Origin of the sequence: Ornithinimicrobium kibberense (genome assembly GCF_006519705.1) — a bacterium.
GTDB lineage: Bacteria > Actinomycetota > Actinomycetes > Actinomycetales > Dermatophilaceae > Ornithinicoccus > Ornithinicoccus kibberensis.
In genome coordinates this window covers 56153-113272 of the sequence record NZ_VFXM01000012.1, presented here as the reverse complement: position 1 = coordinate 113272, position 57120 = coordinate 56153, and the positions used below count along the sequence as shown (strand labels likewise).

At 73.9% G+C, this 57120-nt stretch carries 53 protein-coding genes (2 of these 53 only partly in view); 32 read left to right on the top strand and 21 right to left on the bottom strand.

All coding sequences use genetic code 11. The annotated features are described in order from the left end of the window. Both FJR00_RS11755 and FJR00_RS16705 read left to right on the top strand, forming a co-directional pair. A protein-coding gene (locus FJR00_RS11755) for an oxygenase MpaB family protein (RefSeq protein ID WP_141338908.1) crosses the window boundary here: on the top strand, positions 1-29 show its end. Its footprint begins 850 nt before the window's first position; 29 of the gene's 879 nt are visible here — the last part of the coding sequence; its start codon lies beyond the left edge, outside the window; it ends in the stop codon at positions 27-29. After that, complete coding sequence (locus tag FJR00_RS16705) at positions 26-646, top strand: 2'-5' RNA ligase family protein (protein ID WP_475483683.1); 621 nt, start codon at positions 26-28, stop codon at positions 644-646. The genes FJR00_RS11755 and FJR00_RS16705 overlap by 4 nt, the downstream gene beginning before the upstream one ends. 616 nt (positions 647-1262) lie before the next feature. On the opposite strand, the gene FJR00_RS11745 is transcribed toward FJR00_RS16705, so the two are convergent. The 5 genes from FJR00_RS11745 to FJR00_RS11725 form a co-directional block, all read right to left on the bottom strand. Beyond that, positions 1263-2309: an NAD(P)-dependent alcohol dehydrogenase gene (locus FJR00_RS11745; RefSeq protein ID WP_141338906.1), complete on the bottom strand. Its 1047-nt coding sequence runs from the start codon at positions 2307-2309 to the stop codon at positions 1263-1265. A gap of 70 nt (positions 2310-2379) precedes the next feature. Continuing rightward, on the bottom strand, positions 2380-4161 hold the full coding sequence (locus FJR00_RS11740; protein ID WP_238330463.1) for a DUF5671 domain-containing protein: 1782 nt from the start codon (positions 4159-4161) through the stop codon (positions 2380-2382). After that, positions 4161-4676, bottom strand: coding sequence for an Rv0361 family membrane protein (locus FJR00_RS11735; protein WP_141338904.1), 516 nt, complete (start codon positions 4674-4676; stop codon positions 4161-4163). Before FJR00_RS11735 ends, FJR00_RS11740 begins: the two co-directional genes overlap by 1 nt. A gap of 78 nt (positions 4677-4754) precedes the next feature. Next, on the bottom strand, positions 4755-6815 hold the full coding sequence (locus FJR00_RS11730; protein ID WP_141338903.1) for an MSCRAMM family protein: 2061 nt from the start codon (positions 6813-6815) through the stop codon (positions 4755-4757). A gap of 244 nt (positions 6816-7059) precedes the next feature. Then, entirely contained in the window at positions 7060-9534 is a 2475-nt protein-coding gene (locus FJR00_RS11725; protein WP_141338902.1) for a DNA gyrase/topoisomerase IV subunit A, read from the bottom strand. A 149-nt stretch (positions 9535-9683) separates the two neighbouring features. Here FJR00_RS11725 and FJR00_RS11720 point away from each other — a divergent pair, with 149 nt between their 5' ends. Further along, complete coding sequence (locus tag FJR00_RS11720) at positions 9684-10904, top strand: MFS transporter (protein ID WP_181409613.1); 1221 nt, start codon at positions 9684-9686, stop codon at positions 10902-10904. Here the strand turns inward: FJR00_RS11720 and FJR00_RS11715 are convergent. Genes FJR00_RS11715 through FJR00_RS11700 form a run of 4 tightly spaced genes read right to left on the bottom strand, consistent with a single transcriptional unit; the run spans position 10901 to position 14190 of the window. After that, entirely contained in the window at positions 10901-11170 is a 270-nt protein-coding gene (locus FJR00_RS11715) for a muconolactone Delta-isomerase family protein (RefSeq protein ID WP_238330462.1), read from the bottom strand. The genes FJR00_RS11720 and FJR00_RS11715 overlap by 4 nt on opposite strands. 28 nt (positions 11171-11198) lie before the next feature. Next, complete coding sequence (catA, locus tag FJR00_RS11710; protein WP_141338899.1) at positions 11199-12095, bottom strand: catechol 1,2-dioxygenase; 897 nt, start codon at positions 12093-12095, stop codon at positions 11199-11201. 47 nt (positions 12096-12142) lie between these two features. After that, on the bottom strand, positions 12143-13255 hold the full coding sequence (locus FJR00_RS11705) for a mandelate racemase/muconate lactonizing enzyme family protein (protein WP_337678395.1): 1113 nt from the start codon (positions 13253-13255) through the stop codon (positions 12143-12145). Beyond that, positions 13252-14190 (bottom strand): LysR family transcriptional regulator, encoded by a 939-nt coding sequence (locus tag FJR00_RS11700; protein ID WP_141338898.1) that lies wholly within the window; start codon positions 14188-14190, stop codon positions 13252-13254. Before FJR00_RS11700 ends, FJR00_RS11705 begins: the two co-directional genes overlap by 4 nt. Positions 14191-14338: 148 nt before the next feature. Between FJR00_RS11700 and FJR00_RS11695 the strand changes: the two genes are divergently transcribed. After that, positions 14339-14857 carry a hypothetical protein gene (locus tag FJR00_RS11695; protein WP_141338897.1) on the top strand — a complete coding sequence of 173 codons (519 nt, stop codon included), beginning with the start codon at positions 14339-14341 and terminating at the stop codon, positions 14855-14857. 19 nt (positions 14858-14876) lie between these two features. Here FJR00_RS11695 and FJR00_RS11690 read toward each other — a convergent pair whose 3' ends face one another. The 5 genes from FJR00_RS11690 to hemG all read right to left on the bottom strand — a co-directional run bounded on the left by FJR00_RS11690 (position 14877) and on the right by hemG (position 20055). Beyond that, entirely contained in the window at positions 14877-15386 is a 510-nt protein-coding gene (locus tag FJR00_RS11690; protein WP_141338896.1) for a pyridoxamine 5'-phosphate oxidase family protein, read from the bottom strand. 77 nt (positions 15387-15463) lie between these two features. Continuing rightward, positions 15464-16282, bottom strand: coding sequence for an ABC transporter permease (locus FJR00_RS11685; protein ID WP_141338895.1), 819 nt, complete (start codon positions 16280-16282; stop codon positions 15464-15466). Next, on the bottom strand, positions 16279-17256 hold the full coding sequence (locus FJR00_RS11680) for an ATP-binding cassette domain-containing protein (protein WP_141338894.1): 978 nt from the start codon (positions 17254-17256) through the stop codon (positions 16279-16281). The genes FJR00_RS11685 and FJR00_RS11680 overlap by 4 nt, the downstream gene beginning before the upstream one ends. Before the next feature lie 70 nt (positions 17257-17326). Beyond that, a complete protein-coding gene (locus FJR00_RS11675; RefSeq protein WP_377466491.1) occupies positions 17327-18490 on the bottom strand; it encodes a TIGR04053 family radical SAM/SPASM domain-containing protein in 1164 nt (387 codons plus the stop codon). Between the two features lie 68 nt (positions 18491-18558). Next, positions 18559-20055, bottom strand: coding sequence for a protoporphyrinogen oxidase (gene hemG / locus FJR00_RS11670; RefSeq protein ID WP_141338893.1), 1497 nt, complete (start codon positions 20053-20055; stop codon positions 18559-18561). A gap of 166 nt (positions 20056-20221) precedes the next feature. Between hemG and FJR00_RS11665 the strand changes: the two genes are divergently transcribed. Next, on the top strand, positions 20222-20959 hold the full coding sequence (locus FJR00_RS11665) for a 3-hydroxybutyrate dehydrogenase (protein ID WP_075956814.1): 738 nt from the start codon (positions 20222-20224) through the stop codon (positions 20957-20959). A gap of 52 nt (positions 20960-21011) precedes the next feature. Here FJR00_RS11665 and FJR00_RS11660 read toward each other — a convergent pair whose 3' ends face one another. Further along, a complete protein-coding gene (locus FJR00_RS11660) occupies positions 21012-22295 on the bottom strand; it encodes an amidohydrolase (RefSeq protein ID WP_141338892.1) in 1284 nt (427 codons plus the stop codon). Positions 22296-22355: 60 nt separating this feature from the next. Between FJR00_RS11660 and FJR00_RS11655 the strand changes: the two genes are divergently transcribed. Next, positions 22356-23360 (top strand): PfkB family carbohydrate kinase, encoded by a 1005-nt coding sequence (locus FJR00_RS11655; RefSeq protein ID WP_238330459.1) that lies wholly within the window; start codon positions 22356-22358, stop codon positions 23358-23360. On the opposite strand, the gene FJR00_RS11650 is transcribed toward FJR00_RS11655, so the two are convergent. After that, positions 23301-23942 (bottom strand): nitroreductase family protein, encoded by a 642-nt coding sequence (locus tag FJR00_RS11650; protein ID WP_141338891.1) that lies wholly within the window; start codon positions 23940-23942, stop codon positions 23301-23303. The two genes, FJR00_RS11655 and FJR00_RS11650, sit on opposite strands and share 60 nt — an antisense overlap. Before the next feature lie 85 nt (positions 23943-24027). Here FJR00_RS11650 and FJR00_RS11645 point away from each other — a divergent pair, with 85 nt between their 5' ends. The 5 genes from FJR00_RS11645 (at position 24028) to FJR00_RS11625 (ending at position 30105) form a co-directional block, all read left to right on the top strand. Next, positions 24028-26694, top strand: coding sequence for a bifunctional acetate--CoA ligase family protein/GNAT family N-acetyltransferase (locus FJR00_RS11645; RefSeq protein WP_141338890.1), 2667 nt, complete (start codon positions 24028-24030; stop codon positions 26692-26694). A gap of 43 nt (positions 26695-26737) precedes the next feature. Continuing rightward, the gene (locus tag FJR00_RS11640; RefSeq protein ID WP_141338889.1) at positions 26738-27454 is read left to right on the top strand and encodes a polyamine aminopropyltransferase; all 717 of its coding nucleotides are present in this window, start codon (positions 26738-26740) and stop codon (positions 27452-27454) included. A gap of 79 nt (positions 27455-27533) precedes the next feature. Then, positions 27534-28112 (top strand): DUF5998 family protein, encoded by a 579-nt coding sequence (locus FJR00_RS11635; RefSeq protein WP_141338888.1) that lies wholly within the window; start codon positions 27534-27536, stop codon positions 28110-28112. Next, a complete protein-coding gene (locus tag FJR00_RS11630) occupies positions 28109-29302 on the top strand; it encodes an alkaline phosphatase family protein (RefSeq protein ID WP_238330458.1) in 1194 nt (397 codons plus the stop codon). Before FJR00_RS11635 ends, FJR00_RS11630 begins: the two co-directional genes overlap by 4 nt. Before the next feature lie 80 nt (positions 29303-29382). After that, on the top strand, positions 29383-30105 hold the full coding sequence (locus FJR00_RS11625; RefSeq protein ID WP_141338887.1) for a thymidine kinase: 723 nt from the start codon (positions 29383-29385) through the stop codon (positions 30103-30105). Between the two features lie 19 nt (positions 30106-30124). Here the strand turns inward: FJR00_RS11625 and sepH are convergent, their stop codons facing one another. Continuing rightward, positions 30125-31543: a septation protein SepH gene (sepH, locus tag FJR00_RS11620; protein WP_141338886.1), complete on the bottom strand. Its 1419-nt coding sequence runs from the start codon at positions 31541-31543 to the stop codon at positions 30125-30127. A gap of 95 nt (positions 31544-31638) precedes the next feature. Between sepH and FJR00_RS11615 the strand changes: the two genes are divergently transcribed. From FJR00_RS11615 to ppk2, 13 genes are all read left to right on the top strand, one after another. Beyond that, a complete protein-coding gene (locus tag FJR00_RS11615; RefSeq protein WP_141338885.1) occupies positions 31639-32478 on the top strand; it encodes a trimeric intracellular cation channel family protein in 840 nt (279 codons plus the stop codon). After that, the gene (locus FJR00_RS11610; protein ID WP_238330457.1) at positions 32475-33758 is read left to right on the top strand and encodes a ferrochelatase; all 1284 of its coding nucleotides are present in this window, start codon (positions 32475-32477) and stop codon (positions 33756-33758) included. The genes FJR00_RS11615 and FJR00_RS11610 overlap by 4 nt, the downstream gene beginning before the upstream one ends. Before the next feature lie 2 nt (positions 33759-33760). After that, positions 33761-34666, top strand: coding sequence for an inositol monophosphatase family protein (locus FJR00_RS11605; RefSeq protein ID WP_141338884.1), 906 nt, complete (start codon positions 33761-33763; stop codon positions 34664-34666). A gap of 158 nt (positions 34667-34824) precedes the next feature. After that, a complete protein-coding gene (locus tag FJR00_RS11600; RefSeq protein ID WP_075956822.1) occupies positions 34825-35124 on the top strand; it encodes a DUF4193 domain-containing protein in 300 nt (99 codons plus the stop codon). A 100-nt stretch (positions 35125-35224) separates the two neighbouring features. After that, entirely contained in the window at positions 35225-35737 is a 513-nt protein-coding gene (dut, locus tag FJR00_RS11595) for a dUTP diphosphatase (RefSeq protein ID WP_141338883.1), read from the top strand. A gap of 7 nt (positions 35738-35744) precedes the next feature. Then, the gene (locus FJR00_RS11590) at positions 35745-36704 is read left to right on the top strand and encodes a DUF3710 domain-containing protein (protein ID WP_181409611.1); all 960 of its coding nucleotides are present in this window, start codon (positions 35745-35747) and stop codon (positions 36702-36704) included. Further along, positions 36701-37387, top strand: a complete 687-nt coding sequence (locus tag FJR00_RS11585; protein ID WP_075956825.1) for a DUF3159 domain-containing protein — start codon at positions 36701-36703, stop codon at positions 37385-37387. Before FJR00_RS11590 ends, FJR00_RS11585 begins: the two co-directional genes overlap by 4 nt. After that, on the top strand, positions 37384-38685 hold the full coding sequence (locus FJR00_RS11580) for a class I SAM-dependent RNA methyltransferase (protein ID WP_141338881.1): 1302 nt from the start codon (positions 37384-37386) through the stop codon (positions 38683-38685). Before FJR00_RS11585 ends, FJR00_RS11580 begins: the two co-directional genes overlap by 4 nt. A gap of 124 nt (positions 38686-38809) precedes the next feature. Then, on the top strand, positions 38810-41641 hold the full coding sequence (locus tag FJR00_RS11575) for an aconitate hydratase (RefSeq protein ID WP_141338880.1): 2832 nt from the start codon (positions 38810-38812) through the stop codon (positions 41639-41641). 176 nt (positions 41642-41817) lie between these two features. Continuing rightward, positions 41818-42711 carry a VOC family protein gene (locus FJR00_RS11570; RefSeq protein WP_141338879.1) on the top strand — a complete coding sequence of 298 codons (894 nt, stop codon included), beginning with the start codon at positions 41818-41820 and terminating at the stop codon, positions 42709-42711. A gap of 10 nt (positions 42712-42721) precedes the next feature. After that, positions 42722-44311 carry an LLM class flavin-dependent oxidoreductase gene (locus FJR00_RS11565; RefSeq protein ID WP_141338878.1) on the top strand — a complete coding sequence of 530 codons (1590 nt, stop codon included), beginning with the start codon at positions 42722-42724 and terminating at the stop codon, positions 44309-44311. 64 nt (positions 44312-44375) lie between these two features. Then, positions 44376-44735, top strand: coding sequence for a hypothetical protein (locus tag FJR00_RS11560; RefSeq protein WP_141338877.1), 360 nt, complete (start codon positions 44376-44378; stop codon positions 44733-44735). Between the two features lie 33 nt (positions 44736-44768). Continuing rightward, positions 44769-45623: a polyphosphate kinase 2 gene (gene ppk2 / locus FJR00_RS11555; RefSeq protein ID WP_141338876.1), complete on the top strand. Its 855-nt coding sequence runs from the start codon at positions 44769-44771 to the stop codon at positions 45621-45623. Between the two features lie 5 nt (positions 45624-45628). Here the strand turns inward: ppk2 and FJR00_RS11550 are convergent, their stop codons facing one another. Continuing rightward, positions 45629-46219, bottom strand: a complete 591-nt coding sequence (locus FJR00_RS11550) for a hypothetical protein (protein ID WP_141338875.1) — start codon at positions 46217-46219, stop codon at positions 45629-45631. Positions 46220-46419: 200 nt separating this feature from the next. Here FJR00_RS11550 and dxs point away from each other — a divergent pair, with 200 nt between their 5' ends. The 4 genes from dxs (at position 46420) to FJR00_RS11530 (ending at position 50977) form a co-directional block, all read left to right on the top strand. Then, positions 46420-48312: a 1-deoxy-D-xylulose-5-phosphate synthase gene (gene dxs, locus FJR00_RS11545; protein ID WP_141338874.1), complete on the top strand. Its 1893-nt coding sequence runs from the start codon at positions 46420-46422 to the stop codon at positions 48310-48312. Positions 48313-48314: 2 nt separating this feature from the next. Beyond that, the gene (locus FJR00_RS11540) at positions 48315-49247 is read left to right on the top strand and encodes a diacylglycerol/lipid kinase family protein (RefSeq protein WP_181409610.1); all 933 of its coding nucleotides are present in this window, start codon (positions 48315-48317) and stop codon (positions 49245-49247) included. A 34-nt stretch (positions 49248-49281) separates the two neighbouring features. Beyond that, positions 49282-50454, top strand: a complete 1173-nt coding sequence (locus FJR00_RS11535; RefSeq protein ID WP_141338872.1) for a phosphatase domain-containing protein — start codon at positions 49282-49284, stop codon at positions 50452-50454. Between the two features lie 94 nt (positions 50455-50548). After that, entirely contained in the window at positions 50549-50977 is a 429-nt protein-coding gene (locus FJR00_RS11530) for an OsmC family protein (RefSeq protein WP_141338871.1), read from the top strand. Positions 50978-50993: 16 nt separating this feature from the next. On the opposite strand, the gene FJR00_RS11525 is transcribed toward FJR00_RS11530, so the two are convergent. Next, positions 50994-52604, bottom strand: coding sequence for a Na+/H+ antiporter NhaC family protein (locus tag FJR00_RS11525; protein ID WP_141338870.1), 1611 nt, complete (start codon positions 52602-52604; stop codon positions 50994-50996). 116 nt (positions 52605-52720) lie between these two features. Between FJR00_RS11525 and FJR00_RS11520 the strand changes: the two genes are divergently transcribed. After that, complete coding sequence (locus FJR00_RS11520; RefSeq protein ID WP_141338917.1) at positions 52721-53494, top strand: inositol monophosphatase family protein; 774 nt, start codon at positions 52721-52723, stop codon at positions 53492-53494. Here FJR00_RS11520 and FJR00_RS11515 read toward each other — a convergent pair. Both FJR00_RS11515 and FJR00_RS11510 read right to left on the bottom strand, forming a co-directional pair. Further along, positions 53417-53908, bottom strand: coding sequence for a DUF2304 domain-containing protein (locus FJR00_RS11515; protein ID WP_202876659.1), 492 nt, complete (start codon positions 53906-53908; stop codon positions 53417-53419). The two genes, FJR00_RS11520 and FJR00_RS11515, sit on opposite strands and share 78 nt — an antisense overlap. A gap of 9 nt (positions 53909-53917) precedes the next feature. Next, complete coding sequence (locus FJR00_RS11510; RefSeq protein WP_238330456.1) at positions 53918-54601, bottom strand: glycosyltransferase family 2 protein; 684 nt, start codon at positions 54599-54601, stop codon at positions 53918-53920. Between the two features lie 66 nt (positions 54602-54667). On the opposite strand from FJR00_RS11510, the gene FJR00_RS11505 reads away from it, so the two are divergent. The 3 genes in view from FJR00_RS11505 to FJR00_RS11495 are tightly spaced (each overlapping or abutting the next) and all read left to right on the top strand, a layout consistent with a single transcriptional unit that may run on beyond the window. Next, positions 54668-55300, top strand: a complete 633-nt coding sequence (locus tag FJR00_RS11505) for an acyltransferase (protein WP_141338868.1) — start codon at positions 54668-54670, stop codon at positions 55298-55300. Then, positions 55293-56411, top strand: coding sequence for a DegT/DnrJ/EryC1/StrS family aminotransferase (locus tag FJR00_RS11500; protein ID WP_141338867.1), 1119 nt, complete (start codon positions 55293-55295; stop codon positions 56409-56411). Before FJR00_RS11505 ends, FJR00_RS11500 begins: the two co-directional genes overlap by 8 nt. Next, positions 56411-57120, top strand: the 5' portion of a protein-coding gene (locus FJR00_RS11495; protein ID WP_141338866.1) for a Gfo/Idh/MocA family protein. Its footprint extends 319 nt past the window's final position; only the first 710 of its 1029 coding nucleotides appear in the window; it begins with the start codon at positions 56411-56413; its stop codon lies beyond the right edge, outside the window. Before FJR00_RS11500 ends, FJR00_RS11495 begins: the two co-directional genes overlap by 1 nt.

Below are 57120 nucleotides of genomic sequence, written 5' to 3'. Positions count from 1 at the left end.
TCCAGGAGGAGAGGCAGCCGGCGGCGTGAGCCCGGCGCACGCCCTCGAGCTGCTCCTCCACCCGGACGACGAGGCGGGGGCGCGGCAGGAGTGGGCGGCGCTGGAGCAGGCCGGGGTCCCCTCCCTGGCCCGGCACCGCGGCAGCACCCATCGCCCGCACCTGACCGTGGTCACCGGAAGGGCCCCCGACGAGGACGTGCTCGACCTGGCGGCCCGCCTCCTGCTGCCGCTGCTGCCGCTCACGACCGTCGTCGAGGGCCAGGTGCTGCTGGGCGGTCGGTCCCCGGCCCTGGCGCACCGGCTCCGGGTGCCCCTGGGGCTGCAGGAGGCGCGCGACCTGCTGGCCGACCGGTGGCCCGGCGCCGACAGGCGGCCGTGGGTGCCGCACCTGAGCCTGACCAGGCGGACGCGTCACGACCACCTCGTCGCGGCGTTGGGAGCGCTGACCCCGGGCACGCACGAGGGGTCGGTGCGCCTCGTCGCCGCCCGGTGGTGGGACCCCGACGCCGGGACGGTCACCGTGCTGGAGCGTCCGCCTGCGGTGCCCGTGACGGGCGCGGCCCCGGACCACCTGCCCGGGCGAGCAGCTGGAGCGCCACCAGCACGCACAGGACGCACCACGGCAGCAACGACAGCACGGACATGACCAGGCCGACCGTCCCGAAGGTGGACGGGACCACCATGAGCAGGCCGGCGGCCAGGGCCCACCATCCGGTGGCGCGGGAGAGCACCCGGGTACGCAGCAGGGCTCCCGCCACGAGGAGCAGGGCCACCGCGTTGAGCACGTAGTAGGTCAGGAACGCCGTGCCCCGCCAGCCGGCCAGCAGCACCTCGCCGGCCGCGAGGAGGGCCTCCTGCGTGGCCCCGTCGGCGGACCCGTGCCGCCGGGCCAGCAGCAGCATCTCCACCGCCGGGTTGGACGCCAGGTAGGCGGCCATGCCCAGGACGACGAGCAGACCGGCCACGGCCGCCGTGGACCGGGCCCTGGCCCAGAGCAGCACGACCAGGGCCAGGTAGACCAGGGCCACCAGCACGTTGTTCACGCCGTAGAGCAGGTCGAGGCTGACCACGCCGAGCACCGGCGAGGCCTGCATGAGGGCAAGGAACTCCTCGACGGTCCCCGGCGGCGGGTGCAGGGCGAAGACGCCGACCTGGACCACGACGAGGAGGACCGACCCGAGGGCGGCGAAGGCCCCGGTGAGCAGCACCCCCCGCCAGGGACTCACGGCATACCCCGGCGGGGGCCCGTCCTGCTGCGGGCGTCACCAGCCGTGCGGGACCACCACGGCGCGCGCAGAGAGCTCACCGTCCTGCAGCCTGCGGTAGGCCTCGAGGGCGTCGTCGAGCGTGTACCGCTCGACGACCGGGGTGATCTGGCCGAGGCGGTACATCGCGGCCACGTCGTGCAGGTCCTCGATCGTGCCCCAGTAGGTGGAGGAGAAGTTCACCTCGTAGGGGACGGTGAAGAAGTTCCACGGGAACGTCCCGCCGCCGATGCCGACGACGGTGAGCGAGCCCTGCTGGGCCACGGTCGCCCCGGCCAGCTTCAGGGTCGCGTCGGCCCCGACCATGTCGAAGACCGCGTCCACGCCCCGCCCGCCGGTGAGCTCCTTGATCCGCTCCACCTGGTCGTCGCCCCCGGGCACCGTGACGGCGCCGTACTCCTCCGCCTGGGCCATCGCCTCGGGCTTGAGGTCGGTGGCGATGACCTGGGCCCCGGTGAGGGCCTTGAGGATCTGCACCCCGACCAGGCCCAGCCCGCCGAGCCCGACGACCAGGGCGCTGCGGCCGCCGCCGGCGAGGGAGGGCAGGGCCCGCTTGATCGCGTGGTAGGGCGTCAGGCCGGCGTCGGCGAGCGGTGCGGCGTCGATGGGGTCGGCGTCCCCCAGCGGGACGAGGTTGCGGGCGGGGGCCAGCAGGTACTCCGCCATCCCGCCGTCGCGACCGAGGCCCATCGCGGCATACCCGACCTCCTGCGGCTGGGCGCAGTAGGTGTCCTGACCGCGGGAGCAGGCCCGGCAACGCCCGCAGCCCACGGGCCCGTAGACCAGGTAGGCCTCGCCCTGCTCGAACCCGGTGACGCCGGGCCCGACCTCCTCGACCCAGCCGGAGTTCTCGTGCCCGAGCACGAAGGGCGGCGTCAGCAGGCCGGTCGGGTCCCCCTCGAAGTCGTGGAAGAGCCCGACGTCGGAGTGGCAGGCACCCGCGCCGGCCACCTGGAGCAGCACCTCCCCGGGTCCGGGGGTGGGACGGTCCACGTCCTTGAGGACGGGGAAGGTCTTGTACCCCTCGAAGACGACAGCGCGCACGACGGCCTCCTGATGGTCCAGAACGGCCGGCGCGAGGGCTCGTGTGACCAGTCGCTGCAGACCGGTCGTCCTACCCCGAAGTGTAGTGATCGACGGGGACGGCCCGCAGGCCGGTGGCGTCCACGAGCAGGAGCAGGTCGCCCTCCGGGACGGCCGCCACGGCCTCCGCCAGCTCCTCGACCGAGGGTGGCCGGGGTGCCGCGGCACGAGGCCGCCACAGCTGGACCTCGGCGCCCGTGCGGGCGGCCAGGTCGGCGCGCTCGGCGGGGGAGAGGGTGCCCACGAGCAGCACCATGCGTGGCCCGTGCCCGGGGGCGGCGGGGGTATGCGGTGCGCGCGCCGGGGCGCGAGGCTGCAGGTCGGCCCGGTCGGCCCGGAAGACGGTCCAGTGGTAGGCCGACAGCAGCGACGTGGTCGCCAGGATGCCGAGCGGGAAACGGATGCTGCGCATCGTCTCGGTGTCGATCCCGCCGGCGAGGGCGTCCTCGAGCAGGAGGTAGACGAGCGTGATGAGGGCGACGACCGCCGCGACCCCGGAGACGCCGAAGAGGACGAGCAGGTAGGTCCGCCGGGTGGGGGAGGCCAGCTCGGCCGCCGGGTCGTCGGCCCGGGCGTGCTGGGCGAGCCGCCAGTGCCACCACCACACCGGCAGCCCGACGGTCAGGAGGACGAGCGCGGCGAGCAGGGCGTTGAGCGCGCTGCCGCCCACGACGAGGTCCCGACCCGCGGCGATGGCCTCGACGAGCGTGACGATGACCATGACCAGGCCGGCCGAGGCGGCCAGCAGCCCGACCGCGGCCATGACGTACTCGTAGACCCGGCGCACCTCGGTGCGTGCTGCGGCGCGGCCGGCGCCCAGCACCTCCTGGTGGTACCACCACACCAGCAGGCCCACGACGACCACGCCGGCAAGGTCGGGGGCGCCCGCGAAGTGCTCCGAGGCGGTGGTGGCGGCCGGGTCGCCGACCAGCCAGACCAGGACGTCGTAGGCGAGCACGCTCAGCGCGACGGTCGCCGCGAGAAGTCCGCCGCCGACGCCGACGAGCAGGACGAGCACGAGCCACCCGGTGCTCCGTCGTCCCCGGGCCAGGTCCAGCACCCAGTAGACGACCCACACCAGGGCGCCGACGACGAACGTCACACCGGGGCGCAGGATGCTGTCGGCACCGCGGCCGACGAGCGACTCGCCACCCAGTCCGGTCAGCTGGTCCAGGCTCGCGGCGACGAGCCGGGCGAGCCCGGCCGCGGCGGTCGCCAGCCCGGCGACCGCCCCGAGCAGGGCGAGGGGGTGCAGGTGGCTCCGCGGAGTGCCACGACGGCCCCACCAGTGGTGGCCGGCCCAGACCAGGGTCCAGACGACGGCGAGCGCGGGGCTGCCGCCCCGGTAGGGCTGCGTGCCCAGCAGCATGCTCAGGGTCTGGTGCCAGCCGACCATCGCCACGACGAGGGAGACCAGCCCCACGAGCGTGAGGTACGCCGCCCAGCCGAGCGCGCGCAGCTCGCGGCGGTCGGCGGCCGTCCGGCGCACGGTCCACCAGGTCAGCAGGGCCCACAGGGGCAGCGCGATGAGGGTGAAGGCCAGCTCGAGGGCCAGCTGGCTGTCGTCCGGGACGAGGACGTCGTCGGTGGCCAGGAGCCTGCTCAGCAGGCCGGTGACGCCGGCGGCCGCGGCGAAGAGCAGGCCCGCGAGGAGCAGGTACTGGAAGAACCTGCGGACGGACTGGCCGCCGCCCTCGGGGGCCTGGGGGTCGTGCCCGTCGGTGCCGCTGCGGCGTCGGACGGCGATCACGATCGCGGCGACGACCCCGCCGAGCAGGGCGAGCGGGACCAGGGAGCTGACGACGCCGAGCATCACGGCCGCACCCCCTCGGGGAGGTCGCAGGCGTACATCGGCCACGGCGACCCCGTGATGACCCAGCCCTCGCCCGCGTCCGTCAGCCGGAAGACCTCCTCCTGGGACCACTCGCTCCCGCCGAACGGGGTGCTGTCGGTGTGGACCAGGTCCACCCGGACCGTGGCCCGGTCGCCGTCGACGTCGACGTCGCGCAGCACGACGCGGGCGTCCCGCTCGACCCAGGCCGTCTCCAGGTCCTCGAGGTCGCACTTCCCGTCGGGGTCGAGGTGCTCGGCGGCCGCGCCCAGGTCGCGGTCGTAGACGGCGGTCACGTAGTCCTGCACCACGGCCTCCGGCGACCCGGCCGGCAGCTCGGTCCGTGGCCGGGTGGCCGAGACCACCCCGGCGACCACCGCCAGCAGCAGGAGGACCGCCACCGCGATCGCGAGCACCTTCCCGGCCCGACCGTCCATACCCCCAGCGTCCCACCGCGCTGACCTGCGCGACAGGGCCCGCAGTGTGACCTGGGACACCTGGGCCCCCTCGCGCGCCGACGCATCGGAGCGGCCGGCCGGGCTCGGGCCCGACCGGCCGCTCCGACGGTCAGCGGGTCACGGGTCGACGGTGATCGTGCAGATCAGCGTCGCGTCCGGATCCGTCGGCTCGAGGTCCTCGAAGGTGACGGTGAGGTCGCCCAGGGCGGCGTCCGTGCCCGGGGTGCTCGTGTCCGGGGTCACGGTGGTGTCGTCCTGGTCGGTGCAGACCACGGTCGAGGCGGTGCCTCCCGGGACCAGGCTGTCCACGGTCACGGTCACGTCGGTCAACGGCGTGTTGACGAAGGAGACCGTGGCCTCCTTGCCGTCACCACAGGTGGACTCGACACTCACGGTCGCCGTCTGCGTCGTGTCGTCGGAGACGTAGTCCGCCGGGACCGTCTCGGTGACGGTGTAGCTGCCGTAGAGCAGCCCGTCCACGCAGGCGGTGCCGGTGGCGTCCGTCTGCACGGTGGTGCTGAAGACGGGCTCGCCCTCCTCGTCCTGGAGGTCGGAGTCGACGGTGAAGGTCACCCCGGCGTGCGGGGCGGTCCCGCCGGCCGCCGCGTGCTTCCTCGTCTTGGTGATCTCGATCGCGCCACGCTCGCGCTCGTTGACGAAGGTGCAGGTGACGTCGTCACCGGCGCCCAGGGTGATGGTGCCGTCGCCGTCCTCGGCCAGCAGGTCGGTGAGATCCTCGTCGTCGCAGGTCGCGCTGACCAGGTTCCAGCCGGCTGGCACGGTTTCGGTCACGGTGTAGGTGCCGGTGTCGATGCCGTGGAAGTCGGCCCCGGTCGAGTCGGATCCATCGGCCCCGGTCCCGGTGGGGGTGAGGCTGAAGGTGCCGGTGTCGCCCTCGCCGCCGGGGACGTCCTCGGTGAAGCTGAAGGACTGACCGCCCGGTGCGTCCTCGACCTCCTTGACGATCGTCAGGTCCGCGAGGGCCTTGTTGTAGAACGTGCAGTCGAGCACGTCCTGGTCGTCGTCGATGTCGAAGGTCACCGTCCTGGTCGTGAGGTCGATGGACAGGTCCTGCCCCTCGCCCTCGGTGACGAAGCCGGTGCTCGCGTCGCAGTCGATGTCCTCGAAGCTCCACCCGTTCGGCAGGCTCGACTCAGAGACGGTGTAGCCGTCGCCGAAGAGCACGTTGGTGAACGACTCGGTCTCGTCGTCCGCGAGCTGGAAGGTGTCGCGGTCGGTGGAGGACGGGTCGGTGCCGAACGACTTGGCGAAGTCGAACAGCTGGGTGGCCCCGTCCGGGTCGGTCTGCTTGCTGATCTTGACCTGACCGCAGTTGGTCAGCGTCAGCGGGACAGGGGAGATGAAGTCCTTCAACTGGGAGGTGAACGAGTCCGACGAGCGGCTCTTGAGCATCGCGGAGCCGAACGAGGTGCACTTGGTGTCGTCGAAGATCGCGTCGAGGTCGACGCTGGCCTCGCCGAAGGTCCGGGCGGACTGGTCCTGGGTGAGGGTGTCCGTCTGATCGATGGGGCTGCCGTTGATCGTCCCGGCGGCGTCGGCGGCAGCCGTGATGTCGGTGGCCGGTCCCCACAGGCCGGCAGCGGCGTCCCACCGACGGAGGGTCATCGCGGCGCGCGCGCCCCCCTGGTCGATGGAGTACTCCAGGAGCAGGTCGCCGTCGGTGCGGATCTTGTTCGGCCCGGTGTCGCAGTCGGTGGCCGACTGGTTGAACTCGAAGTCCATGAGGGTGGTCCCCTTGGGTTCGCTCACCCGCACCCAGTACATGTGCAGGAAACCAGGGTCGCCGTCCTCGACCCAGGTGCCGAACTGGAGCAGGTCGGACTTGTTGTTCGGGATGCTCCCGGTCGTCTCCCCGGGACAGGAGGTGTCCTCCTTGACACCTCCGCTGTAGGAGTCGTCGCCTTGACCGCTGGGCTCGTCGTCGTCGAAGACCTGGTCGACGTTGGCCCAGTCGCGATTTCCTTCGACGTCGACGGCCAGGTTGGCGTCGTCGTCGATCTCGAACATGCTGCCCTCGAGCGAGGCCTGGTAGTGCTCCGCCCAGGCGGACGGGACGGTCGCGGTCGCGGCGAGCACCGCCGCGGACGACAGGCCGGCGAGAAGTCCTCGTCTGCGCCGGGAGGTGGACGTGCCTGGATGCACGGGTGCTGCGGACATGGTGGGTCCTTCGGCTGCCTGCCGGCATCCCCGAGACTGCCGGCGTCACGGGTCGGCCACGGTCGTCACGGACCGGGCCATCTCACGGGCGCGGCCCCCCATACGGGCCGCGGATGGCGTCCTCACGGGCGTCTGACGGGTCGGGCCGATATCGCTCGGCCCAGGCTCGGTGGTGCTCCACCGCTTCACAGTGTGCTCCAGGTCACACCCGGGTCGCAAGGCCCAGGACGGGAGGACTTGACGCTCAGCCCACGGACGTGATCGGGGCGACTGCCGGGGTGCCCGACCCGTCCCGCTTGTCGTTGGTCTCGGGCAGCTCGACCGGGACGCCGTTGCCGGAGGCGGCCCTGGGTGGGGCGGCCCCGGCCCAGGCCAGCACGAGGGCGTCCTCGCCGCGGAGGAACCGGTGGCAGCGGACGCCGCCGGTCGCCCGGCCCTTGGCCGGATAGGCCCACATGTCGGTCACCTTGACCGTGCCGGTCTGGGTGCCGGCCGGCGACCCGGCCGACCCGGCGACCGTGACGACGACGTTCTCCCGCCCGGCCTCGACCGCCGTGAAAGAGACGACCGAGGCGCCGGCGGACAGCTTGACCCCGGCCACCCCGCCGCCGGTCCGGCCCTGCGGCCGGACCAGGGAGGCGGAGAAGTGCAGCAGGTGGGCGTCGGTGGTGACGAAGACCAGCGACTCCTCGCCGGTCGTCAGCTCGACCGCGCCGACGACCCGGTCGCCGTCCTTGAGGGAGACCACCTCGAAGGCGTCCTTGTTGCCGGGGTAGTCGGGGTTGACCCGCTTGACCACCCCCTGGGCCGTGCCCAGGGCCAGCCCCGGACCCTCGCCGGTCAGCGTGCACAGGGTCAGCGCCCTCTCGTCCGGCGGCAGGTCGACGAACGCGCTCAGGGGCACCCCGCCGGACAGGGACGGGGCATCGGCGGTCGGCGGCACGGTGGGCAGCTCCACCACGGACAGCTTGACGACCCGCCCGGCGGAGGTGACCAGGCCCACGTGCCCGCGAGCGGTGGCCAGCACCTCGGCGACGATGACGTCGTGCTTGGAGCGCCGTCCCCCGCTGCCCAGCGGTTCGTCGGTGGTCGTGCGCGCCAGCAGACCGGTCGAGGACAGCAGCACCCGGCACGGGTCGTCGGCGACCTCCAGCCCGGCCCCGCCCCGGGCGGTCTGCGCCCCGGCGCCGGCGGACGGCATGCCCGACGACTGCCCGTCCGACTCCAGGAGGACGGTGCGGCGCGGGGTGCCGTGCTCCTTGGCGACCTCCGCGAGCTCGTCGGAGACCTGCCGGCGCAGCAGCTGCTCGTCGGCCAGGAGCGCCTCCAGGCGCTCGATCTCGCGCAGCAGGTCGTCGCGCTCGGCCTCCAGCTCGATCCGGGAGAACTTGGTCAGCCGGCGCAGCTGCAGGTCCAGGATGTGGTTGGCCTGGATCTCGGACAGGTCGAAGACCTGCATGAGGCGGGTGCGGGCGGTGGCCACGTCCTCGGCCGCGCGGATGAGCTGGATGACCTCGTCGATGTCGAGGATCGCGACGAGCAGCCCCTCGACCAGGTGCAGCCGGTCCTGCTTCTTCCCCAGCCGGTGCCCGGTGCGCCGGCGCACGACGTCGGTGCGGAAGTCGACGTAGACCTGGAGCAGCTGCTTCAGGCCGAGCGTCCGCGGCTGGCCGTCGACCAGGGCGACGTTGTTGATGCCGAAGGACTCCTCCATCGGCGTCATCTTGTAGAGCTGCTCGAGCACGGCCTCGGGGTTGAAGCCGGTCTTGACCTCGATGACCAGGTGCAGGCCCTTGGACCGGTCGGTGAGGTCGACGATGTCGGAGATGCCCTGCAGCTTCTTGGCCTGGACCAGCTGCTTGACCTTCTCGATGACCTTCTCCGGGCCCACGAGGTAGGGCAGGTCGGTGACGACGATGCCCTTCTTGCGCGGGGTGACGTTCTCGATCCGCGCGGTGGCCCGGGTCCGGAACGACCCGCGCCCGGTCTCGTAGGCGTCCCGGATGCCGTCCAGCCCGACGATCCGCCCGCCCAGCGGCAGGTCGGGGCCGGGCACGAAGCGCATGAGCGCCTCCAGGTCGGCCTCGGGGTTCGCGATGAGGTGCCGGGCGGCGCCGATCACCTCGACGAGGTTGTGCGGCGGCATGTTCGTGGCCATGCCGACCGCGATCCCGGAGGCGCCGTTGACGAGCAGGTTGGGGAAGGCCGCCGGCAGCACCTCGGGCTGGTAGAGCTGGTCGTCGTAGTTGGGGACGTAGTCGACGGTGCTCTCGTCCAGGCTGGCGGTCATCAGCAGCGCCGCCGGCGCCATCCGCGCCTCGGTGTAGCGGCTGGCGGCGGGCCCGTCGTCCAGCGAGCCGAAGTTGCCGTGCCCGTCGACCAGCGGCAGCCGCATCGTGAACGGCTGGGCCATGCGCACCATCGCGTCGTAGATCGCGGTGTCCCCGTGCGGGTGGTACTTGCCCATCACCTCACCGACCACCCGCGAGCACTTCACGTGGGCCTTGTCGGGGCGCAGCCCCAGCTCGTCCATCGCGAAGAGGATCCGTCGCTGCACCGGCTTCAGCCCGTCCCGCGCGTCGGGCAGGGCCCGGGAGTAGATCACCGAGTAGGCGTACTCCAGGAAGGCCCCCTCCATCTCCGCCTGGACGTCGATCTCGACGATCTTCTCCTCGACGTCGAACAGGTCGGTCTCCTGAGGGCGCTTGCGGCGGGCCATGGGGGTGCGGGCGCTCCTTGCTCTGCCGCGTCCGGCGGCGGGATGGTCGGGGACGGCCCCAGGGTATGCGGTGCGCGCGGGCGGGCCGCGCAGGCGCGGCGCAGCGGGGCCCGGCGGGGCGGCCGGGGCCCCGGGCCTATGGTGGCGCGGTGTCCGGACGCGCGAGCCTGCTGACGATCCTCGCGGTCGTCCTCGTCGCGCTCAACCTTGGTGGGGCGATCGCCGCGGTGCCGCCGGTGCTGGAGGACCTGCAGGCCGCGGTCGGCCTGACCCCGGCCCAGGCGGCCCTCATGACGAGCCTGCCGGTGCTGCTGTTCGCCCTGGCCGCCCCGCTGGCCGCGCGGCTGGGCCGGCGGCTCGGGCCGGGCCGCGCCGTGCTCGTGGGTCTGGCCCTCATCGCCGTCGGCACCCTGGTCCGGGTGCTGGGCGGGCCGCTCGTCCTGCTCCTGGGCACCGCGGTGGTGGGGCTGGGCATCACCGTCGGCAACGTCCTGGTCCCGGTCGTGATCAAGCGGGACTTCGCCGGCCGGGCCAGCCGGGTCACCGGGTTCTTCACCGCCACCCTCGCCGTCGGGGCGGCCCTGACCTCGGCCCTGACCGTGCCGCTGGCGCAGCTGATGGGCTGGCGGGCCGCGCTGGCCCTGTGGGCCGTGCTGGTCCCCGTCGCGGTCGTGGGATGGGTGCGGCACGTGGTGCGGCGGGAGCGGGACGGGGCGGGGGAGCCGGCGCGACCGCATACCCCCGTCCCTGCCGGGGTGCACGAGGACCGGTTCGTCTGGCGGCTGCCGACGGCCTGGGCCCTCGCGGTGGCGCTGGGCAGCCAGTCGGCGCTCTACTACTCCCTGACCACCTGGCTGCCGACGATCCTCGTCGACCGCGCAGGGGTGACCCACGCCGTCGGGGGGACGGCGATGGCGCTCTACCAGATCACCGCGATCCCCACGGCCCTGACGATCGCCGGCTTCGCCCGGATGCGGCCGCGGCAGGGCTGGATCGGGGTGCTCATCGCCCTCGCCTGGACCGTCATGGTCGCCGGGCTGCTGCTCGCGCCCGCCGCCTGGCCGGTCTGGGCGGTGGTCGGTGGGCTGGCCCAGGGGGCCGGGTTCACCTACGCCCTGACCCTCATCGTGCTGCGGGGGCACGACGAGCACGTCGTGCGGGCGCTCAACGCCATGGCTCAGCTGGTCGGCTACACGATCGGGGCGGCCGGTCCGTTCGCGGTGGGCTGGCTGGCCCAGTCGACCGGCGGGTGGGGCGCCCCGGGCCTGCTGCTCGTCGCGCTCGCGCTGTCCCTGGCCACGAGCAGCCTGGCCGCCGGGCGGGACGTGGTGGTCCGGGCCCCGTCGGGGCGGGGCCCGGACCCGTCCTAGCCGATCGCGTTCGGGTGCCGGCTCAGCGCCTCGACCTGCGTGCTGATCCAGCCGAACATCGGCAGGCCGGAGACGCAGGCGTGCAGCTCCTCGTGGTCGGCCACGTCGAAGAGGCAGTAGTTGGCGAACTGCCCCGAGACGCGCCAGATCGCGGCGATCTTGCCCTCGCGCTGCAGGCCCTGGCTGTACTCCTTCTCCGCGGCGACCAGCCTCTCCCGCAGGTCGGGGTCGAGGTCGGGCGGCAGGTTCACCTGCATGCGGACCATGTAGAGCACGGTGACGCTCCTCGCCCCGTCAGGCGACGGTCGTGGCCGCGGGGGTCTCGTCGGAGACCGGGTCGAGGACGAAGGAATAGTCCATCGTCCGCTTTCCGTCGCCGGTGTCCTGCGGGTCGAGCATGAGCTCGGGCTTGACCGCCGAGGCGATGTCGTCCTCGTTGTGCGGGTCGCCGGGGAAGTAGAGCTGGGCGGTGAGCAGCTCGTGTCCGGGGGCGGACACCTTGACGTGCAGGTGCGCCGGGCGCCAGGCGTGCCAGCCGGCCGCCGCGATGAGCTTGCCGCAGGCCCCGTCGGTGGGGATCTGGTAGGGCGCCGGCTCGACGGTGTCGATCTCGAAACGGCCCTCCTCGTCGCTGGTGAACGTCCCGCGCAGGTTCCACTCGGGGATGTCGGGGGCGAACTGGGAGTAGAAGCCGTCGGCGTCGGCGTGCCACAGCTCGACCTTGGCCCCGCCGAGCGGGCTGCCGTCGGTGGAGGTCACCTGGCCGGTCCAGTGCAGCGGGGTGCCGGGCTCGTCCTCGCGCATCGGGATGGTGCCGCGGGCGCCCTGCTCGGGGGCGTCCGGAACGTAGTAGGGACCCTCGATGGAGCCCTTGGAGCCCTCGCGGTGGGAGGTGTTGACGTCCTCGACCACGTGCTCGACCCACACGTCGAGGAAGAGCGGCCACTCGCCGTCCTCGCCGACCTGGATCAGCCACGCCTTGAGCGCGTCGTACTCCTCGTAGGTCATCTCGTGCTTGCGGATGACGTCGTGGATCGCGGCGAGCGCGTCACCCGCCAGGGCGCTGACGCGCTCCTGGGAGACCTGCAGCCCGGCGTGCTGCTTCTTGCGGAACGACTCGGTGGCGCTCTGGCCCGAGGCCCGGGCGCTGGCGGTGTCCTGCCCGTCGGTGTGGACGCTGTTCTCGGTCATCGTCGTGCTCCTTCGCGTGATCGGTAATGACGGTCGTGGACGGACGCTCAGGCGTCCTGCCGGTACCGGGCCAGCTTGTCGGGGTCGACGTGCAGGCCCAGCCCGGGGGCGGTGGGGGCGGCCATCCGGCCGCCGGTGATGGTGAGCGGCTCGACGAGCAGGTCGTCGCTCATGTCGAGGAAGTTGGACAGCTCCGCGGCGCGCGCGGAGGTGGAGGCGTGCGCGGCCGCGAAGACGACGGAGGCCAGGGTGCCGACCTGCCCGTCGATCTGGTTGCCGACGACCACCTCCACGCCCAGGCCCTCGGCCAGGTGCAGCACGCGCTGGGACTCGGAGAAGCCGGTGCGGGCCGTCTTGATCGAGACCGCGGTGGCGGACCCGCCGAGGATCTCGCGGGTGACCTCGGCGGGGCGGGTGGCGCTCTCGTCCGCGACGAAGGGGACGGGGCACTGCTGCACCAGCCAGCGGCGGCCCAGCACGTCGTCGGCCGGGTTGAGCTCCTCGGCCAGCGTCAGCCCCAGGTCGGCCATCTCGGCCAGGGCCCGGGCGGACTCGGAGGCGGTCCAGCCGCGGTTGCCGTCGACGTAGAGCTCGACCTCGTCGCCGAAGGCCTCCCGGAGGGCGCGCACGACAGCGACGTCCAGCTGGTAGGGCCGGCGGCCGACCTTGACCTTGAAGGTGGTGATGCCGTGGGCCTCGCGCATCCGCTCGGCCTCCTGGACCATGACCTGCGGGTCGTCGAAGCCGAGCATGTGGCTGACCCGGACGGACTCGGCATACCCCCCGAGGAGGCGGTGCACGGGCTGGCCGAGGAGCTGCCCCGCGGCGTCCCAGGTGGCCATGTCCAGCGCGGCCTTGGCGGTCGGGTTCGCGATCGTGCGGTGCAGGCGGGCGCGGTGCAGCTCTCGGTCCAGCACCGAGGTGCCCACGAGGGCGGGGCCGAAGAGCTGCTCGACGACGGCGACGATCGAGGATTGCGTCTCCCCGTAGGTGAACGGCCGGGGCGGCGCCTCGGCCTGCCCCACGACGCCCGCGGCGGTGCGCACGCGGACGAGGACGTGGTCGGCGGTTCGGACCTCACCGGAGGCGAAGCGCAGCGGCTTGGTGTAGGGGATCGCGAAGGGGATCGCCTCGACGTCGGTGATCGTCAGGTCAATCACAGGGTCTCCTCGACGGGCGTGGGGGGTGCGCTCGGGTCGCGCGGGATCAGGTCGTGGGCGTGCAACGCCTCCACGAGGCGGGTGACGACGGGTCGGGGGCGGCCGGCGGCCCAGGCCAGCGCCAGGTCGAGCCGCCGGTGGGAGTCGACCGGGCGGAAGACCACCCCGTCGAGGGTCAGCGCCGCCGCGGACTCCGGGACCAGGGCCACCCCCAGACCGGCGGCGACCAGGGCCACGGTCGTGGACGTCTCGGTGACCTCGTGGGCCCGGCGCGGGACGAAGCCGGCGTCCTGGCAGGCGTCCAGCACGGCGCGGAGCACGACCGAGCCGGTGCGGTCGGCGTAGGTGATGAAGGTGGCGTCGGCCAGCTCGGCCAGCGGCAGGACGCCCTCGCCCCCAGCCGACGGGTGGCCGGCCGGCAGGGCGGCGACGAGACGATCGCGGGCGACGACGACGTGCTCCAGGTCCGGGGAGCCCGTGGGCAGGCGCAGCACGCCGACGTCGAGCTGGTCGTCCAGCAGGGCACGTTCCTGCTCGGGGGTGAGCATCTCGGTGCGCACCTGGAGGCTCACGTCCGGCATCGCCGTCGCGGCGGCCCGGGCCAGGGCGGGGAGGAAGCCGAAGGTCGCCGAGCCGGTGACACCCAGGCGCAGGGTGCCCGACCGTCCGTCGGCGGTCGCGCGGGCGGCCACGGCCGCCTCGGCGAGGCGCGCGGTGAGGCCCCGGGCGCGGTCGGCGTACTCCGCCCCGGCGGGGGTGAGGGACACCGACCGGGTGGTCCGAACCAGCAGGTCCACGCCGAGCTCGCGCTCGAGCTGACGCACCGACTTGGAGACCGCCGGCTGGGCCAGGTGCAGCTGCTCGGCGGCGCGGCCGAAGTGGAGCGTGTCGGCGACGGCCAGGAAGCAGCGCAGGTGGCGGACCTCGACGTCCATGCCGCGCACCTCCCTGTCGTCGCCTGCCGTTCTCCTCGACGGTACTGGGCTGTGGGCGGGGCGCACAAGAACAGATCGACGCTCATTGATTCGCGACAGGAATGAGTTATCCGGCGTCGCGGGGCCGGCCACGTGCCAGACTCCAGGCATGCGGAGCGGCGGCGAGGTACGGCGGCTGTCCTCGACCGTCGCCTGGGCGGTCCTGCCGGCGGCTCCCGGCACACGGGTGGCCCGTCGGGCCGTGCACATCCTCACGACCGTCCTCCAGGTCCTCGGCTCCGGGCACGGCACCACCAGGATCAACCGGGTGCGCGACCTGGACGGCCTGGACCCGCGGGTCGACGCGGACCCCTTGGGTCGGGTGAGGGTGTCCGGCACCGGGCCCGGCCTGCCCGATGGCCCCGGTCCCTGGCGGGCCACCGTGCGCTGCGACGGCCTCGTCGTCGACGCCCACCCGTCCGACGTCGAGCCGGTCGACCTGCACTTGCCGCTGCGCCGGCTGCGGCTCGTGGACGCCCGCCGGCTCGGCCGGGGCGGCCGGTGGCTGCGGACGCCCGACGCCCGGTGGCGGCTGCACCTGGAGGGCGGGGGCTACGACGTGACGGTCGAGGGGACCTGGGTGCTGCTCGCCCACCTGGGCACCCTCGGCGGGTGGCCCCAGCCGTGAGCTCCTCCCGGCCGTCGGGTCAGAGCCCGAAGGCGAACCGGGTGCAGTCGGTGGGGAAGTCGAACCACGCGAGCACCACGTGCGGCGTGATCACGCGCAGGCCGCCGCCGTCCTGCCCCGACCAGGAGTCGGGGCCGGGGGAGTAGCCGGCGTCGTCGTACTTGGCGAACGCCTCGGCCAGGCGCGTGCCCCACCCGTCCGGCTCCGCCCGGGTCGCGTGCGACTCGCCCTCGACGATCACCACCTCGGTGCCGCTCTCCAGGGTGAGGGTGACGGCGGGGTTGCGGTCCACGTTGCGCGTGTGCCGGGTCGTGGGAGCGCCGTCGTACCAGAACCGGCCGTCCAGCCAGACGCCCCACCGCGGCACGGCGTGCGGGCGACCGTCGGGCCGGACGCTGCCGAGCCAGTAGTGCCGGGCCGTGCGCAACCGGGCCTCGACCGTGCTCCAGTCCAGCAGCCCGGCCGTCGTGGCCGGCAACCCGTAGCCCTCGGGCAGGACCGGTCGGTCGGCGGCGGGGGTGGCATCCACGCCACCGACGGTAGCCCCGTCCTGGGGCGAGGGAAAGTGTCTGCGGGAGCCTCCCTCCTACGGTCAGGGTGCTTCCGCTAGCGCGAGGAGGCCTGCCGGAAGCGTGCGACCGCCACGGGGATGAAGACGGCCAGCATCAGCGCCGACCCGACCAGGACGGTCAGGACCGGGTTCTGCATGGGGAAGGTGTCGGCGACCGGCGCGGTGCCGGTGTTGCCGAACAGCTCCCGGGCGGCCTGGACGAGGGCCGACACGGGGTTCCAGTTGGCGAAGACCTCGAGCGGCCTGGGCAGGTTGGAGGCCTGCACGAAGGCGTTGGAGATGAAGGTCAGCGGGAAGAGCACCATGAACGAGGCGTTGTTGATGACCTCCGGCGTGCGCACGACGATGCCGATCAGGGTCATCACCCAGCTGAAGGCGTAGCTGAACAGCAGCAGGATCCCCACGCCGGCCAGGAAGGACACCCACCCCTCGTGGAACCGCCACCCGACCAGGGCACCGGTGGCGATCATGATGACCATCGAGATGGCGTTGAGGACCAGGTCGGCGCTGGTGCGCCCGAAGAGCACCGCCGAGGAGTGCATCGGCAGCGTCCGGAAGCGGTCGATCAGGCCCTCCTTGAGGTCCTGCGCCATCTGGTAGCCGCTGAACGTGGAGCCGAACAGCACGGTCTGGCCGAAGATCCCGGCCATGAGGTACTCGGTGTAGTTGCCGCCGTCGATCTGGATGGACCCGCCGTAGACCTGGCTGAACAGCAGCACGAACATGATCGGCTGGAGCACCGCGAAGACGAGCATCTCGGGGTTGCGCCGCAGCTTGAGCAGGTTGCGCCACGTGACGGTCCAGCCGTCGGACCACCAGGTCGCCAGGGTCCCCTCCGGTGCCGCCCCGCTCATGCGCCCTGCCCCTCCTCGGTCTCCTCGGCGTGCTCCCGGCCCGTGAGGGTGAGGAACACGTCGTCCAGGGTGGGGCGGCGCATGCCGGCGTCGTGCAGGCGGACGTCCTGCGCCGCGAGGTCGGTGAGCACCTGCTGCAGCGCGGCCGGACCGGTGTCGACCGGGACGTCGAGCGTGCGGCCGGCGGCGTCGACGTGCACCTCGCCCGACCCGTGGCGGGCCAGCACCTCCTCGGCGGCGGGCGCGTCCTGGCCCTCGACCAGGGTGACGACGATCCGGTGCCCGCCGAGCTGACCCTTGAGCTCGTCGGCGGTGCCCTCGGCGATGACCCGGCCGTGGTCGACGACGCTGATGTGGTCGGCCAGGTGGTCGGCCTCCTCGAGGTACTGCGTCGTCAGGAGCACGGTGGTGCCGCCGCCGACGAGGTCCTGGATGACCTGCCACAGCCCCAGCCGGCTGCGGGGGTCCAGACCCGTGGTGGGCTCGTCGAGGAAGAGGACGGGCGGGGTGTTGACGAGCGCGCACGCCAGGTCGATGCGGCGCCGCATACCCCCCGAGAAGCCCTTGACGGGGCGGTCGCCGGCGTCGGCGAGGTCGAAGGCGTCGACCAGCTCCCGCGCCCTGGTGCGGGCGCGCCGGGTGCCCAGGTGGTAGAGCCGGCCGACCATCTCCAGGTTCTCCAGGCCGGTGAGGTTCTCGTCCACGGCGGCGTACTGCCCGCTGGCCCCGATGACCTCCCGCACCCGCCCCGGCTGGTCCAGCACGTCGACGCCGGCCACCTGGGCCGAGCCCGCGTCCGGCCGGATGAGGGTGTTGAGCACCTTGACCGTCGTCGTCTTCCCCGCCCCGTTGGGGCCCAGCAGTCCCTTGACCGTCCCCTCCGGCACGCTGAGCGTCAGCCCGTCGAGGGCGTGCACGTCCCCGCTGCGGGAGCGGTAGGTCTTGCGCAGGTCGCGCGCCTCGATCATGGCCACCGGGCAAGGATAGGGACCGGCACCGACAGACCGGGGGTATGCGGCCGCGCCCCTCTCCGCGGGTCCTGCCTCAGGCGGGCGCGGAGGTGGCGTGCCCCGGTCGTTGGGTGGGGGCGCGCAGGGCCTCCGGCACGTAGGCGCACGTGGGGTCGCTGCCCAGGATGTCGCCCGTGACGGCGTAGGCGTGGCTGCGCGAGCCGCCACACACGTCGTTGAACTCGCACACCCCGCACTTGCCGTGGAACCGTTCGGGACGGCGCAACGACCGCAGCAGCTCGCTGGTGCGGTAGACCTCGCGGAACCCGCCCTCCTTGACGTTGCCGCAGTGCTCAGGGAAGAAGCCGCTGGGGTAGACGTGGCCGAGGTGGTCGACGAAGGCGAAGCCGCGGCCGGAGTTGATGTCGATCGGCGGCCGGGGAGGACGCTGCGGCACGGTATTGCCCTGCGCCCGCCACCGCTCCAGGTGCTCCCGGGTGTCCTCCGTCAGCCGCCGGTAGGTGTCGCCGCGATGCTCCGGGTCGTGGGGGTCGAGCCCCTCCGCCCGGCGGCGGGCCCGCTGGACCAGGACACGGCGGTACTGCGGCGCCTCGGTGGTCTTGACCGCCAGCGTGCCCGAGATGTCGGCCATCCAGTGCAGGACGTCCTCGATCTGCGGAGGGTCGAGGGTCTGCAGCTGCTGGCCGCGCCCAGTGGGGACGAGGAAGAACAGGCTCCACAGCGAGACGTCGAGGTCGAGCATGATCGGCAGCATCGCCGGCAGCTCGACGACGGTGTGCCGGGTGACGGTGGTGTTGACCTGCAGGCGGATCTGGTCGGCCCGGATCCAGCGCGCCGCCTCCAGGGTGGCCTCGAAGACGCCCGGGACGCCGCGGAACCCGTCGTGGGTCGCGGCCACGGCACCGTCGAGGGACAGGGACATGGAGTTGGCCCCGGCGGCGTGCATCTGCCGGACCGCGTCGTGGGTCAGCTTGGGCGTGACGGAGGGGGACAGGGCCATGTGCAGGCCGAGGCCGGCCCCGTGGCTGATCAGCTCGTGCAGGTCGGGCCGCTCGAAGGCGTCCCCGCCCGTGAGGATGACGATGGGCTGCGGCCGGCCGAAGGCGGCGACGTCGTCGAGGAGCGCCTTGCCCTCCTCGGTGGTGAGCTGGTCGGGGTGCCCCACGGGCTGGGAGTCGGCGCGGCAGTGCCGGCAGACGAGGGCGCAGGCCCGGGTGACCTCCCAGATGACGATCATCGGCCGGTCGTCGATGTCGTGCCGCAGGCGGCGCACGGCAGGGGCCGGCCGGGTGGGTGTGGAGATGGTCACGCAGGCTCCTTGGTCTTGGTCGGGGTGAGGTGGTCGTGCAGCCGGTCGACGGCGCGCCGGGCCGAGGCGGCGCAGGAGGTCAGGCCGAGGCCGTCGTAGGAGGAGCCGGCCAGCTCGACGCCGGGGGCGTCGTCGGCGAGGGCCTCCCGTGCGGCGGCCAGCCGGGCCGGGTGGCCGACGGTCAGCTGGGGCAGGGCGGAGGGCCACCGTTCGACGTGCACCTGGACGGGGTCCGCACCGATGCCGGTGAACCCTGCGAGGTCCGCGCGGAGCCGGTCCACGAGCTCCTCGTCGTCCGACGGGAGGCGTGGCCCGTCGGCCCGTCCCGCCGACAACCGCAGCAGGACGGTGTCGTCCAGGTCCAGGTGCGCCCACTTGGTGGACAGGAAGGTCGCCGCCTTGAGCGTCGAGCCGGTCGTCGAGGGCACGAGCATCCCGGTGCCCGCGAGGGCGGGGGCGTCGGCGACGGCCGCACGGGGCAGCGCCAGCAGCACGGTGGCGACATCGGCACGCCGGGTGGCCCGCAGCTGCTCCGCGGCGGTCGGGGAGCGCGGCGCCAGCAGCTCCGCCGCCACGGCGGCGCCGACGGCCAGGACGACGCCGTCCACGACGTGAGTGGCCCCGTCGCTGGTGCGGAGACGCCAGCGCCGGCCCTCCCGCGCGAGGTCGGTGACGGCCGACCCGGTCCGCACGGTGGCGCCCAGCTCCTCGACCAGCCGGTCGACCACCCGGCCCAGCCCTTCCGGCCAGCTGACGAACGACATCCGGCCGGCGGCGCCCGGACGTCGGCGGACCAGCAGGGAACGGCCGGAACCGGCGGCGGGCACGAGGGCAGGGGCGCAGGCCCGGAGGCTGAGCCGGCGCACGTCCCCCGCGTGGAGTCCGCCGAGGAGCGGGTCCACGAACCGCTCGACCACCTGCCGGCCGAACCGGCCTGCCACGAACTCACCCACGGAGACGTCCTCCCCTGCCTCCAGGGTGGGGACGCGCCCGGAGCGCACCAGCAGCGGCTCCAACCCGGCCCTGGCCATCCCCGGGACGGTCATCACCCGGCTGCGGACCACGGGCCGCAGCCGGGTCGGACCCGCGGGCCCGACACCGGCCGGCAACGGCCGCAGGCCGCGCGGCGTGACCAGCCAGCTCCGCCCGGTGCGCGCGGCGACCATGGACTCCGTGAGGTCGAGCTCGTCGAGCAGCTCGGCCGTCCCCGGGGCGGCCAGGTGCATCGCCTCGGCGCCCACGTCCACCGGGACGCCGGCCACCGGCACGGTCCGGATCTGGCCGCCCATCCGCTCCGAGGCCTCCAGGAGCAGGACGTCGGCGCCTTCCGCCCGCAGCTGTCGGGCGGCCAGCAGGCCGGTGAACCCACCGCCCACGACGGCGACCGTGCGGCGGGAAGGCGAGTCCGGTCCGCCGGAGGACGACGTAAGAGTCGGAAGGTCTGGCACCGGGCCTCCTGTGAGGGGAAAAACAGCGACGACCAAGTCTGACATGCCGTAGTAGTGACGTGGTCAGCAGGGAGCGGCCCGACGGCGCGCGGGCGTCGATCCTGTTTCCCGGGACCGGGCCTCGTCTGCCCCTCCGGGTCGCGCCGTGTGCGATGGTCTCCCCTGGGAACGACGACGACCGACGGCCCGGGAGGGTCGCGAGGAGGCAGGGATGACGACTCGGACCGTGCTGGTCACCGGTGGAGGCAGCGGCATCGGGGAGGCCATCGCCCGGCGCAGCGCCCAGGACGGGATGCGGGTGGTCGTGGCCGACCGGGACCCGAAGGCCGCCGAGCGGGTCGCCGAGGCGGTCGACGGGGAGACGTGGGTGGTCGACCTGTCCGACACCGCCGCGCTGGAGGACCTGCGGCTGGAGTGCGACGTCCTCGTCAACAACGCGGGGGTCCAGCGGGTCGCGCCCATCCACGAGTACGACCCGGCCGACTTCCGGCTCATCCACCGGCTGATGCTCGAGTCGCCGTTCCTGCTGGTCCGGGCCGCGCTGCCGCACATGTACGCGCGGGGGTGGGGCCGGATCGTCAACGTGTCCTCGGCCCACGGCCTGCGGGCCTCGGCGTTCAAGTCCGCCTACGTCTCCGCCAAGCACGGCCTGGAGGGCCTGTCCAAGGTCGCCGCCCTGGAGGGGGCTGCGCACGGGGTGACCTCCAACTGCATCAACCCGGGCTACGTGCGCACCCCGCTCGTGGAGAAGCAGATCGCCGACCAGGCGGTCACCCACGGGATCCCCGAGGCGGAGGTGGTGGAGAAGATCATGCTCACCCGCTCGGCGGTCAAGCGCCTCGTCGAGCCGGCCGAGGTCGCCGCCCTGGCGGCCTTCCTCATGAGCGACGACGCCGGGATGGTGACGGGCACCTCCTACACGATGGACGGCGGCTGGACCGCCCAGTAGCCGACGTGCGCGCTGATTGCCCGCCCCGCCGCCCCGCCCGGCCGGGCCGACGTCAGCGGCCCAGCCAGGACATCGTCGCTGCCACCATGGCCCGCACGCCGGTGTCCAGGGTCGGCTGCAGCACCGGAGCGAACTGCGGGGCGTGGTTGTCCGGGAAGTCGGCCGCCTGGGTGCCGGCGGCCTCGGCGTCGGCCCACCGCCGGGCGTCGAAGGCGCCGAAGCCCCAGTAGCAGTAGGGCACGCCCCACGCGTTCGGCAGCTCGGAGAAGTCCTCCGAGCCCATCTCCGGCTCGAACTCGCGGACCTGCTCCGCCCCGAGCTCGGCCGCCAGCGCCGACCGCACCCGGTCCGTGGTCGCGGTGTCGTTGTCGGTCACCGGCAGGTGGTCGAAGGTCTCCACGAGGGGTTCCGGCGCGCCCCAGGCCGCCGCCTCCGCCCGTGCCGTGCGGTGCAGGATGTCCAGGCACCGGCGGGCCACCTCGTCGTCGTAGGTGCGCACGGTCCCCTCCACGACGGCGGTCTCGGGGATGATGTTGGTCTTCGTGCCGGCCGCGATCCGGCCGACCGTGACGACGGCAGTGGCCCGGGGCGACACCTGGCGGGAGACGATCGTCTGCAGCCGGACCACGAGCGAGGCGGCCATGACCACCGGGTCGATCGCCGTGTGCGGCGCCGACCCGTGGCCTCCTCGGCCGCGCAGCGTGATCCGGAAGTCGTCGCAGCTGGCCATGATCGGGCCGGCGGCGACCTGCACCGACCCCGCCGGCCCGGGCAGGACGTGCTGGCCCAGGGCGACGTCGGGGCGGGGGAGCCGGTCGACGAGGCCGTCGGCGACCATGGCCTCGGCCCCGTTGAACTGCTCCTCGGCGGGCTGGAAGACGGCGACCAGGGTGCCCGACCACGTGTCCGGGGCCGCCAGCAGCAGACGCAGCGTCGCCAGGAGGGTGGCCACGTGGGTGTCGTGGCCGCATGCGTGCATGACGGGGACCGCCTCGCCCGCCGCGTTGGTCGCGGTCGCCGTCGAGGCGTAGGGCAGCCCGGTGTCCTCACGGACCGGGAGACCGTCCATGTCGGCGCGGACGAGGACCGTGGGTCCCTCCCCGTGGCGCACGACGACGGCCACGCCGGTGCCGCCGAGGCCGGTGAGGACCTCGGCCTCCTCGGCGCCGGGCATCGCCCGCACCTCCTCGACCACGCGGTCCGCGGTTGCGTGCTCCTGCAGCGACAGCTCGGGGTGCGCGTGGAGCCAGCGGTAGGTCTCCTCCAGCCAGGGCCGGATCCCGGGCAGCCCGGTCAGGACGGCGGTGACGGCGGACGTGGGGGCGGTGGTGGTCACGGGCTCTCCTCGGTGCGGTGCGGGTGCTGGCCCGACGCTAGCCCGTGGCAGGCTGTGCGGGTGACATCACGGGTGATCCACACCGGGCAGGCGCTGGTCGACGTCGTGCTCGAGGTCGGCGGTCTGCCGGTCCGCGGCGGCAACGTCAACGCGCACTCCTCGCAGCGCTACGCCGGAGGAGCGGTGAGCATCCTGCTGGCCGCCGCCCGTACCGGGGCCCGGGCCGTGCACGCGGGGGCCCACGGCAGCGGGCCCAACGGAGACCTCGTCCGGCAGGCCCTCACCGCGGAGGGCGTGCACCTGGCCGACCCGCCCGTGCCCGGGGAGGACACCGGGATCTGCGTGGTGCTGGTGGAGCCCACCGCCGAACGCACCTTCATCACCACCTACGGCGCGGAGCGCCGCATCAGCGTCGACTCCCTGGCCCGCAGCGGCCCGGCCCCCGGCGACGTCGTCTGCGTCACCGGCTACAGCCTCTACCCCCCGACGAGGGAGCCGCTCCTGGAGTGGCTCGAGGGGCTGCCCGAGGGGGTGCAGGTCGTCCTGGACCCCGGGGCCGCCCTGGCGGAGATGCCGGGGGAGGACCGGGCCCGGATGCTGGCGCTGACCCAGGTGTGGACCTCCAACGCGCTCGAGGCCAAGGAGCTCACCGGGGTGGGGGACGTCGCCGCCGCCGCGGGCGCCGTGGCCGGGCACCTGCCCGAGGGTGCCGTCGTCGTGGTCCGGGACGGCGCGGACGGGTGCGTGCTCCACGTCGAGGGCGCGACGACCACGGTGCCGGGGTTCCCCCAGGTCCCGGTCGACACCAACGGTGCCGGGGACGCCCACACGGGGGTGCTCTGCGCCGAACGGACCCTCGGCACCGACTGGGTCACGGCCGCCCGGCGGGCCAACGCCGCCGGCGCGATCAAGGTGACCCGCCGCGGACCCGCGACGGCCCCGACGCGGGCCGAGGTCGACGCCTTCCTGGCCTCCCCCGACCGGGACGAGGACCGCCCCGGCGGGTCACCGGGCCGCGGGACCGTCCCAGGGCACGCCGAACCGCCCGTCGTGCACGACCTCTGAGAGGGGCCTCCGCGGCCGCCGGGCGGAACCTCCCGGCGGCCGGGCCACCGCATACCCCAGCGCGACCACGCCGAGCAGACGGCGGTCGGGAGGGATCCCGAACGCCGCCCGCACCGCGTCCCAGCGGTCGCCGGGCACCCCGAGCAGGAGCGCTCCCAACCCCTCGTCGACGGCCGTCAGCAGCGCCAGCAGCGCGGCCATCCCGGTGTCCACGTCCCACCAGGGCACCGGCCACGTCGCAGCGTCCCGGTCCGTGCGTCCCTTGTCGGGCTCGGCGTACCGGTCCAGGTAGGCCTCGGGGGAGGACAGCAGGACCACGAGGCAGGGCGCGCTCGAGACGCCGCGCAACCACCGGTCGGGGACGAAGCCCGGGTCTGCCCGGCCCGGCACCGTGGCGGCCCACCACCGGTCGCGGTCGGCGGGGCGGGTCAGCACGAGCAGGTCGGTGCCCTGGCTGAAGCCCGCGCTGGGGCCGCGCCGGGCGCGGTCCAGCACCCGGGCGAGCACCTCCGGGGGCACCGGACGGTCGGGGTCGAACTCCCGGGTCATCCGCCGGCGTCGCAGGACCTCTCCCAGCTCCATGCCCCGTATGGTGGCACGGCCGCCCGGGCGAGGACCGACCCGAACCCGGCCGCCCCGTGACGGACCGGCCTGCCATGATGGACGCATGACCGAGCCGGCACCGCTGCCCCCGGGCTACCCGCAGGAGTGGGAGGCCGACGTCGTGCTGTCCGACGGGATGGTCGCGCACGTGCGACCGATCCGGCCCGACGACACCGAGGCCATCCACGAGTTCCACGCCGGCCAGTCCGACGAGTCCATCTACCTGCGGTTCTTCGCGCCCATCAAACGCCTCTCGGACAAGGACGTCCACCGGTTCACCCACGTCGACTACCACGACCGGGTCGCCCTGGTGATGACCGTTCGCGACAAGCTCGTGGGGATCGGCCGCTACGACCGGCTCGAGCCCGACGGCCCGGTGGCCGAGGTCGCCTTCAACGTCTCCGACCACCACCAGGGCCGCGGCATCGGGTCGGTGCTCCTGGAGCACCTGGCCGACATCGGCCGGGAGGACGACGTGCGCCGGTTCGTCGCCGACGTGCTCCCGCAGAACCGGAAGATGATCGGCGTCTTCCGCGACGCCGGCTACGAGGTGTCCCACGAGTTCGACGACGGCGTCATCGCGGTGGCCTTCGACATCGAGCCCACCGACGAGTCCCGGGCCGTACGGATGAGCCGCGAGCACCGCTCCGAGGCCCGGTCGATGCGGCAGGTGCTGCACCCCTCCTCCGTGGCGGTCATCGGCGCCAGCCGAAGGCCGGACACCGTGGGCCGGGTCTTCCTCGAGGACATCGTCGCCGGCGGCTACCGCGGGCGCCTCCACGCGGTCAACAACCGGGCCGAGCCGGGCACCCTCATCGAGGGCCTGGAGTCGGTGGCCTCGGTGCGCGACGTCGAGGGGGGCGTCGACCTGGCCGTCATCGCCGTGCCCGCACCGGACGTGCTCCAGATCGTCGACGAGTGCGCCGACGCGTCGGTCAAGACCCTCGTCGTGGCCTCGGAGGGGTTCGCCGAGTCCGGTCCGGAGGGGGAGGAGCGGCAGCGCGAGCTGCTCGAACGGGCCCGGCGCTACGGCATGCGCGTCCTGGGCCCCAACAGCTTCGGCCTCATCAACAACGACCCCGAGGTCTCCCTCAACGCCACCCTGGCCTCGGTGGAGCACGTCCCGCCGCACGGCAGCCTGGGGCTGTTCGCCCAGTCCGGCGCGCTCGGCGTGGCGGTGCTGGCCTCCGCCCAGCGCCGGGGCCTGGGGATCTCGACCTTCGCCTCGGCCGGCAACCGGGTGGACATCTCGGGCAACGACCTCATGCAGTACTGGCTCGACGACGACGCCACCTCCGCCGTGGGCCTCTACCTGGAGTCGATGGGCAACCCCCGCAAGTTCTCCCGGATCGCCCGCAAGCTGTCGAGCATCAAGCCGGTCGTCGTGGTCAAGTCCGGCGTCGGCGGCGGCAAGTACGCCACCCCGCGGGGGCACCGGGTGCGCTCGACCCAGGAGCGGCCCGAGGCCTTCGCCCAGATGCTCAAGCAGGCCGGGGTCATCCGCGTCGAGAACCTGCACCAGCTTTTCGACGTGGCCCAGCTGGTCATCAACCAGCCGCTGCCGGCGGGACGCCGGGTCGGGGTGGTGACCAACAGCGACGCGCTGGGTTCGCTGGCCGCCGACGCGGCGGTCTCGTGGGGCCTGGAGGTGACCCACGGCCCGGTCTCGGTGGCCGCGGAGGCGCGCACCGACTCCTTCCGGGAGGTGGTCGAGCAGGCGCTCGCCGACCCGGCCGTGGACGCCCTCATCGCCTGCTTCATCCCGCCGGTCGCCCAGATCGACCCGGAGGTCGTCGACGCGGTCGAGCAGGCGGTGGACCGGTCGGACAAGCCGTGCGTGGCCACCTTCCTGGGGATGCGCGGGGTCGGGGCCACCCGGCGGCTGCCGGTCTACCCCACCCCCGAGGACGGGGTGCGCGCGCTGGCGGCGGCGAGCCGGTATGCCGACTGGCGCCGCAGCGACCGCGGCGAGCGGGTGCGTCCCGAGGGGATCAACCGGCGCGCGGCCCACCACGTGCTGGAGACGGTCCTGGCGCAGGAGCCGGCCGGGCGGGAGCTGACGCCCGAGGAGGCCGACGCGCTGCTGTCGGCCTACGGCATCGACGTGTGGCCCACGGTCGCCGTCGGCTCCGACGAGGAGGCGGTCGACGCCTACAAGAAGATGCGCGGCACCGTCGTCATGAAGGCGACCTCCCCGCTCCTGCAGCACCAGCCGGGCCAGGGGTGGATCCGCACGGGGCTGCGTCACCCCAAGGCGGTGGGCGCGGCATACCGGGACCTGGACGCCCTGGTGCGCCCCCTGGGCGCCGAGGGCATCGCGCTGCAGCAGATGGCGCCCCCCGGGGTGGCCGTGGAGATCAACACCTCCGAGGACGCGCTCTTCGGCCCGGTCGTAGGCTTCGGCGTGGCCGGCCTGCCCGTGGACCTGCTCGGCGACGTGGCCCACCGCTTCCCGCCGATGACCGACGTGGACATCGAGGACATGGTCGGCTCCATCAAGGCGGCGCCCATGCTCGACGGGTACCGGGGCGCCATGCCGGTCGACCACGGTGCCCTGCACGACCTGATCGCCCGGGTGTCGGTGCTCACCGACGACCACCCCGAGCTGGCGCACGTGCGGCTCAACCCGGTGATGGCCCACCAGGACGGCATCGAGGTGCTGGGGGCCCGCGTGCACGTCGCGCCCGCGCCCACACGCACCGACGCCGAACGGCGCGCGATGTCGTCCTGACGGACGGCGCACCCGCCCCGGACCGCACGAGGAGAGGACGGACGTGGCCGCACGGTTCGAGGAGCTGGCGTGGGCGCAGACCCCGATCGACGAGCTCAGCCTCCGGCGACGGCGGGAGCCGGTGACCGGGACGGAGGTCCACGAGGTCAAGCTCGGCGAGGAGTACCTCATGTCGAGCCTGTTCACCGTGGCCGAGGAGGAGCTGGCCCGGCTGGCCCTCGCCCGCCTCGAGGGCGAGGGTCTGCGGGTCGTCGTGGGCGGGCTCGGCCTGGGCTACACCGCCCGGGCCGTGCTCGAGGACGACCGGGTGGCCGACCTCGTCGTCGTCGACGCCCTCGAGCCGGTCCTCGACTGGCACCGGCAGGGCCTGGTGCCCCTCGGGGCCGGGCTCACGGCCGACCCCCGGTGCCGGCTCGTCCACGGGGACTTCTTCGCGATGGCCGCCGGCGAGGGGTTCGACCCGTCCGGCGGGGGCAGCGGCTGGGACGCGGTCCTCGTCGACATCGACCACTCGCCCCGGCACGCGCTGGCCGAGGGCAGCAGCGGCTTCTACGGGCAGGCGGGGACGCGGGCGCTGGCGGGGCACCTGCGCCCCGGCGGCGTCTACGCCCTGTGGTCCGACGACCCGCCGGACGCGGACTACCTGGAGGTCCTGCGGGAGGTGTTCACCGACGTGGCCGCCGAGGTCGTGGAGTTCCCCAACCCGCTGCAGGGGCGGACGGCCGCCAACACGGTCTACCTGGCGACCCGGCAGGAGTGAGGAGCCCGGGGGCACCTCGTCCGCGGGGACGGACCGGCGCCGGTCCGTCCCGCACGTCGGCAGGTGGCACCATGGGTCCATGGTCCGTCGCCTGAGGTCCCCGCTCCCCGAACAGCTCGTCGCCGACATCGACCGTGCCGGCTACCTGCCGGCCGTCGTCCACGACGTCGTGCTCACGGCCGTCGGGCGGGACCAGGTGGTCAGCCACCTGGTCCACGCGGAGACGACCTTCGACGAGCAGGCGGTGCGCAACCACCTCACCGTCCTCGTGCTCACCGACCGGCGCCTGGTCATCGCGCACGCCGACGACCACGAGGGTCCCGACCGGCAGCGGATGGCGACCGCGACCAGCGAGACGGTGCCCCTGCGGGCGGTGCGCGGCGTGATGCTCACCCACGTCGTGGCCGACCCGGAGAACTACGACGGCTCCCTGGACGGGCGGGCGGTGACGCTCACCCTGGGCTGGGGCGCGGTCTCGCGGCTGGACCTGCTGCCCGCGCTGTGCGAGGACCCCCAGTGCGAGGGCGACCACGGCTACGAGGGCACGGTCTCCTCCGACGACATCTCGCTGCGGGTCTCGGCCGACGCCGACGGCGTCGCGCAGCTCGAGCACGCGCTGACCTTCGCCCAGGAGCTGTCGGCCCGACTCGGCCGGTGAGCACACCCGTCCCGGCGCCGGACGTGCGCCCGGAGGCCGTCGCCGCCGCGCGGGACCTCTACCGACCGCCCGCGCCCGGCGAGGGCCTGGCCTCGGTCCTGCCCGCCGCCCTGGGCGCGCTGGGGGTCGGGCTGCCCGACGGCATACCCGTCCCGACGTGGTCGCTGCCCCCCGCGCGCCACGTCGTCGTGGTCCTCGTCGACGGACTCGGCGCCCGGCAGCTGGAGCGTCGCGCCGGGCACGCCCCCTTCCTGCGGTCGATGACGGCGGCGGCGCCGGACGCCCGGTGCGGGTTCCCCTCGACCACGGCGACCAGCCTGACCAGCCTGGGCACGGGGCTGCCGCCCGGCGGGCACGGGATCGTCGGCTGGCAGACGGTGCTTCCGGACGGCCGGCTGTTCAACCACCTCGGCTGGCGCGACGGGCCGGAGCCGGAGGTCCACCAGCCCCACCCGACACTGCTGCAGCACGCGGAGGCCGCCGGGCTGTCGGTGACGACCGTCTCGCGGCCCCTGTTCGAGACCTCCGGGTTCACCCGGGTCGCCCTGCGTGGCGGCGGCTACGTCCCGACCGAGGACGCGGGGGAGCGGGCTGCGGGTGTCCTCGGCGCCCTGGCCGGTGCCGGCCCGGCAGGCCGCAGCCTCGTCTACGCCTACTGGGACGAGGTCGACAAGGCCGGGCACGTCCACGGGCCCGGGTCGGTCGAGTGGGGCGAGGCGCTCGAGGAGGTGGACGCATTCGTCCGCGAGGTCGCCGCCGGTGCCCCGGACGGCACCGTCGTGGTGCTGACCTCCGACCACGGCATGGTCGACGCACCGCACATCTCCCGCCGGGACCTGGCCTACGACGACGTGCTGGCCGCCGGGGTAAGGGTGCTGGCCGGCGAGCCGCGGGCGCCGCAGGCCTGGTGCGAGCCGGGACGGGTGCGTGAGGTCGTGACGACCTGGACGGACGAGCTGGGGGGCTCCGCCCTCGTCCTCACCCGTGAGGAGGCCGTCGAGGCGGGCTGGTTCGGCCCCGTGCGGGCCGGCTACGAGCAGCGGATCGGGGAGGTCGTGGCCGTGATGCTCGACGCCGCGACCGTCCTGGACTCCCGCCTGCTGCGGCCCCAGGTGCTCGCCCTGCGGGGGCACCACGGGTCGGTCACCGACGCCGAGACCGCCGTCCCCCTCCTGGTCCACCGGGTATGACGTCGCGCACCTGCGGGCCGGTGCCGCGCGGAGGATCGCACCCGGACGGGACCGCCGCGGCGCCCTCGTAGACTGCCCCGGTGGCCGAACTCGTCTTCTTCACCGGGACCATGGACTGCGGGAAGTCGACCCTCGCGCTGCAGATGGACCACACCCACGCCAGCCGCGGTCGCGCCGGGCTGCTGTTCACCCAGCACGACCGTTCCGGGGAGGCCGTCCTCTCCTCCCGCCTGGGGCTGACCAAGCCGGCGCTGGAGGTCGACGACGACCTCGACCTGTGGGAGTTCGTCGTGGACCAGGTCACCGCGGGCCGACGGGTGGACTACCTGGTGTGCGACGAGGCGCAGTTCTACACGCCCGTGCAGGTGGAGCAGCTGGCCCGGCTCGTGGACGAGATGGACGTCGACGTCTTCGCCTTCGGGATCACCTCCGACTTCCGCACCGAGCTCTTCCCCGGGTCGCGGCGCCTCATCGAACTGGCCGACCGCACCGAGCAGCTCCAGGTGCGCGCCCTGTGCTGGTGCGGCAAGCCGGCCACGGTCAACGCCCGGGTCGTCGACGGGGTCATGGTCGTCGAGGGGGAGCAGGTCGTCGTCGGCGACGTCACCGGGGAGACCGGCCCGGTGCCGACGGTGGAGTACGAGATGCTCTGCCGCCGGCACTACATGCGGCGGATGAACTCCTCGGCCGCCCGCGCCCAGTCCCTGTCCCCGGACGTCCTGCCCTTCGACCTGGACCTGTGCGCCCTCCCCGGCACGGCCGAGCCGTCCCCGGACGGCCGGGCAGGACCCCCGGCGGGCTGACCCGGGCGCGGTCGGCCGCTCAGCGCTTGCGATCGGCCGCGCCGAACATGATGTCGTCCCAGCTGGGGACGCTCGGTCGGCCCTTCGCCCTGCGTCGTGGCGTGGTGGCCGACCCGTCGTCGGCCGGGACCACCTCCGGACCGTCCACGACGTCGTCGCCCCCGTCCGTCGTGCCGGGGGCGTCCTGCGGAGGCTCCGGAGGGGCCTCGGCGTCGACGGCCTCCGGCTCGTCGTCGGGCACGGGCCCCGCCAGCACCTCGTCGTCGGCGAGCTCGTCGTCCTCGAGGTCGACCACGTCGTCGTCGACCGGGTCGCCCTCGTCGTCGGTGCCGAAGAACTCCTCGAAGCTGACCTCCTGCGGGTCACCCCGGCGGGCGTAGGCCAGGTCGGGGTTCTCCTCGTCGTGGAGGTCGTCCTCCTGCGGCTCGCCGACCGGGGTCGGCAGCTTGGGAAGACGCAGACGACGGCGTCCGCCGCGGCCCCCCTGCCGTCCTGCGCGTCCGGGAGTCTCCTCGGGCTCCTCGTCCGGCCCGCCAGGTTCCTCGTCCGGGCCACCGGGCTCGTGGCTCTCCTCCTCCGCAGGGTGGACGGGGGAGGGCGCCTCGGGCGCCGAGCCGCGGGGATGGGCCGCCGGCGGGTCGCCCATGGTGTCCGGGTCGAAGCGCAGGTCCTCCAGCGGAAGGACCTCGTCGGGCATCGCCTGCTGACCGGGCACGTGCGTGGCGTCCCCCTCGACCGTCTCGGGCCGACGGGTCCGGCGGCCGCGCCGCTGCCGCCGTTCCCGCATCGTGGCCATCAGGTCGGCCGTCTCGTCCTCCGCCGTGCTGGGCCCCAGCAACGGGTTGCCGGCCAGCCCCCCGGGAAGGGCCTGCTCGTCCTCGCTGAGCCACCGGGCCTCGTCGTCCAGCGCCTCGATCGACCGGTCCGACACGGAGTAGTGCCAGACCGCGCGCCGCTCGCGTCCCCCGGCCAGGAAGGTCACCTGGACCGTCCAGGGGCCGTGCGCCTCGGTCCGTGCGGCGTCCCACCCCACGTCCTGCGGCTGCACGCCGCGGGCCTGCAGGCGCTCGCGGACCCTCCGCTCGAGGGTGTGGGACCCGTCGGTGCGACCGGCGGCCCGCACGTGCGCGACCTTGGCCAGCCCCACGACGTGCTCGCGCTCGGCCAGCACCGGACCCTCGAACCGGCGCACCCGCGCCAGCTCCCACCCGGTGCCGGAGGCGACCTCCTCGGCCGTCTGTCCCGCCCGGATCATCGACTGGACCTCCCGCGGCGTCGCGGCCGCGGTCGTCCCGTGCTCGGGGGAGGGGTGGTGCGGACGGGCGCGGAGCGCCGCGCGGAGACGGTCGTCGACGGTCACGACGTAGTGCGTCTGGTCCTCGCCCACGAGAACGAGACGTCCCCCCTCGTCGAGGTCCTTGAACTGCAGCTGCTGCATGGTTCACCACTGTGCCATCCCGGGCGTCGGCCGGGGCGCAGGGCACGCCGCCGCACGCCGCCGCCGACCCGCCCGGCGGATACGCTGTGGGCGTCATGCTGACCGCCCCCGCCGATCTCCGGCTCGCCCTCGACCTCGTCGGGATCTTCGCGTTCGCCATCTCCGGCGGGCTCGTCGGCGTGCGTGCCCGCCTGGACCTGTTCGGGGTGGCCGTGCTGGCCTGGGCCACGGGTCTGGGCGGCGGCATCCTGCGGGACCTGCTGCTCGGCGACGTGCCCCCCGTCGGCATCAGCGAGCCCCGGTACATCATCACGGTGCTGCTGGCGGGATTGGCGGTCGTCGCGGTCTACCCGGTCGTCGTCGACCTGGGACGCAGACGCCCGCGGCTCCGGCTCGGCGTCATCGGCCAGGCCGTGAAGTACCTCGACGCCGTCGGGCTGGCGGTCTTCTCCGTCGCCGGTGCGCTGAAGGCCCTCATCCTGGGCGCGCCGCCCCTGGCCTGCATCGTCGTGGGCGTCCTCACCGCCGTCGGCGGGGGTGCGATCCGGGACGTGCTCGTCGGCCAGGTGCCCGAGGTCCTCCGGCGCGAGGTGTATGCCGTGCCCGCGCTGCTGGGCGCCTCCACCGTCGTCGTGGCCTCACGGCTCGAGGTGCTCAGCGTCGCGGTCGTGTGGGGGGCCGTGGCCCTCGTGCTGGGCCTGCGCATCACCGCGATCGTCCTCGACCTCCAGGTGCCCACCCGGCTGCACCTGCCCACCCTGCCCACGGTCCGCCGCGGACAGGACCGCCGACCGGCGCGACCGCATACCGTGCGCCGGCGCGAGGGTCCCGCCGGGCCCGCGACCACGGACCACCGTCCCCCCGACCTGCCCGCCCGCACCGACGGGCGACCCTCCGACCACCTCCCCCCACCTCCCGAGGAGAGCTCCCGATGAGCCAGCCCACCGCCGACCCGTCCGACCCCGGCCGCCCGATGCCCGACGGCCTGGCACCCGAGCCCGTGACCCCGGGAGGCGGCCCCGTCGAGCCCGCCGCCGGGACCGGGGGGACGCCCGCCACCGCCGCCGAGGACGAGGTCGTCGCCGAGCTCGAGGAGAGCCTCGCCGAGGCCGAGGAGCACGACCTGTTCCCCTACCAGGCGGTCGTGCTCACCTCGTTCGGCGGCCCGGAGGCCCCCGAGGAGGTCATGCCCTTCCTCCGACGGGTCACCGGCGGGCGCGGCATCCCGGACGAGCGCCTGGCCGAGGTCGCCGAGCACTACCACCACTTCGGCGGCAAGAGCCCCATCAACGACCAGAACCGGGCCCTCGTGGCCGCGCTCCAGGAGGAGCTGCAGCGGCGCGGGCTGACCCTGCCCGTGCTCTTCGGCAACCGCAACTCCGAGCCGTTCCTCACCGACACCGTCCGGGATGCCCACGAGGAGGGGATGACGCGGCTGCTGTCGATCACGACCAGCGCCTACTCCTGCTACTCCTCCTGCCGGCAGTACCGCGAGGACATCGCCGCCGCCGTCGACGCGCTGGCCACCGAGGGCCGGACCGTCGACGTCGACAAGATCCGGCAGTACTGGAACCACCCCGGCTTCTCCCGGGCCAACGCGCGCATCGTCACCGAGGGCGCCCGCCAGATGATGGAGCGCACCGGGGTCGCCCCGCACCTGGTCTTCGTCACCCACTCCCTGCCGCTGGCGATGGACGAGACGTCCGGACCCGGCGACGAGGAGGGCCACCTCTACTCCCGCCAGCATCTGGAGCTGTCCGCCGCGGTCGCCGAGGAGGTCTCGGCCACGCTCGGCACCGAGCTCGGGCACGACCTGACCTACTGCTCCCGGTCCGGCCCACCCTCCCAGCCGTGGCTGGAGCCAGACGTCAACGACCACCTGCGCGAGCTGGCCGGCCGGGGGGTGCGGCACGTCGTGCTCGCCCCGATCGGCTTCGTCTCCGACCACATGGAGGTCGTCTTCGACCTGGACACCGAGGCCGTCGAGACCGCCGAGGAGCTGGGCCTGGACCTGCTGCGGGTGCCGACGGTGGGCACGGACCCCGAGTTCGTCTCCGGCCTGGTCGACCTGGCACTGGAGCGGGCGGCCGAGGCGCGTGGGGGGCAGCCGGTCCGGCCGACCTGGCCGGGGGAGCGGCCGCGGCCCTCGACCTGCCTGCCGGGGTGCTGCCCCAACCTGCGGGTCGACCGGCGCGCCGCCTGCGGGATGGACTGACCGTGGCCGAGGACGCCGCCGACCGTCCGTCCGCCCCCGACCCCTCCGTCGTCCCCGAGCAGGAGCGGGCGGCGCTCGAGGAGCTCGCCGTCCGGATCGCGGTCGAGGCGGGACGGCTGGTGCGCGACGAGCGTCCCCGCGCGGTCGACGTCCACCGGACCAAGTCGACCGACCTCGACGTGGTCACCCTCATGGACACCCGCAGCGAGGCGCTGGTGCGCCGTCGTCTCGCCGAGGCCCGGCCCGACGACGGCGTGCTGGGGGAGGAGGAGGGGGTCACCGGCGGCACCTCGGGGCTCACCTGGGTGGTCGACCCGATCGACGGGACGGTGAACTACCTCTACGACCTGCCGGCGTACGCCGTCTCCATCGCCGTGGTCGTGGGCGACCCCACCCGGCCGGGGGCCTGGAGCCCGGTGGCCGGTGCGGTGGTCGCACCCCGCACCGGCGAGGTCTTCTCGGCCCGGGCCGGTGGCGGCGCCCGCCTGCGCCGGTCCGACCCGGCCGGCGACCACGCCGACGAGGCCCCGGCCCGGTTGCGCGTCAGCGACGTGCGGGACCTGGCAGGGGTGCTGCTGGCGACCGGTTTCGCCTACGACCGGCAGGTGCGCGAGGACCAGGCGCGGGTCGTGGCCGACCTGCTGCCCCGGGTCAGGGACGTGCGCCGGCTGGGTGCCGCGGCGCTGGACCTGTGCCACGTCGCGGCCGGCCGGGTCGACGCCTACTACGAGGTCGGGACGCACGCGTGGGACGTCGCCGCCGGCGCCCTCGTCGTCGCCGAGGCCGGGGGCGTGGTCACCGGGCTCGGGGCCGACGACCCGCCCTCGGAGACCATGGTCGTGGCCGGGGGACCGGCCGCGCACGCCACCGTCCGGGCCGAGGTCGAGCGCCTGCTCCGGCGCGGCTGAGCGGCCGACGCGGGGGCTGTTGGCGCGGAGGCCCTCGATAGGGCACAATCCGCCCGACACGCACGTGACGGTCGAGCGCCGTCGTCGGGCACAAATCCGGCGGCCCGTGCGTTCTGCACCGCTGACGACGCATTCCGCCGGAGCCGAGGAGGACGAGGATGGCGACCGACTACGACGCCCCCCGCAAGAACGACGACGAGCTGAGCGAGGACTCGCTCGAGGAGCTCAAGGCTCGCCGCAACGACAAGTCCTCGGGCAGCGTCGACGTCGACGAGACCGAGCAGGCCGAGGGCTTCGAGCTGCCGGGGGCCGACCTGTCCAACGAGGAGCTGTCGGTGCACGTGCTGCCCCGTCAGCAGGACGAGTTCACCTGCTCGAAGTGCTTCCTGGTGCACCACCGCAGCCAGCTGGCCAAGGAGGTCGGCGGGCTGCCGGTCTGCACCGAGTGCGCGGCCTGAGCCCGACGGGTCCGCCCAGGACCCCGACCGGCGCCCGCGCGCACCCCGAGGGTCCCGACGCCTCGGCCACCACGGTGGCCGGGGCGTACCCTCGAGAGCGATGAGCACACTCCCTGCGCCCCCCGTCGTCCCCGTGCTCCTGCGCCGGTTGGACACGGAGCTGCCCGTGCCCTCCGCCGCCCGTGCGGACGACGCCGGGGTCGACCTGCACGCCCGGGAAGGGCTGACCCTGGCCCCGGGCGAGCGGGCCCTGGTGCCGACCGGCGTGGCGCTGGCCCTGCCACCGGGGCACGCGGGCTTCGTCCACCCCCGGTCGGGGCTGGCGGCCCGGCACGGGATCACCGTGGTCAACGCGCCCGGCACCGTGGACGCCGGCTACCGGGGCGAGATCCTCGTCAACCTCCTCAACACCGACCCGCAGGTCCCGTTCACCGTGCGCCGCGGCGACCGCATCGCCCAGCTGGTCGTGCAGGAGGTCGTGCGCCCCGTCTTCGAGGTCGTCGACGAGCTGCCAGCCTCCGAGCGCGGCGAGGGCGGCCACGGGTCCACCGGCACCTGGGGTGCCCGCGCGACCACGACCTCCCCCGTCCCCGACCCCGACCCGAAGGACTGACCCGCCCGTGGCACTGTTTGGCAAGAAGCGCGAACGCCTCTCCGACGAGGACCTCCTCGCCGAGGACGAGGTCGTGGAGACCTCGGTGCGCCCCGAGCCGGCCGACGGCGAGCCGGGGGTCGACCGGGAGTGGGACCGGGCCGGCGACGGCCCCTACGACATCACCGAGTGGTCCGCGCTGGACGGCCGCCTCGACCTGGGCGCGCTGCGCCTGCCGGCCCAGGCGGGTATGCAGATGCGCCTGGACCTGGAGCAGGGCTCCGGGCGGGTGGTCGGGGCCACCCTGACCTTCGGTGCCTCCCAGGTCCAGCTGCAGGTGTTCGCCGCCCCCCGGACCACCGGCCTGTGGGACGAGCTGCGCCCGGACATCGCCCGCGGGATCGTGGAGGCCGGTGGGGCCGCGGAGGCCGTCGACGGCGTCATGGGCAAGGAGCTGCGCGCCCGGATGCCCGGTCGGGCCCCCGACGGCCGGGTGGCCTTCCAGCCGGCCCGCTTCCTCGGGGTGGACGGACCCCGATGGTTCCTGCGGGTGGTCGTCAACGGGCCGGCCGCGGCCGACGACGCGCAGCTGCGTCCGATCCTGGCGTTCGTCCGCAGGGTGGTCGTCCGGCGGGGCGAGGAGCCCCGTCCGCCGCGCGAGGTGCTCGAGCTGACCGCGCCGGCCGGCCTGCTGGAGGCCGCGGCCAAGCAGGCGCAGGCGCGCAAGGAGGCGGCCCAGAAGGCCGGCGCGGCCAAGGCCGCCACCCAGACCCAGCTCCTGCGCACCGCCGACGCGACCCGCCTCACGGGCATCAGCACCCGGCCCGGCGGCCAGCCCGGGTCCGGCGGCCCGGCGGCACCCCCGGCGGCCCCGTCCTCCAGCCAGGCACCCGCCCCGGCGCCCGAGGGCGGGCGTCACCGCGCCCCCTCCGGCGACCCGCAGCGCGCCGACACCCCCCGGGCCCCGATCAACCCCGACTTCCGGTGACCGCACCCGACGTCGAGGCCACCGTCGAGCAGGTCATCCGGCAGCGGATCGGCGACGCGCTGGGCGGTTGGTACGGCTCCCTGGAGACGGCGCTGCCGACGGTCGCGTTCGTCGTCACCTGGCTCGTCGTCGACGAGGTGCGCACGGCCGTGTGGGCCGCGGCCGCGGTCCTGCTGCTGCTGGGCGGCATCCGTCTCATGGTCGGGGGGTCGTGGCGCTTCCTGGCCTCTGCCGTCCTGGCCACCGCGCTGGCCGCCTTCTTCGCGCTGCGTTCCGGCCAGGCCGAGGACGCCTTCCTGCCGGGGATCCTGCTCAGCGGGCTCTACCTCGTCGGGGCGCTCGTGTCCATCCTGACCCGGTGGCCGCTCGTCGGGTTCGTCGTCGGGATCGGCGATCCCGAGTACGCCCAGGACCCGACCGCGTGGCGCCGCGACCGGGGGCTGGTGCGGGTGGCCTCCCGGCTGACCTGGGTGCTCGTGGCGCTCTTCGCGCTGCGGGTCGCCGTCATGCTGCCGCTGTACCTGGCCGGGGAGGTGGCCCTGCTGGGGGTCGCCAAGATCGGCCTGGGCTGGCCGGCCTACCTCCTGGCCGTCGTCGTCATGGGCTGGCTGCTGGCGACCGGACGGACCCCGCAGACCGACGACGGGACGGGTGCCCGCACCACGCCGGGGGCGCTGCCGTGACCGCGGACCGCCCTCCGGGGCTGGCTGTCGGCGACGAGGTGGTCGTCGACGTCGGTGCGGTCGCGCACGGCGGGCACTGCGTGGCCCGGCACGAGGGCCAGGTCCTCTTCGTGCGGCACACCCTGCCGGGGGAGCGGGTCCGCGCCCGGGTGACCGGTCTGGGACCCCGGGGCAGGTTTGCCCACGCCGACGCCGTGGAGGTGCTCGAGGCCTCCCCCCACCGGGTCGCCCCGCCGTGCCCCTACGCCGGGCCGGGCCGGTGCGGCGGGTGCGACCTGCAGCACGTCGACGTCGCCGAGCAGCGTCGGCTCAAGGCCGCCGTCGTCCGTGAGCAGCTGGCCCGGCTCGGCGGCGTCGCGGACGTCGACGTCGTCTGCGAGCCGGTGCCCGGGGACGAGGAGGGCCTGCGGTGGCGCACCCGCGTCGAGTTCGCCGTCGGCCCCGACGGGGTGGGGCTGCGACGGCACCGCTCCCACGAGGTCCTGCCGCTGAGGGACTGCCTCATCGCGGCCCCCGGCGTCGTCGGCACAGGCGTGCTGGACCGGGCCGCGCCCCGCGGCGTCGCCGCGCTGGACGTGGTCGCCCCCTCGGTGGGGGACCCGGTCGTCGTCCCTCTCGTCGCCGGGGACGAGGGGGCACGCGGACGGGGTGGTGGCCGCCGTCGCGGCGGCGGCGGGCGACGGGCGCCGCATACCCCTCTCCGTCCCCGGGGGCCGGCGCCCACGGTGCAGGAGCAGGTGGGTCCGGACCGGTATGCGGTCTCGGCCCGGGGGTTCTGGCAGGTGCACCCGGGTGCCGCCGCCACCTTCGTCGAGCAGGTGCTGGACTGGCTGGACCCGCAGGAGGGGGAGAGCGTCCTCGACCTCTACGCCGGCGTCGGCCTCTTCGCCCGGCCGCTGGCCGACCGGGTCGGGTCGCACGGGTGGGTGCTGGCCGTCGAGGCCGACCGGGGCGCGGCGGAGTCGGCGACCGGAAACCTCGGCGAACGCCCCTGGGCGAGCGTGCTCGCCTCACCCACCGAGCGCGCCGTCGCGGACCTCGTCGCCGCGGGGGAGCGGGCCGACCTGGTCGTGCTCGACCCGCCGCGGTCGGGCGCCGGGGCGAAGGTCGTCCGCGGGATCGCCGCGCTGCGACCCCGTGCGGTGGTCTACGTCGCGTGCGACCCCGCCGCGCTGGCCCGCGACGTGCGGACCGCGGCGGAGGAGGGGCTGGAGCTGGTCGAGGTGCGTGCCCTCGACGCCTTCCCGATGACCCACCACGTGGAGACGCTGGCCCTGCTGCGCCCACGGCCCACCTGACGGGCCCGGAGGGCATACGGCAGGATGGGGGGCGGACGGTGGGCGTGTCGAGGTTTGCCCGCGCCACGGCCCGTGAGATATCTTGACGTCAAGATAAATAGCCGCCGAGCGAAGGAGCGAGACGTTGAGCACGAACCCGAACAGCTTCGGTGCCAAGGGCACCCTCGAGGTCGGTGACCAGAGCTACGAGATCTTCCGCATCGGCGGGCTCGAGGGTGCCGAGACGTTGCCCTACTCGTTGAAGGTGCTGCTGGAGAACCTGCTGCGCACCGAGGACGGCAAGAACATCACCGCCGAGCACGTCAACGCCCTCGCCGGCTGGGACCAGGACGCCGAGCCGGACACCGAGATCCAGTTCACCCCGGCGCGCGTCATCATGCAGGACTTCACCGGCGTGCCCTGCATCGTCGACCTGGCCACCATGCGGGAGGCGATGGGGGACCTGGGCGGCGACCCGACGAAGATCAACCCGCTGGCGCCGGCCGAGCTGGTCATCGACCACTCGGTCATCATCGACGTCTTCGGGCGCCAGGACGCCTTCGAGCGCAACGTCGAGATCGAGTACGAGCGCAACGGGGAGCGCTACCAGTTCCTGCGCTGGGGCCAGACCGCGTTCGAGGACTTCAAGGTCGTCCCCCCGGGCACCGGCATCGTGCACCAGGTCAACATCGAGCACCTGGCCCGCACCGTCATGACGCGCGAGGTCGAGGGCCAGCTGCAGGCCTACCCCGACACCTGCGTGGGCACGGACTCCCACACCACGATGGTCAACGGGCTGGGCGTGCTGGGCTGGGGCGTCGGCGGCATCGAGGCCGAGGCGGCGATGCTCGGCCAGCCGGTCTCGATGCTCATCCCGCGCGTGGTGGGCTTCAAGCTGTCCGGCTCCATCCCCGCCGGCGCGACCGCGACCGACGTGGTGCTGACGATCACCGAGATGCTGCGCGACCACGGCGTGGTCGGCAAGTTCGTCGAGTTCTACGGCGACGGCGTCGCGGCGGTGCCGCTGGCCAACCGCGCCACCATCGGCAACATGAGCCCCGAGTTCGGCTCCACCTGCGCGATCTTCCCGATCGACGAGGTCACCCTGGAGTACCTGCGCCTGACCGGCCGCTCGGACGAGCAGGTCGCCCTCGTGGAGGCCTACGCCAAGGAGCAGGGGATGTGGCACGACCCCGAGGGCAACGCCGAGGCGCGCTACAGCGAGTACCTCGAGCTCGACCTGTCCACGGTGGTGCCCTCCATCGCCGGGCCCAAGCGCCCGCAGGACCGGATCGCGCTGTCGGAGTCCAAGCAGCAGTTCGCCGCCGACCTGGAGAACTACACCGAGGGCGGGGTGACCGTCGAGAGCGACGTCGACCGCGAGCTCGAGGGCACCTTCCCCGCCTCGGACGCCCCCTCGCACGACGCGCGCGACGACGACCACGGCAACGGACACCCGCACCACGCCGAGCACGTGGGGCCCGAGATCGAGCGCGTCAGCCACCCGGTGGAGATCACCATCGACGACGAGCAGGCCACGATCGACCACGGCCACGTGGCGATCGCCTCGATCACCTCCTGCACCAACACGTCCAACCCCTCGGTGATGATGGCCTCGGCCATGCTGGCCAAGAACGCCGTCGAGAAGGGCCTCACGGTCCCGCCGTGGGTCAAGACCTCGATGGCCCCGGGGTCCAAGGTCGTCACCGGCTACTTCGACAAGGCCGGCATGTGGCCCTACCTGGAGGCGCTCGGCTTCCACCTGGTCGGCTACGGCTGCACCACCTGTATCGGCAACTCCGGCCCGATCATCGAGGAGGTGTCCGAGGCGGTCAACGAGAACGACCTGGCGGTCGTCTCGGTGCTGTCCGGCAACCGCAACTTCGAGGGCCGGATCAACCCGGACGTGAAGATGAACTACCTGGCCTCCCCGCCGCTGGTCATCGCCTACGCCTTGGCCGGGACGATGGACTTCGACTTCGACAACGAGCCCCTCGGCCAGGACCAGGAGGGCAACGACGTCTACCTCAAGGACATCTGGCCGGCCCCGGAGGACGTCGAGCGCACCATCGCCTCCTCGATCAGCCGGGACATGTTCACCGAGGACTACGCCGACGTCTTCGCCGGCGACGAGCGCTGGCGGTCGCTGTCCACGCCCGAGGGCGACACGTTCGCCTGGGACGACGGGTCGACCTACGTGCGCAAGCCCCCGTACTTCGAGGGCATGCAGGCCGAGCCGGCGCCCGTGGAGGACATCTCCGGGGCCCGGGTGCTGGCCAAGCTGGGCGATTCGGTCACCACCGACCACATCAGCCCGGCCGGCGCGATCAAGGCCGACAGCCCCGCGGGCAAGTACCTCGCCGAGCACGGCATCGAGCGCAAGGACTTCAACTCCTACGGCTCGCGCCGCGGCAACCACGAGGTGATGATCCGGGGCACCTTCGCCAACATCCGGCTGAAGAACCAGCTGCTGGACGGGGTCGAGGGTGGGTTCACCCGGGACTTCACCGCCGGTGGCGAGCAGACGACGATCTACGACGCCGCACAGAACTACGCCGCCGCCGGGACGCCGCTGGTCATCCTGGCCGGCAAGGAGTACGGCTCCGGCTCCAGCCGCGACTGGGCCGCCAAGGGCACGCGCCTGCTGGGCGTCAAGGCCGTGATCGCCGAGTCCTACGAGCGCATCCACCGGTCCAACCTCATCGGCATGGGCGTGCTCCCGCTGCAGTTCCCGGCCGGTCAGAACGCCGACTCGCTCGGCCTGGACGGCACGGAGACCTTCTCGATCAGCGGGGTCACAGCCCTCAACGAGGGGTCGGTGCCGCGGACGGTCACCGTCACCGCCGAGAAGGAGAGCGGCGAGACGGTCGAGTTCGAGGCCGTCCTGCGCATCGACACCCCCGGCGAGGCGGACTACTACCGCAACGACGGGATCCTGCAGTACGTGCTGCGCTCCCTCGTGGGCAGCGCCGCCTGACGTCACGGAGCGGCCCCGAGCGGGTCGCCCGCCACGCCCGACGCCCCCGTCGACCACCCGGTCGGCGGGGGCGTCGGCGTGCCCGGCCTCCGCGCACCGACCGAGGGCCTCCCGGCTGGACGTCCGAGGGAGAGGTGCCCTAGACTATGTGACACGTCACGCATTGAGGAGCCGTCATGACCGACCCGACCACCACGCCCGCCACCGTCCGGCAGGACCGGCTGGCCGCCGACACCGCGATGGGCCCGGTGACCCTCGAGGTCGCCGACCTGGCGGGGATGACCGCCTTCTACCGCGACGCCGTCACCCTGCAGGTCCTCGCCGAGGACGGCGACGTCGTCACCATGGGCCGGGGGAGCACCCCGGTCGTCGTCCTGCGCCACCGCCCCCAGCTGCGCCACGCCGCCCCCGGGTCGGCGGGGCTGTTCCACACGGCCATCCTCTTCCCGACGCAGGCGGCCCTGGCGGCCGCCGTCGCCTCGATGGCCCAGGCGCGGGCGCCCTACACCGGCAGCGCCGACCACCTGGTCAGCAAGGCGTTCTACTTCGACGACCCCGAGGGCAACGGCATCGAGCTCTACTGGGACCGCGACCGGACGCAGTGGAGCTGGGTGCACGGCCGCGTCGAGATGGACAACCGCTTCCTGGACGCCGACGCCTTCCTGCGGGAGCACCTGACCCCCGAGGGGCTGGAGCGGCCGGACGCCGGGGCCGCCGTCGTCGGCCACGTCCACCTCTCCGTGGGCGACGTGGGCACGGCCCGCGACTTCTACGTCGACACCCTCGGCTTCGACACCACCCTGGAGTGGGGCGGCGCCGCCCTGTTCGTCAGCGCCGGCGGCTACCACCACCACATGGCGATGAACGTCTGGAACAGCCGGGGGGCCGGCCGCCGCTTCCCGACGCTGGGCCTGGGCCAGGTGGACATCGAGCTGCCGACCTCCGACGACGTCGGCGCGCTGACCGAGCGGATGCGCCACCACGGGGTGCAGAGCGCCGACGACGGGCGCACGGTGACCTTCGAGGACCCCTGGGCCAACCGGCTCCACGTCCGGGTCGCCGGGGCCTGAGCGGCAGCCGATGCCCGACTACGGCCACGAGGTCCGGCTGGGGATCTTCCCGACCCCGGCGGCGGCCGAGCCGCACCGCGCCGTGGAGCTGGGGGTGCTCGCCGACACGGCGGGGATCGACCTCGTCACGGTCCAGGACCATCCGTACCAGGCGGCCCACCTGGACAGCTGGACGCTGCTGTCCTGGATCGCGGCCCGGACGACGCACGTCCGGCTCGGCCTCAACGTCGCCAACCTGCCGCTGCGACCGCCCGTCGTGCTGGCCCGCTCGGTGGCCACCCTGGACCTGCTCTCCGGCGGCCGGACCGACCTCGGCCTGGGTGCCGGCGCGTTCTGGGACGCGATCGTGGCCGCCGGCGGCCCCCGCCGGAGCCCGGGGGAGGCCGTCGACGCCCTCGTCGAGGCGGTCGACGTGGTCCGCCAGGTCTGGGGCGGGCAGGGGTCGGTGCGCGTGGACGGCGAGCACTACCGGGTCAGGGGGCTGCACGCCGGCCCGGCGCCGGCCGGGGACCCGGCCGTGTGGATCGGTGCCTACGGCCCGCGGATGCTGCGGGTGACCGGTCGGCTCGCCGACGGGTGGCTGCCGAGCCTGGGCTACCTGCCGCCGGAGCGGCTCGGCGAGGCGAACGGCCGGATCGACGAGGCGGCGGTCCGGGCCGGGCGGGCGCCGCAGGACGTCGTCCGGCTCTACAACGTCCACGGCCGGTTCGGCCGTGGCGGCGGGCTGCTGCAGGGCGGTCCGGCGGAGTGGGCCGAGCAGCTGGCCGGTCTCGTGCTCGAGCACGGCATGTCCACCTTCGTGCTGGCCACCGACGACCCCGGGGCCGTCCAGGCGTTCGGCCAGGAGGTCGGTCCGGCGCTGCGCGAGCTGGTGGAGGCCGAGCGGTCCGCGACCGCCGCGGGCGGCGCCGGCGACCCGGCCCCGGGGGTCACCACCGTCCCGGCAGGGTCTGGCGACCCGGCCGTCGACGGCACGGTCCTGCCGGGCATCACGCCCACCCCCGACGACGGCACCCGGCTCACCGGCGAGCTGGCGTGGGACGAGGACTCCCGTCCCAGCGCGCCCGCGCCCGAGGGGGAGCCGGCGGCATACCCCGCAGAGCGGCTGGCCCTGCCCCAGCACCTCATCGACATCCACGACCACCTGCGCGGCGAGCTGGCCTCCGTCCGGGACGTCGTCGACCAGGTCCGCCGCGGCCACCTGCAGGTGGGCCAGGCGCGGTCGGTCGTCAACACGATGGCCATGCGGCAGAACAACTGGACGCTGGGGGCATTCTGCGAGTCCTACTGCCGGATCGTCACCGGGCACCACACCCTGGAAGACCGGTCGGTCTTCCCGTACCTGCGCCGCCGGGAGCCCGGCCTGGCCCCGGTGCTGGACCGGCTGGAGGAGGAGCACGAGGTGATCGCCGACGTGCTCGACCGGCTCGACCGGGCGCTGGTCGCCCTCGTCGACGAGGAGGGCTACGGGCAGGGTGCGCTGGACGCGCTCGAGGAGCTGGGCCGCAGCGTCGACCTGCTCACCGACACCCTGCTGTCCCACCTGTCCTACGAGGAGCGGGAGCTGGTCGGGCCGCTGGCCCGGCACGGCTTCGGCTGAAGCTCCGCGAGGGGCCCGTCGTCGGAGGCCACGGACGTCGGCATCGAGTCGTACACTTGTTCGTATGTCGAGCGGACCTCCTGGCTGGCCCGACCGGGTGCCCCCGGCCGGGGTGCCCGGCTGGGAGGAGGCGGCGGTCTCCTGGTTGCTCGACCAGTGCCCGGCCGACTACCGCGCCTACCAGGCGTGGCGGCGCCACCCGACGGCGCTGGCGTGGGTGGCCACCCGGCACCTGGAGGCCCAGCTGGCGGCGATGCGTGGCGCCTGGCGGGACGTGCGGCCCGAGCTGGGTCCGGTGCTGCCCCCCGGGACCCTGGGGGACGTCCTCGAGTCGCTGACCAGGGAGGGCCTGCGGCTGCGGGCGGCCCACCGGGCCGCCGGGCTGCTGCTGGAGGCGCTGCGGCTGCGGGCGCCGATGCGCTAGGACGCCGACCGCCCGGACGTGCCACGATGGGGCATGGCCAAGGACCGCACCCCCCGTCTGGACCGCAAGATTTACGAGGCCGAGCTGCTCCGGCTGCAGGGGGAGCTGGTGCAGATGCAGGAGTGGGTCCGCGAGACCGGCCAGCGGGTGGTCGTGGTCTTCGAGGGGCGCGACGCCGCCGGCAAGGGCGGGGCGATCAAGCGGGTCACCGAGTACCTCTCGCCCCGGCAGGCGCAGATCGTCGCGCTGCCCACGCCGACCGAGCGGCAGAAGACGCAGTGGTACTTCCAGCGCTACGTCGAGCACCTCCCGGCCGCCGGGGAAATCCGGCTGTTCGACCGGTCCTGGTACAACCGCGCCGGGGTGGAGCGCGTGATGGGCTACTGCACCCCCGAGGAGCACCGCCGCTTCCTGCAGCAGTGCCCGATCTTCGAGCGGATGCTCATCGACGACGGCGTCCTGCTGCGCAAGTACTGGTTCTCGGTCAGCGACGCCGAGCAGGAACGACGCTTCCGCTCCCGGCTGGAGGACCCGATGAGGCGCTGGAAGCTCTCGGGGACCGACCTGGAAAGCCTGACCCGCTGGGAGGACTACAGCCGGGCCAAGGACGAGATGTTCGTGCACACCGACATCCCCGAGGCCCGGTGGAACGTCGTCGAGAGCGACGACAAGCGGTCGGCGCGGATCAACATGATCGCCCACCTGCTGTCCTCGCTGCCGTGGCACCAGGTCGACCTGCCCGAGCTGCAGATGCCGGACCGGCCGGCGTCCACGGGCTACCAGCGCACCGACCGGTCGCTGCAGCTGCAGGTCCCCGACCACGCCGCGGAGGTCGCGCACGCCCAGGGTCAGAAGCTCGTGCGGCGCTCCCGGGAGGACATGGACTAGGGGCGTCAGGCGGCGGGGCGGGTCCTGGCCCCGGCGTGCGGGACCAGCCGCTCGCGGACCAGGGCGGCCGCGAGCAGCAGAACCGCCCCGGCGACCAGCGCCAGCACCGCGAGCAGCCCGCCCGGGGTGCCGACCCACCTGGGCAGCGCGTGCACCAGCTCACCGGCGTGGCCGCCGCGGGCGAGCCCGACCACCATGCCCAGCACCGGCACCAGGCCCAGCGTCGCCAGGAGCAGGCCTGCCGGCAGGGCCCGGTGGACGCCGAGCACCCCGAGGGGCACCAGCACCGCCACGGTCGCCATGGCCACCACCGGCCCGAAGCTCTCGAGGACCAGGTCGAGGAAGGGCTCGACCAGACCGAACGTCAGCACGAGCAGGACGGCCAGGGCCAGCCACAGGACCATCTCGTCGGGCCGGTGCCAGGCCAGCACGCTCAGACCGACGAGCGGGACGACCCAGGCCAGGGTGAGCAGGGCCGCGGTCACCGGCGGGAGGTCGGTGAACGCCGACCCGGCGCCGAAGAGCCCCGCACCCACCGCCGCGAGCGCGAGCAGCGCCAGCACCGCATACCGGAGGATCCTTGCCGTGGTGCCCATGGCACCCGTCCCTTCTCCCGGACGGGGCGGTCCGCGGTGGACGGCACGTCCGCCGCGGCGGTTGCCCTCACCCCCAGGATATGCCCGCAGCCGCGGCGGAGTGCTGTCTGCTGCGTCACGTCCAGCGCGCTCGCAGGCGCGGGACCGTACACTGGGTCGGCCTCTCGCCGACGTCGTCGACCCCGACAGGAGCACGCCACGTGGCACTCATGCGGACCATCACCGGCCCGACCGCGCTCAAACGCCTCTCCGCCCGGCAGGTCGAGACGCTGGCCGCGGAGATCCGGGACTACCTCATCAGCTCGGTCTCGCGCACCGGCGGCCACCTCGGGCCCAACCTGGGGGTCGTCGAGCTGACCATCGCCCTGCACCGGGTCTTCGACTCGCCGCGGGACACCATCCTGTTCGACACCGGACACATCTCCTACGTGCACAAGCTGCTGACCGGCCGGCACGACTTCTCCACGCTCCGCAAGCAGGGCGGCCTGTCGGGCTACCCCAGCCGGGCCGAGTCGGACCACGACGTCGTCGAGAACTCGCACGCCTCCACCTCGCTGTCCTGGGCGATCGGCATCGCGGCAGGGCGCAAGCTGCGGGGCGAGACCGACCGGCACACGGTCGCCGTGATCGGGGACGGCGCCCTCACCGGGGGGATGGTCTGGGAGGCGCTGAACAACATCGCCGAGCACCGCGACCTGCCGCTCATCATCGTCATCAACGACAACGAGCGCTCCTACGCCCCGACGCGCGGCGGGATGGCCGACTACCTGGCCTCCCTGCGCGCCACCCAGGAGTACGAGCACGTGCTCTCCTGGGGCAAGCGCCAGCTCAACCGGACCCCGCTGGTGGGCCGCCAGGTCTACGAGACCCTGCACGGGATGAAGAAGGGGCTCAAGGACATCGTCAGCCCCCAGGGCATGTTCGAGGACCTGGGCCTGAAGTACCTGGGCCCGGTGGACGGCCACGACGTCGAGGCGATGGAGACCGCCCTGCGCCGGGCGCACGACTACGGCGGCGTCGTGCTCGTCCACGCCATCACCGAGAAGGGCCACGGCTACGACCCCGCGACGGCGGACGAGGCCGACCGCTTCCACGCCGTCGGCGTGATCAACCCCGAGACCGGTCTGCCGCTGGAGCTGTCCGGGCGCAGCTGGACCGACGAGTTCAGCGACGAGATGGTCCGCCTGGGCAAGGAACGGGACGACGTCGTCGCGCTCACCGCCTCCATGCTCATCCCGGTGGGCCTGCAGCCGTTCGCCGAGCGCTACCCCGAGCGGGTCTTCGACGTCGGCATCGCCGAGCAGCACGCGGTGACGATGGCGGCCGGGCTGTCCTTCGCCGGGCTGCACCCGGTCGTCAGCGTCTACGCCACCTTCCTCAACCGCGCCTTCGACCAGCTCCTCATGGACTGCGCCCTGCACCGCCAGGGGGTCACCTTCGTCCTCGACCGGGCCGGGATCACCGGCACCGACGGGGCCAGCCACAACGGGATGTGGGACCTGACCCTGCTGAGCATGGTGCCCGGGGTGCGCGTGGCCGCGCCCCGCGACGGGCAGCAGGTGGCCCGGATGCTGCGCGAGGCGGTCGAGGTCGACGACGCCCCGACGGTGGTGCGCTTCCCCAAGGGCTCGGTCGGCGAGCCGGTCGAGGCGGTGCGCCGGTCCGGCACGGTCGACGTGCTCCGGGACCCGGTGCAGCTCGAGGGTGCCGCCGGGGAGGACCGGCAGGCTGTGGACCTGCTGCTCGTCGGGGTGGGCGCCATGGCCACCACCGCGCTGGAGGTCGCCGACAAGCTGTTCGCCGAGGGACGTGCCGTCCGCGTCGTCGACCCCCGGTGGGTGATCCCGGTCAGCGACGACCTCGTCGAGCTGGCCCGGTCCGCCCGGTCCGTCGGCGTCATCGAGGACTCGCTCGTCGGCGGGGTCGCCGGCCGGATCGGCCAGGCCCTGGCGGACGCCGGGGTGGACGTGCCGGTCCACGCCTACGGCATCCCCCAGGAGTTCCTCGACCACGGTTCCCGGGGTCAGGTGCTCGACCGCGTCGGGCTGACCCCCGACGCCGTGGCCACGTCCCTGACGGCCCGGCTGGCCTGAGCGTGCCGGCTGCGGGCCCCGGCGGCCTGGCGGTCGTGGTCAACCCGGTCTCGAGGAGGGCGACCGCGGCCGTCGACGCGGTCCGGGACGCGTGCCTCGCAGCGGGGGTGGACGCCCCCCTCGTGCTGCCGACCACGGTCGAGCAGCCGGGCGGGGCGCAGGGGGTCGAGGCCGTCCGCCGGGGTGCCTCCCGGGTGGTGGTCGTCGGCGGGGACGGGACCGTCCGGCACGTCGCCGGCGCCCTGGCCGACGCGCAGGACCACGCCCCGACGGAGCTGGGCGTCGTCCCGGGGGGCACGGCCAACCTGTTCGCCCGCAGCGCGCTGCTGCCCCTGCGCGACCTCCGGGCCGCGGCGCGGATGGCGGTCGCCGGCGCGGCCCGGCCCACGGACGTGGGGCGGGCGGTCCTGCGGACCGTCGCAGGCCAGGTCCTCGTCGAGCCCTTCCTCGTCGTCGCCGGGGTGGGGCACGACGCCGCGACGCTGGCCGCGGTCCGGCCCGACGCCAAGCACCGGCTGCGCTGGCTGGCCTACGTCGCCCCCGGCCTGGGCAGGCTGGGGCACCCGGGCCACTCGCTCACCCTCGACCTCGACGGCACGGGTGTCGACGCCGGGGAGCTGTGGAGCCTGCTGGCCGTCAACGCCGCCCGGTTGCCCGCCGGGGCCCGGGTCGCGCCCGAGGCCAGCCTGGACGACGGGCGCCTGCACGTCGTGCTGGTCTCGCCCCGGCACCTGGGGGACTGGGCGCGGATCGCCGTGACCGGGCTACGCAGGGTGACCGCGGCCGACCACGCGGCGCTCCGCCACCGCAGCGGACGGGTGCTGGTGGTCGGCTCGCCCGAGCCGGTGCTGGCCCAGGTCGACGGCGACGTGCTCCCCGATATCGTGGGCGCCGAGCTCGCCGTGCGGCCGGGTGCCCTCCGGGTCGCCCGCTGACACGGCCCCCCACCGAGGATCGAGGACGAGGACCATGGACCCACGCGCGCTGCAGATCGTCGGCCTGACCGGAGGCTGGCGGACCGGCAGCGACGCCGAGGCCCACGTGCTGCGGATCCTGCGCGACGTGCCGGAGGGGGAGCTGGACGACGTCCTGGCGCCCCTGGACCTGGACGCGGTGGTCGGGGACATCGACGACCACGTCTGGGGCCCGGACCACCGCACCGAGCTGCTCGAGCTGCTGCTGGGGCGGCGTCGGGCGGAGCTGTCCCTGCAGACGGTCGCCGAGATCGTGGCCGCGTTGCACCACGGGCCGACCCCCCGCCTGCACCAGGAGGCGATCGTGGACGTCCTCACCGACTACGAGGGCGCCGACTTCCACGACCTGAAGTACCGGCTCAACGCCCAGGGCGACTACCACGACCTCGAGCACCTGGTCTTCGACGACGTCGACGAGGACCTGCGGGAGCGTCTGCTCGCGCACTTCGTCGAGCAGGCCAGGGTCGACGCCACCTCCGACCTGCGGGTCCTGTGCGACATCGACGACACCCTCACCTGCGCCATCCACGACGACCGCTACCCGCGCGGCACGATCTACCCCGGCGTGGTGGCCCTGCTGCACGCCCTCGACGACGGGGCGGCCGAGGAGCCCAACCGGGCCGGCGACCTGACCTTCGTCACGGCCCGCCCCGGCGGGCCGCGCGGTCTGGTCGAGCAGTACACCCGTGACCACCTCGGGCACCTGGGACTGCCCCCGCACACCGTGCTCGGCGGGTCCTTCCTCAACCTGCACACCAAGGCGGCCATCGCCGAACGGAAGATCCAGAACATGGAGCGCGACCGCCTCCTGTTCCCCGAGTGCCGGATGGTCTTCATCGGCGACAGCGGCCAGGCCGACGGCGACGTGGGTGCGCAGATGCACGAGCGCGACCCCGGTCACATCGTCGGCACCCTCCTGCACAACGTCACCGACCTCGACGAGGAGGCCCGCGGGGAGTGGGCCTCCCGGGGCGTGCACGTCTTCGACACCTATGCCGGCGCCGCGGTCCACGCCGTCCGGCTGGGGCTGCTGCGCACCGACCAGGCCCGCGAGGTGGCCGAGGCCGTGCGCACGGGCCTGGACGCCGCCGCCCTCTCCTCCGAACAGCGCCACCGCCTGGAACGGGACCTGTCCGCCGACGTCGCGGCGCTGGAGGCGCTCGGCTAGGAGCCACGACGGGCGAGGGGTGGCGCCGCGGGCGCGGGCGAGGCACAGTGGGGCACGGCAGGCCCGGACCCTCCGGGCGCCGAGGAGGAGACGCATGGCACTCACGAGCAAGGCTTCGACGACCTGGACCGGCAACCTCCCGGACGGTTCCGGCCGCACCAGCCTGGACAGCTCCGGGCAGGGCACCTTCGACGTCAGCTGGCAGGCCCGGGCGGAGGCGCACGGGGGCACCACCAACCCCGAGGAGCTCATCGCTGCGGCGCACGCGTCCTGCTACTCGATGGCGTTCGCCGGGGCCCTCGGGAAGAACGGCACCCCGCCCACGCAGCTCGACACGACCGCCGAGGTCACCTTCGACCCCACCGGTCCGGCCATCACGGGCATCCACCTGACGGTCCGGGCCTCGGTCGAGGGCCTGGACGAGTCGGACTTCCAGCGGATGGCCGAGGGCGCCAAGGAGGGGTGCCCGGTGTCCAAGGCCCTGGCCGGCACCGAGATCACCCTCACCGCCGAGCTGGCCTGAGCAGGCCCGGGGGCGGTCAGGCCTGGCGCACGTCGGCCTGCTCCGCCTCCGGGATCTCCTCCTCGAGGCGCGTGGCGGCCACCTTGGTCAGCCCGGCGACGACGACCAGACCCGCGGCCACCGCGAGCAGGCCCAGCCAGGTGCTCAGCGTGATCGCGAAGACCACGTAGCCCAGGAGGGCCACCAGCGCACCGATGACGGCGTAGGGCAGCTGGGTGGTGACGTGGGTGATGACGTTGCACCCGGCGCCCGTGCTGGACAGGATCGTGGTGTCGCTGATGGGGGAGCAGTGGTCGCCCCACACCGCTCCGGCGAGCACGGCGCCGAACGCCGGCAGCAGCAGCTCGGGACCGCCCTCGACGGTGTTCATGATCTGTCCGGCGATCGGCAGCAGGATCCCGAAGGAACCCCACGAGGTGCCGGTGGAGAAGGCCATCGCGCCGGCGAGGACGAACATCACCGGGATCAGCCAGGCCGGCGGCAGCGCGGTCCGCTCGACGAGGTTGCCGAGGTACTCCCCGGTGCCCAGCGCGGCGATGAGCGAGCCCAGCATCCACGCCAGCAGCAGGATGTAGACGGCCGGCAGCATCGACCTCACCCCCTCCCACAGCCCTCTGCCGAGCGTGGAGGTGGAGAAGCGCGGGTTGGAGGTGGTGTAGCGCAGGTAGTAGTACAGGGCCGTGACCAGACCCAGGAGGCCTCCGTAGAGCAGGGCGTCGGTCACCGCCGTGTTGGCCAGGACGTCCAGCACCGCCCAGCTGCCCCCGGCCTGGTAGCCGGTCCAGACGATCCCGCCCAGGACGCCGGCGACGAGGACGAGGAACGGGATGACCAGCGCCCTCTTGGCCCCCGGCTCGTGCACCGGCAGGTCCTCGGCCAGCTCGCCGGGCACCTCCTCGGAGGAGTCGAAGGTCCGCCCCTCGGCGATCGCCCGGCGCTCCTCCTTGCGCATGGGCCCCACGTCGAGCTGCAGCACCACGACGATCCACACGAGCAGGACGGCCGCGATGGCGTAGTAGTTGCTCGCCGCCGCGCCGAGGAAGGCCTCGACGTCGCTGACCGCCAGGGCCGACCCGGCCACGATCGGGGCCATGATGCCGATGATGCTGGCGCCCCAGCTGGAGAACGGGGCGAGCACCGCCACCGGGGCCGAGGTGGAGTCGATGATGTAGGCCAGCTTGGCCCGGGCCACGTGCATCCGGTCGGTCACCGGTCGCGCGACCTGGCCCACCGCGAGGGCGTTGAAGTAGTCGTCGATGAAGATGACGATGCCCAGCACGGCGGGCAGCACGGTCGCTCCGCGGCGGGTCCCGATGCGTTCCAGGGCCCAGTCGGCGAACGCCGCGCTGCCGCCCGCCATCATGATGAGGGCCGCGATCATGCCCAGGAGCAGGGTGAAGACGAGGATGTAGACGTAGTAGGTGTTCACCGCCCCCTCGTCCCAGAAGATGCCGGCGAAGGCCTCCCAGACCAGGCGCAGCGTGGGCACGGGGGAGAGGTCGGCCACCAGCAGGGCGCTGGCCAGGACACCCGCCCCCAGGCTGAGCAGCACCTTCCTGGTCGCGATGACGAGGACGATGGCCAGCAGCGGCGGCAGGATCGTCAGGACGGGCAGGTTCTCGGTCATGGTCGGCCCCTTCTGAGGAGGTGAGCCCGAGGACGACACTAGCGGCGACGACGCCGCCTGCACAGGGTCCCGTGGCGGGACGGTCCGTGCGCCGTGGCAGGGTTGGCCCCGTGCCGATGGACACCCAGACCGTGCTCACCCTCCTGCAGGACGTCGCCGCCGAGGTGATCGACCCCCGCTTCCGCGCGTTGGCGGACGGCGAGGTCACCAGCAAGACCCACCCCGGCGACCTCGTCACCGTCGCGGACCGGGAGGCCGAGGTCATCCTCGCCCGTGAACTGCGTGCGGCCTACCCGGACGCGATGGTGCTGGGGGAGGAGGCGTACGCCGAGGACGCCGACCTGCTGGAGCATTTCCGCGGGGCCGCGCACGCCTTCACCGTCGACCCGGTCGACGGGACCCGCAACTTCGTGCACGGCTCCCCCGACCACGCGGTGATGGTGGCCGAGGTCCGGGACGGTCGGGCCGAGCGGGCCTGGATCTGGCAGCCTCAGCACCGTCGTGCCTACGTCGCCGAGCGCGGCCAGGGGCTGTGGTGCGACGGACGCCGGGTGAGGCGAGACGCCCCGGGCGCCGACCCCGCCACGTGGCGGGTCCGGGCCTCGGCACGCCGCCTCGTGGGGACCCACCTGGGCCAGGCCGGACCCCTCGGGCTGACCTGGGTCAGCTGCGGGATCGACTACCCCCACCTGGCCGAGGGCGACTGCGACGCCCTCGTCTACCGCGGCACGATGCCCTGGGACCACGTGCCGGGGTCGCTGATGCTCGAGGAGGTCGGCGGGACCGTCCTCACCACCGACGGCGAGCCCTACTCACCCTCCGGCAGGCCCCGCGGCCTGGTCGCCGCCGCCTCGCGGGAGGTCGCCGCCGGCCTGGTCGCCGCCCTGTGACCCTTCCCGGGTGCCGTCGGAGGCGTCCCGGCCGGTGCCCGGCCGCGACCGGTGCCGGGTGGTGTCGTGCACCGCGGCCCGCAGCGCGAGCTCCCGGGCCAGGGTCGTGACCTGCTGCTCGACCTGCCGCATCCGGCGGTAGGACGAGGCCACGTAGCCCAGGAAGACCACGGTCAGCCCGTAGAGGAGCAGGTCCGCGCCACGCCCGACACCCAGGAACTGGGCCACCTGGGTCAGCAGCCGGGGGAAGAGCACCGCCGCGGCGGCCAGCAGGACGAACCCCACGAGCAGGAGCCGGCGGATCGCCTGGTGCCGGGAGTCGGCCGTCGAGGCGTTGAGCATGAGGGTGACGACGACGACGGCCACGAGCAGGACCGCCTTGATGAGCGGCTGGTCCAACGGTTGGTCAAGCACGGGGAGCCCTCACTTCAGCAGGGTGTCGACGAGGATGTTCACCGAGTTGATCAGCGACTGGCCCTTGCGGCGGCTGTAGTCGGTGTAGAGCACGTGCACGGGGTGCTCGGCCCACGGCAGCCCGGTGCGGCCCAGCTGCAGGACGATCTCGGTGGCATGGGCCATCCGGTTCTGCCGCAGGTCCAGGGCCGTCGCGGCGTCCCGGCGCAGCACCCGCAGCCCGTTGTGCGCGTCCGTCAGCCGCATCCCGGTCTGCTGGTTGGTCAGCCACACCGCCGCCTTGAGCACGAGCTTCTTCAGCAGCCCGGGCCTGGTCCGGTCGTCGAGGAAGCGCGACCCGAAGACGACCCCGAGGTCCTCCTCCCTGGCCCGCCGCACCATGGCCGCGGCGTCCTCGACCCGGTGCTGGCCGTCGGCGTCGAAGGTGACCAGGTAGGCGGCGTCCGTCGCCTCGAGCACGTACCGCAGCCCCGTCTGCAGGGCCGCCCCCTGGCCGAGGTTGAACGGGTGCCGCACGACGACCGCACCGGCCTCCCGGGCCCGCTCGACCGAGTCGTCGGTCGAGGCGTCGTCGACGCAGACGACGTGGGGAAACACCTGCCGGGCCTCGGCGACCACCTGCCCGACGACGCTCGCCTCGTCGTACAGGGGGATCACCAGCCAGGCGTCCTCGTGCCGGGGCGATAGGGTCATACCCGTCATTGTCCCGCACCCGGGTGCGGGACGCCCGAGGACGTCCAGTGGCAAGGGAGAGCAGTAGTGACGCGCATCGTGGACAGCGCCGACGTCTCGCCGGAGGCGACGATCGGCGAGGGCAGCTCGGTCTGGCACCTCGCCCAGGTGCGCGAGGGGGCCGTGCTGGGGGCCGGCTGCGTCGTGGGCCGGGGTGCCTATGTCGGGACGGGCGTGCGGATGGGGGACCACTGCAAGCTGCAGAACTACGCCCTCGTCTACGAGCCGGCCGAGCTGGGCGACGGGGTCTTCGTCGGTCCCGCCGCCGTGCTGACCAACGACACCTTCCCCCGGGCCATCAACCCCGACGGCTCGCTGAAGAGCGCCGCGGACTGGCAGGCCGTGGGGGTGCGCATCGGCCGCGGGGCCTCCATCGGGGCCCGGGCCGTGTGCGTCGCCCCCGTCACCGTCGGCGAGTGGGCCACCGTCGCCGCCGGTGCGGTGGTGACCCGGGACGTGCCTGCGCACGCCCTCGTGGTCGGCGTCCCCGCCCGCCAGGTGGGCTGGGTCGGCACCGCCGGTCACCCGCTCCACGAGACCGGCACGCCCGGGGTATGGCGTTGCCCCGCGACGGGGGAGAGCTACCATGAGCGCGACGGTCACCTGGTCCCTCAGCAGGGCACCGACCCCACCCCGAGCGAGGAGAGCGCCGATGTCTGACCTGCCCATGATTCCTGCTGCGAAGCCGATCATCGGTGAGGAGGAGCGGGCGGCGGTGGACCGGGTGATGCGGTCGGGGATGGTCGCGCAGGGGCCGGAGGTGGCGGCGTTCGAGGCGGAGTTCGCCGAGCAGCTGGTGGGTGGGCGCACGTGCGTGGCGGTGAACTCGGGGACCTCGGGGCTGCACCTGGGGCTGCTGGCGGCGGGGATCGGTGCGGGGGATGAGGTGATCGTGCCTTCGTTCACGTTCGCGGCGACCGCGAACGCGGTGGCGCTGACGGGGGCGCGGCCGGTGTTCGCCGACATCAGCGCGGACACGTTCAACCTGGACCCGGCCAGTGTCGCGGAGGCGGTCACGGAGGCGACGGCGGCGGTGATGCCGGTGCACCTGTACGGTCACCCGGCGGACATGGACGGGCTGGGGCAGGTGGCGGCCGAGCACGGGCTGGCCCTGTTCGAGGACGCCGCTCAGGCCCATGGGGCGACCTACCACGGGGCGCCGGTGGGCTCCTTCGGGGTGTTCGGGATGTTCTCGTTGTACCCGACGAAGAACATGACCTCCGGCGAGGGTGGGATGGTCGCGTGCGCGGACGAGGAGATCGCCCGCGGGGTGCGGCTGCTGCGCAACCAGGGGATGGAGCGGCAGTACGCCAACGAGGTGGTCGGGCTGAACAACCGGATGACCGACATCCACGCGGCGATCGGGCGGGTGCAGCTGACCAAGGTGGCGGGGTGGACCGAGACGCGCCGGGCGAACGCGGCCTGGCTGGACGAGGCGCTGGGGGATGTGGTCGTGGTCCCGCCGGTGCGTCAGGGGTGCACGCACGTGTACCACCAGTACACGGTGCGCATCGCCGGTGCCACGGGCGCCGAGCGGGACGAGGTGGTCCGGGCGTTGCGGGAGGAGCACAAGGTGGGGTGCGGGGTGTACTATCCGACGCCGAACCACGAGCTGGTCTCGCTGGCCCGGTTCGCCCCGGAGCGGGAGCTGCCGGAGACGGCGCGGGCGGCGGCGGAGGTGATCAGCCTGCCGGTGCACCCGTCCCTGTCGCAGGGTGACCTGGAGCGGATCGCCGCGGCGGTGCACGCGGTCGTGGGGGCTGGTTCCTGATGGGCGGCGATGTGAGGGCCGGTGTGCTGCCGGAGGGGCAGAGCATCCGGATGGGGCTGATCGGGCTGGGCTCGATGGGCCGCCACCACGCGCGGGTGATCCGTGAGGTGGAGGGGATGGAGCTGGTGGCGGTGGCCGACCCGGTCGGCGACCGGCACGGCGTCGCCGGGGGCCTGGAGGTGCTGCCGGACGTCGAGGCGCTGATCGGGGCGGGGATCGACGCGGCGATGGTCGCGGTGCCGACCTACCTGCACGAGGAGGTCGCGCTGGCGTTGGCGGCGGCGGGGGTGCACACGATGGTGGAGAAGCCGATCGCGGCCACCGTCGAGGAGGGCGCCCGGGTGGCGCAGGCGTTCACCGAGGCTGGGATGCTGGGTGCGGTGGGGTACGTGGAGCGGTGCAACCCGGCGCTGCTGGAGATGCGCCGGCGGATCGCGGCCGGTGAGCTGGGGGAGGTGTACCAGATCACGACGTCGCGGCAGGGTCCGTTCCCGGGGCGGATCGCCGACGTGGGCGTGGTCAAGGACCTGGCCACGCACGACATCGACCTGACCGCGTGGCTGGCCGGGTCCCCGTACGAGCGGGTGTGCGGGCAGGTGAGCCACCGTTCTGGGCGCGAGCACGAGGACATGGTCGTGGCCACGGGCCGGCTGGCCAACGGGGTCATCGTCGCGCACACGGTCAACTGGCTCTCGCCGATGAAGATCCG

Bases quoted from the DNA above. Each gene is read 5' to 3' on its own strand.
- FJR00_RS11740 (WP_238330463.1), bottom strand. From the start codon at position 4,161: ATGCTCGGCGTCGTCAGCTCCCTGGTCCCGCTCGCCCTGCTCGGCGGG.
- FJR00_RS11730 (WP_141338903.1), bottom strand. From the start codon at position 6,815: ATGTCCGCAGCACCCGTGCATCCAGGCACGTCCACCTCCCGGCGCAGA.
- FJR00_RS11725 (WP_141338902.1), bottom strand. From the start codon at position 9,534: ATGGCCCGCCGCAAGCGCCCTCAGGAGACCGACCTGTTCGACGTCGAG.
- FJR00_RS11715 (WP_238330462.1), bottom strand. From the start codon at position 11,170: ATGGTCCGCATGCAGGTGAACCTGCCGCCCGACCTCGACCCCGACCTG.
- catA (WP_141338899.1), bottom strand. From the start codon at position 12,095: ATGACCGAGAACAGCGTCCACACCGACGGGCAGGACACCGCCAGCGCC.
- FJR00_RS11700 (WP_141338898.1), bottom strand. From the start codon at position 14,190: ATGGACGTCGAGGTCCGCCACCTGCGCTGCTTCCTGGCCGTCGCCGAC.
- FJR00_RS11695 (WP_141338897.1), top strand. From the start codon at position 14,339: ATGCGGAGCGGCGGCGAGGTACGGCGGCTGTCCTCGACCGTCGCCTGG.
- FJR00_RS11685 (WP_141338895.1), bottom strand. From the start codon at position 16,282: ATGAGCGGGGCGGCACCGGAGGGGACCCTGGCGACCTGGTGGTCCGAC.
- FJR00_RS11675 (WP_377466491.1), bottom strand. From the start codon at position 18,490: ATGATCGTCATCTGGGAGGTCACCCGGGCCTGCGCCCTCGTCTGCCGG.
- hemG (WP_141338893.1), bottom strand. From the start codon at position 20,055: ATGTCAGACTTGGTCGTCGCTGTTTTTCCCCTCACAGGAGGCCCGGTG.
- FJR00_RS11665 (WP_075956814.1), top strand. From the start codon at position 20,222: ATGACGACTCGGACCGTGCTGGTCACCGGTGGAGGCAGCGGCATCGGG.
- FJR00_RS11650 (WP_141338891.1), bottom strand. From the start codon at position 23,942: ATGGAGCTGGGAGAGGTCCTGCGACGCCGGCGGATGACCCGGGAGTTC.
- FJR00_RS11645 (WP_141338890.1), top strand. From the start codon at position 24,028: ATGACCGAGCCGGCACCGCTGCCCCCGGGCTACCCGCAGGAGTGGGAG.
- FJR00_RS11635 (WP_141338888.1), top strand. From the start codon at position 27,534: ATGGTCCGTCGCCTGAGGTCCCCGCTCCCCGAACAGCTCGTCGCCGAC.
- sepH (WP_141338886.1), bottom strand. From the start codon at position 31,543: ATGCAGCAGCTGCAGTTCAAGGACCTCGACGAGGGGGGACGTCTCGTT.
- FJR00_RS11615 (WP_141338885.1), top strand. From the start codon at position 31,639: ATGCTGACCGCCCCCGCCGATCTCCGGCTCGCCCTCGACCTCGTCGGG.
- FJR00_RS11610 (WP_238330457.1), top strand. From the start codon at position 32,475: ATGAGCCAGCCCACCGCCGACCCGTCCGACCCCGGCCGCCCGATGCCC.
- FJR00_RS11600 (WP_075956822.1), top strand. From the start codon at position 34,825: ATGGCGACCGACTACGACGCCCCCCGCAAGAACGACGACGAGCTGAGC.
- dut (WP_141338883.1), top strand. From the start codon at position 35,225: ATGAGCACACTCCCTGCGCCCCCCGTCGTCCCCGTGCTCCTGCGCCGG.
- FJR00_RS11570 (WP_141338879.1), top strand. From the start codon at position 41,818: ATGACCGACCCGACCACCACGCCCGCCACCGTCCGGCAGGACCGGCTG.
- FJR00_RS11565 (WP_141338878.1), top strand. From the start codon at position 42,722: ATGCCCGACTACGGCCACGAGGTCCGGCTGGGGATCTTCCCGACCCCG.
- FJR00_RS11560 (WP_141338877.1), top strand. From the start codon at position 44,376: ATGTCGAGCGGACCTCCTGGCTGGCCCGACCGGGTGCCCCCGGCCGGG.
- ppk2 (WP_141338876.1), top strand. From the start codon at position 44,769: ATGGCCAAGGACCGCACCCCCCGTCTGGACCGCAAGATTTACGAGGCC.
- FJR00_RS11550 (WP_141338875.1), bottom strand. From the start codon at position 46,219: ATGGGCACCACGGCAAGGATCCTCCGGTATGCGGTGCTGGCGCTGCTC.
- FJR00_RS11535 (WP_141338872.1), top strand. From the start codon at position 49,282: ATGGACCCACGCGCGCTGCAGATCGTCGGCCTGACCGGAGGCTGGCGG.
- FJR00_RS11530 (WP_141338871.1), top strand. From the start codon at position 50,549: ATGGCACTCACGAGCAAGGCTTCGACGACCTGGACCGGCAACCTCCCG.
- FJR00_RS11525 (WP_141338870.1), bottom strand. From the start codon at position 52,604: ATGACCGAGAACCTGCCCGTCCTGACGATCCTGCCGCCGCTGCTGGCC.
- FJR00_RS11520 (WP_141338917.1), top strand. From the start codon at position 52,721: ATGGACACCCAGACCGTGCTCACCCTCCTGCAGGACGTCGCCGCCGAG.
- FJR00_RS11510 (WP_238330456.1), bottom strand. From the start codon at position 54,601: ATGACCCTATCGCCCCGGCACGAGGACGCCTGGCTGGTGATCCCCCTG.
- FJR00_RS11500 (WP_141338867.1), top strand. From the start codon at position 55,293: ATGTCTGACCTGCCCATGATTCCTGCTGCGAAGCCGATCATCGGTGAG.